52 protein-coding genes and 3 pseudogenes (1 of these 55 only partly in view) are annotated in these 56,802 nt (G+C 57.9%); 28 read left to right on the forward strand and 27 right to left on the reverse strand.

Annotation, left to right across the window (positions count from 1 at the left end; all coding sequences use genetic code 11):
* The 4 genes from repA (at position 1) to QA646_RS26905 (ending at position 4,248) form a co-directional block, all read left to right on the forward strand.
* Positions 1–1,221: a plasmid partitioning protein RepA gene (repA, locus tag QA646_RS26890; protein ID WP_283060824.1), complete on the forward strand. Its 1,221-nt coding sequence runs from the start codon at positions 1–3 to the stop codon at positions 1,219–1,221.
* Positions 1,222–1,280: 59 nt separating this feature from the next.
* The gene (repB, locus tag QA646_RS26895) at positions 1,281–2,255 is read left to right on the forward strand and encodes a plasmid partitioning protein RepB (protein WP_283060825.1); all 975 of its coding nucleotides are present in this window, start codon (positions 1,281–1,283) and stop codon (positions 2,253–2,255) included.
* Positions 2,256–2,414: 159 nt separating this feature from the next.
* Positions 2,415–3,629 carry a plasmid replication protein RepC gene (repC, locus tag QA646_RS26900; protein WP_283060826.1) on the forward strand — a complete coding sequence of 405 codons (1,215 nt, stop codon included), beginning with the start codon at positions 2,415–2,417 and terminating at the stop codon, positions 3,627–3,629.
* A 109-nt stretch (positions 3,630–3,738) separates the two neighbouring features.
* Positions 3,739–4,248 (forward strand): GNAT family N-acetyltransferase, encoded by a 510-nt coding sequence (locus QA646_RS26905; RefSeq protein ID WP_283061014.1) that lies wholly within the window; start codon positions 3,739–3,741, stop codon positions 4,246–4,248.
* Between the two features lie 85 nt (positions 4,249–4,333).
* On the opposite strand, the gene QA646_RS26910 is transcribed toward QA646_RS26905, so the two are convergent.
* Positions 4,334–4,537 carry a cold-shock protein gene (locus QA646_RS26910; protein WP_283060827.1) on the reverse strand — a complete coding sequence of 68 codons (204 nt, stop codon included), beginning with the start codon at positions 4,535–4,537 and terminating at the stop codon, positions 4,334–4,336.
* Between the two features lie 231 nt (positions 4,538–4,768).
* Between QA646_RS26910 and QA646_RS26915 the strand changes: the two genes are divergently transcribed.
* The 4 genes from QA646_RS26915 to QA646_RS26930 all read left to right on the forward strand — a co-directional run bounded on the left by QA646_RS26915 (position 4,769) and on the right by QA646_RS26930 (position 7,478).
* Complete coding sequence (locus tag QA646_RS26915; protein ID WP_145677531.1) at positions 4,769–5,149, forward strand: transposase; 381 nt, start codon at positions 4,769–4,771, stop codon at positions 5,147–5,149.
* Positions 5,146–5,493 (forward strand): IS66 family insertion sequence element accessory protein TnpB, encoded by a 348-nt coding sequence (tnpB, locus tag QA646_RS26920; RefSeq protein WP_104826328.1) that lies wholly within the window; start codon positions 5,146–5,148, stop codon positions 5,491–5,493. Before QA646_RS26915 ends, tnpB (QA646_RS26920) begins: the two co-directional genes overlap by 4 nt.
* Before the next feature lie 63 nt (positions 5,494–5,556).
* Positions 5,557–7,182 (forward strand): IS66 family transposase, encoded by a 1,626-nt coding sequence (locus QA646_RS26925; RefSeq protein WP_104826329.1) that lies wholly within the window; start codon positions 5,557–5,559, stop codon positions 7,180–7,182.
* The gene (locus QA646_RS26930; protein WP_283060517.1) at positions 7,182–7,478 is read left to right on the forward strand and encodes a hypothetical protein; all 297 of its coding nucleotides are present in this window, start codon (positions 7,182–7,184) and stop codon (positions 7,476–7,478) included. Before QA646_RS26925 ends, QA646_RS26930 begins: the two co-directional genes overlap by 1 nt.
* 27 nt (positions 7,479–7,505) lie before the next feature.
* On the opposite strand, the pseudogene QA646_RS26935 reads toward QA646_RS26930, so the two are convergent.
* The 5 genes and pseudogenes from QA646_RS26935 to QA646_RS26955 form a co-directional block, all read right to left on the reverse strand.
* Positions 7,506–8,493, reverse strand: a pseudogene (locus QA646_RS26935) (DUF4172 domain-containing protein).
* 297 nt (positions 8,494–8,790) lie between these two features.
* A complete protein-coding gene (locus tag QA646_RS26940; RefSeq protein WP_283060828.1) occupies positions 8,791–9,708 on the reverse strand; it encodes a recombinase family protein in 918 nt (305 codons plus the stop codon).
* 425 nt (positions 9,709–10,133) lie between these two features.
* Positions 10,134–10,277: pseudogene (locus QA646_RS26945) on the reverse strand (AAA family ATPase); the annotation flags it as partial.
* Between the two features lie 268 nt (positions 10,278–10,545).
* Positions 10,546–11,361 carry a calcium-binding protein gene (locus tag QA646_RS26950; RefSeq protein ID WP_283060829.1) on the reverse strand — a complete coding sequence of 272 codons (816 nt, stop codon included), beginning with the start codon at positions 11,359–11,361 and terminating at the stop codon, positions 10,546–10,548.
* Between the two features lie 433 nt (positions 11,362–11,794).
* Positions 11,795–12,973 carry a tyrosine-type recombinase/integrase gene (locus tag QA646_RS26955; protein ID WP_283060830.1) on the reverse strand — a complete coding sequence of 393 codons (1,179 nt, stop codon included), beginning with the start codon at positions 12,971–12,973 and terminating at the stop codon, positions 11,795–11,797.
* 65 nt (positions 12,974–13,038) lie between these two features.
* On the opposite strand from QA646_RS26955, the gene QA646_RS26960 reads away from it, so the two are divergent.
* The 7 genes from QA646_RS26960 to QA646_RS26990 all read left to right on the forward strand — a co-directional run bounded on the left by QA646_RS26960 (position 13,039) and on the right by QA646_RS26990 (position 19,137).
* On the forward strand, positions 13,039–13,317 hold the full coding sequence (locus QA646_RS26960) for a type II toxin-antitoxin system Phd/YefM family antitoxin (RefSeq protein ID WP_283060831.1): 279 nt from the start codon (positions 13,039–13,041) through the stop codon (positions 13,315–13,317).
* Positions 13,304–13,735: a plasmid maintenance toxin (PemK-like) gene (locus tag QA646_RS26965; protein WP_283060832.1), complete on the forward strand. Its 432-nt coding sequence runs from the start codon at positions 13,304–13,306 to the stop codon at positions 13,733–13,735. The genes QA646_RS26960 and QA646_RS26965 overlap by 14 nt, the downstream gene beginning before the upstream one ends.
* A 272-nt stretch (positions 13,736–14,007) precedes the next feature.
* On the forward strand, positions 14,008–15,648 hold the full coding sequence (locus QA646_RS26970) for a Mu transposase C-terminal domain-containing protein (protein ID WP_283060833.1): 1,641 nt from the start codon (positions 14,008–14,010) through the stop codon (positions 15,646–15,648).
* Positions 15,639–16,562 (forward strand): TniB family NTP-binding protein, encoded by a 924-nt coding sequence (locus tag QA646_RS26975; protein WP_283060834.1) that lies wholly within the window; start codon positions 15,639–15,641, stop codon positions 16,560–16,562. The genes QA646_RS26970 and QA646_RS26975 overlap by 10 nt, the downstream gene beginning before the upstream one ends.
* Entirely contained in the window at positions 16,559–17,692 is a 1,134-nt protein-coding gene (locus QA646_RS26980) for a TniQ family protein (RefSeq protein ID WP_283060835.1), read from the forward strand. The genes QA646_RS26975 and QA646_RS26980 overlap by 4 nt, the downstream gene beginning before the upstream one ends.
* A 204-nt stretch (positions 17,693–17,896) precedes the next feature.
* Positions 17,897–18,409, forward strand: a complete 513-nt coding sequence (locus tag QA646_RS26985) for an NUDIX hydrolase (protein WP_283060836.1) — start codon at positions 17,897–17,899, stop codon at positions 18,407–18,409.
* 101 nt (positions 18,410–18,510) lie between these two features.
* Entirely contained in the window at positions 18,511–19,137 is a 627-nt protein-coding gene (locus tag QA646_RS26990) for an HAD family hydrolase (protein WP_349254280.1), read from the forward strand.
* Between the two features lie 610 nt (positions 19,138–19,747).
* Here QA646_RS26990 and QA646_RS26995 read toward each other — a convergent pair.
* The gene (locus tag QA646_RS26995) at positions 19,748–20,665 is read right to left on the reverse strand and encodes a recombinase family protein (protein WP_283060838.1); all 918 of its coding nucleotides are present in this window, start codon (positions 20,663–20,665) and stop codon (positions 19,748–19,750) included.
* A gap of 520 nt (positions 20,666–21,185) precedes the next feature.
* Between QA646_RS26995 and QA646_RS27000 the strand changes: the two genes are divergently transcribed.
* Both QA646_RS27000 and QA646_RS27005 read left to right on the forward strand, forming a co-directional pair.
* Positions 21,186–22,139 carry a DUF1403 family protein gene (locus QA646_RS27000; protein ID WP_283060839.1) on the forward strand — a complete coding sequence of 318 codons (954 nt, stop codon included), beginning with the start codon at positions 21,186–21,188 and terminating at the stop codon, positions 22,137–22,139.
* A 10-nt stretch (positions 22,140–22,149) separates the two neighbouring features.
* Positions 22,150–22,842: an SMC-Scp complex subunit ScpB gene (locus tag QA646_RS27005; RefSeq protein WP_283060841.1), complete on the forward strand. Its 693-nt coding sequence runs from the start codon at positions 22,150–22,152 to the stop codon at positions 22,840–22,842.
* 292 nt (positions 22,843–23,134) lie between these two features.
* Here the strand turns inward: QA646_RS27005 and QA646_RS27010 are convergent, their stop codons facing one another.
* Positions 23,135–23,827, reverse strand: coding sequence for a gamma-glutamyl-gamma-aminobutyrate hydrolase family protein (locus QA646_RS27010; RefSeq protein WP_283060842.1), 693 nt, complete (start codon positions 23,825–23,827; stop codon positions 23,135–23,137).
* 106 nt (positions 23,828–23,933) lie between these two features.
* Here QA646_RS27010 and QA646_RS27015 point away from each other — a divergent pair, with 106 nt between their 5' ends.
* Complete coding sequence (locus QA646_RS27015) at positions 23,934–24,419, forward strand: GNAT family N-acetyltransferase (RefSeq protein ID WP_283060844.1); 486 nt, start codon at positions 23,934–23,936, stop codon at positions 24,417–24,419.
* A gap of 153 nt (positions 24,420–24,572) precedes the next feature.
* On the opposite strand, the gene arsK is transcribed toward QA646_RS27015, so the two are convergent.
* The 6 genes from arsK to QA646_RS27045 are packed head-to-tail and all read right to left on the reverse strand — an operon-like array spanning position 24,573 to position 28,499.
* Positions 24,573–25,805: an arsenite efflux MFS transporter ArsK gene (gene arsK / locus QA646_RS27020; RefSeq protein WP_283060845.1), complete on the reverse strand. Its 1,233-nt coding sequence runs from the start codon at positions 25,803–25,805 to the stop codon at positions 24,573–24,575.
* Positions 25,802–26,509, reverse strand: coding sequence for an arsenical resistance protein ArsH (arsH, locus tag QA646_RS27025; protein ID WP_283060847.1), 708 nt, complete (start codon positions 26,507–26,509; stop codon positions 25,802–25,804). The genes arsK and arsH overlap by 4 nt, the downstream gene beginning before the upstream one ends.
* Positions 26,502–26,924: an arsenate reductase (glutaredoxin) gene (arsC, locus tag QA646_RS27030; RefSeq protein ID WP_283060848.1), complete on the reverse strand. Its 423-nt coding sequence runs from the start codon at positions 26,922–26,924 to the stop codon at positions 26,502–26,504. The genes arsH and arsC overlap by 8 nt, the downstream gene beginning before the upstream one ends.
* Positions 26,921–27,616, reverse strand: coding sequence for an MIP/aquaporin family protein (locus QA646_RS27035; RefSeq protein WP_283060849.1), 696 nt, complete (start codon positions 27,614–27,616; stop codon positions 26,921–26,923). Before QA646_RS27035 ends, arsC begins: the two co-directional genes overlap by 4 nt.
* A complete protein-coding gene (locus QA646_RS27040; RefSeq protein ID WP_283055111.1) occupies positions 27,616–28,146 on the reverse strand; it encodes an arsenate reductase ArsC in 531 nt (176 codons plus the stop codon). Before QA646_RS27040 ends, QA646_RS27035 begins: the two co-directional genes overlap by 1 nt.
* Complete coding sequence (locus tag QA646_RS27045; protein ID WP_283055110.1) at positions 28,143–28,499, reverse strand: metalloregulator ArsR/SmtB family transcription factor; 357 nt, start codon at positions 28,497–28,499, stop codon at positions 28,143–28,145. Before QA646_RS27045 ends, QA646_RS27040 begins: the two co-directional genes overlap by 4 nt.
* A gap of 42 nt (positions 28,500–28,541) precedes the next feature.
* On the opposite strand from QA646_RS27045, the gene QA646_RS27050 reads away from it, so the two are divergent.
* Complete coding sequence (locus QA646_RS27050; protein ID WP_283055109.1) at positions 28,542–29,066, forward strand: DUF6428 family protein; 525 nt, start codon at positions 28,542–28,544, stop codon at positions 29,064–29,066.
* A gap of 2 nt (positions 29,067–29,068) precedes the next feature.
* On the opposite strand, the gene QA646_RS27055 is transcribed toward QA646_RS27050, so the two are convergent.
* From QA646_RS27055 to QA646_RS27065, 3 genes are read right to left on the reverse strand one after another with little or no spacing between them, the layout of a single operon-like run.
* Entirely contained in the window at positions 29,069–30,136 is a 1,068-nt protein-coding gene (locus tag QA646_RS27055) for a TniQ family protein (RefSeq protein ID WP_283060850.1), read from the reverse strand.
* On the reverse strand, positions 30,133–31,011 hold the full coding sequence (locus QA646_RS27060) for a TniB family NTP-binding protein (protein ID WP_283060851.1): 879 nt from the start codon (positions 31,009–31,011) through the stop codon (positions 30,133–30,135). The genes QA646_RS27055 and QA646_RS27060 overlap by 4 nt, the downstream gene beginning before the upstream one ends.
* Positions 31,012–31,016: 5 nt before the next feature.
* The gene (locus tag QA646_RS27065; protein WP_283060853.1) at positions 31,017–32,669 is read right to left on the reverse strand and encodes a transposase family protein; all 1,653 of its coding nucleotides are present in this window, start codon (positions 32,667–32,669) and stop codon (positions 31,017–31,019) included.
* Positions 32,670–32,780: 111 nt separating this feature from the next.
* Between QA646_RS27065 and QA646_RS27070 the strand changes: the two are divergent.
* Positions 32,781–33,827: pseudogene (locus QA646_RS27070) on the forward strand (RHE_PE00001 family protein); the annotation flags it as partial.
* On the opposite strand, the gene QA646_RS27075 reads toward QA646_RS27070, so the two are convergent.
* Positions 33,824–34,120: a YbfB/YjiJ family MFS transporter gene (locus QA646_RS27075; protein ID WP_283060854.1), complete on the reverse strand. Its 297-nt coding sequence runs from the start codon at positions 34,118–34,120 to the stop codon at positions 33,824–33,826. The pseudogene QA646_RS27070 and the gene QA646_RS27075 sit on opposite strands and share 4 nt — an antisense overlap.
* 496 nt (positions 34,121–34,616) lie before the next feature.
* Here QA646_RS27075 and QA646_RS27080 point away from each other — a divergent pair, with 496 nt between their 5' ends.
* A complete protein-coding gene (locus QA646_RS27080; protein WP_283060855.1) occupies positions 34,617–34,844 on the forward strand; it encodes a hypothetical protein in 228 nt (75 codons plus the stop codon).
* A 168-nt stretch (positions 34,845–35,012) separates the two neighbouring features.
* Here the strand turns inward: QA646_RS27080 and QA646_RS27085 are convergent, their stop codons facing one another.
* Entirely contained in the window at positions 35,013–35,846 is an 834-nt protein-coding gene (locus tag QA646_RS27085) for a hypothetical protein (RefSeq protein WP_283060856.1), read from the reverse strand.
* A 232-nt stretch (positions 35,847–36,078) separates the two neighbouring features.
* On the opposite strand from QA646_RS27085, the gene QA646_RS27090 reads away from it, so the two are divergent.
* Positions 36,079–36,588, forward strand: a complete 510-nt coding sequence (locus tag QA646_RS27090; protein WP_283060857.1) for a hypothetical protein — start codon at positions 36,079–36,081, stop codon at positions 36,586–36,588.
* Between the two features lie 190 nt (positions 36,589–36,778).
* Here the strand turns inward: QA646_RS27090 and QA646_RS27095 are convergent, their stop codons facing one another.
* Positions 36,779–38,200, reverse strand: a complete 1,422-nt coding sequence (locus QA646_RS27095; protein ID WP_283060858.1) for a hypothetical protein — start codon at positions 38,198–38,200, stop codon at positions 36,779–36,781.
* Between the two features lie 217 nt (positions 38,201–38,417).
* Between QA646_RS27095 and QA646_RS27100 the strand changes: the two genes are divergently transcribed.
* From QA646_RS27100 to QA646_RS27120, 5 genes are all read left to right on the forward strand, one after another.
* Complete coding sequence (locus tag QA646_RS27100; RefSeq protein ID WP_283060859.1) at positions 38,418–44,537, forward strand: hypothetical protein; 6,120 nt, start codon at positions 38,418–38,420, stop codon at positions 44,535–44,537.
* A 95-nt stretch (positions 44,538–44,632) separates the two neighbouring features.
* Entirely contained in the window at positions 44,633–45,013 is a 381-nt protein-coding gene (locus tag QA646_RS27105; RefSeq protein ID WP_145677531.1) for a transposase, read from the forward strand.
* A complete protein-coding gene (tnpB, locus tag QA646_RS27110) occupies positions 45,010–45,357 on the forward strand; it encodes an IS66 family insertion sequence element accessory protein TnpB (RefSeq protein ID WP_104826328.1) in 348 nt (115 codons plus the stop codon). The genes QA646_RS27105 and tnpB (QA646_RS27110) overlap by 4 nt, the downstream gene beginning before the upstream one ends.
* A 63-nt stretch (positions 45,358–45,420) precedes the next feature.
* On the forward strand, positions 45,421–47,046 hold the full coding sequence (locus tag QA646_RS27115) for an IS66 family transposase (protein WP_104826329.1): 1,626 nt from the start codon (positions 45,421–45,423) through the stop codon (positions 47,044–47,046).
* On the forward strand, positions 47,046–47,342 hold the full coding sequence (locus QA646_RS27120; RefSeq protein WP_283060517.1) for a hypothetical protein: 297 nt from the start codon (positions 47,046–47,048) through the stop codon (positions 47,340–47,342). The genes QA646_RS27115 and QA646_RS27120 overlap by 1 nt, the downstream gene beginning before the upstream one ends.
* Before the next feature lie 148 nt (positions 47,343–47,490).
* Here QA646_RS27120 and QA646_RS27125 read toward each other — a convergent pair whose 3' ends face one another.
* The 6 genes from QA646_RS27125 to QA646_RS27150 all read right to left on the reverse strand — a co-directional run bounded on the left by QA646_RS27125 (position 47,491) and on the right by QA646_RS27150 (position 55,831).
* Positions 47,491–49,266, reverse strand: a complete 1,776-nt coding sequence (locus QA646_RS27125; protein ID WP_283060860.1) for a phospholipase D-like domain-containing protein — start codon at positions 49,264–49,266, stop codon at positions 47,491–47,493.
* Positions 49,250–52,789: an AAA domain-containing protein gene (locus QA646_RS27130; RefSeq protein ID WP_283060861.1), complete on the reverse strand. Its 3,540-nt coding sequence runs from the start codon at positions 52,787–52,789 to the stop codon at positions 49,250–49,252. The genes QA646_RS27125 and QA646_RS27130 overlap by 17 nt, the downstream gene beginning before the upstream one ends.
* Positions 52,790–53,026: 237 nt before the next feature.
* Positions 53,027–53,758: a hypothetical protein gene (locus QA646_RS27135; protein WP_283060862.1), complete on the reverse strand. Its 732-nt coding sequence runs from the start codon at positions 53,756–53,758 to the stop codon at positions 53,027–53,029.
* Positions 53,759–53,812: 54 nt separating this feature from the next.
* Positions 53,813–54,742: a DUF4417 domain-containing protein gene (locus tag QA646_RS27140; protein ID WP_283060863.1), complete on the reverse strand. Its 930-nt coding sequence runs from the start codon at positions 54,740–54,742 to the stop codon at positions 53,813–53,815.
* Between the two features lie 182 nt (positions 54,743–54,924).
* On the reverse strand, positions 54,925–55,272 hold the full coding sequence (locus tag QA646_RS27145) for a hypothetical protein (RefSeq protein ID WP_283060864.1): 348 nt from the start codon (positions 55,270–55,272) through the stop codon (positions 54,925–54,927).
* Positions 55,262–55,831, reverse strand: coding sequence for a hypothetical protein (locus tag QA646_RS27150; RefSeq protein ID WP_283060865.1), 570 nt, complete (start codon positions 55,829–55,831; stop codon positions 55,262–55,264). Before QA646_RS27150 ends, QA646_RS27145 begins: the two co-directional genes overlap by 11 nt.
* Positions 55,832–56,281: 450 nt before the next feature.
* On the opposite strand from QA646_RS27150, the gene QA646_RS27155 reads away from it, so the two are divergent.
* A complete protein-coding gene (locus QA646_RS27155; protein WP_283060866.1) occupies positions 56,282–56,632 on the forward strand; it encodes a type II toxin-antitoxin system RelE/ParE family toxin in 351 nt (116 codons plus the stop codon).
* On the opposite strand, the gene QA646_RS27160 is transcribed toward QA646_RS27155, so the two are convergent.
* A protein-coding gene (locus tag QA646_RS27160; protein ID WP_283060867.1) for an XRE family transcriptional regulator crosses the window boundary here: on the reverse strand, positions 56,629–56,802 show its 3' portion. It continues 132 nt past the right edge of the window; 174 of the gene's 306 nt are visible here — the last part of the coding sequence; its start codon lies beyond the right edge, outside the window — the gene reads right to left on this strand; the stop codon is at positions 56,629–56,631. The two genes, QA646_RS27155 and QA646_RS27160, sit on opposite strands and share 4 nt — an antisense overlap.

Consider the following 56,802-nt stretch of genomic DNA (forward strand, 5'->3'; position numbering starts at 1 on the left):
ATGAACGCTAATTCGATGGCTTCGCTTAAGATGCCGATGCACTTTGAAGATCAAATCCTTGAACAGGGTGATTTGATTTCGAAAAAGCTGCACCTCCTTAGCGTACAGCGATTCCCGCCGAACGCGAAAAAGACATTGCGAAGCTTCTCGCTGGCAGAGGTCGCAACCTATGTCGGTGTATCGCAGAGCACATTGAAAAAGCTGCATCTGGAGGGAAAGGGCCCCTCCCCTCAAACCTCGTCCTCGGGTCGTCGCTCTTATACCGCCGAACAAATGTTGGAGCTTCGCCAATATCTGGATATGCACGGTCGATCCGACAACCGCATGTATGTTCCCCATCGGCGCGGCGGTGAAAAGCTGCAAGTGCTTGCCGTAGTCAACTTCAAGGGCGGCTCGGGGAAGACCACGACCGCCGCCCATTTGGCGCAGTACCTGGCATTGACGGGGCATCGCGTCCTTGCCGTAGACCTCGACCCTCAAGCATCCCTCTCGTCTCTGCACGGTTTCCAACCGGAGCTCGATCAGATCGCGTCGATCTACGACGCCATCCGCTATGATGGTGCGAGAAAGCCAATCTCGGAAATCATCCAGACCACCAATTTCCCTGGATTGGATATTGTCCCTGCAAACCTGGATTTGCAGGAGTATGAATATGACACGCCGCTCGCGATGTCTGATAAGTCATCCAATGAAGGCAAAACGTTTTTCACCCGTATATCGCGGGCTTTGGCTGAGGTCGACGATCGGTATGATGTCGTCGTCGTCGACTGTCCACCGCAGCTCGGATATTTGACGCTGACCGCACTGACCGCAGCGACAAGTGTTCTGATAACAATCCATCCGCAGATGCTGGACGTGATGTCGATGGGTCAGTTTCTTCTGATGCTTGGTGGAATTCTAAAGCCGATCCGTGCAGCCGGCGCGGAAGTGAACCTCTCCTGGTACAGGTACTTGATTACGCGCTACGAGCCAACCGATGTTCCGCAAGCCCAGATGGTCGGCTTTATGTCCACGATGTTCCACGAGTTCATACTGAAGAACCAGATGGTGAAGTCGACGGCGGTTTCGGATGCCGGGATTACCAAGCAAACTCTGTACGAAGTTGATCGCGCATCCATGAATAGAGGCACGTATGACCGTGCGATGGAATCGTTGGATGCAGTGAACGCTGAAATTGCCGGCCTCGTTCACGAATCGTGGGGGCGCCGATTTGTCGGCTGACAAAAACGGAGGTTTTATGCGGAAAAACAAACGGCTAACGGCTGTTCGGAGCAAATGAGATGGCACGAAAAAATCTGCTCGAGGGACTCGCTGACCTGCATGATGATAGCGGCGCGGCACCCGCATACCCCATGCGGGGCGCAGGAAAATCTCTCGTGCGTTCGCTGGACGAGTTGGCGAAGCAGGCTGATAAATTTCTCGAAGGCGAGGCAATTATCGAACTCGATCCGGCACAAATTGAAGGCTCTTTCGTGAAGGATCGGCTTTCAGACGACGACGGCGAGTATCAAGATCTGCTAGAGGCGATCCGGGTGCGTGGGCAGGATACGCCTATTCTCGTGCGGCCCCATACGAAGGTCGATGGTCTTTATCAGGTCGTGTTCGGCCATAGACGAGTAAGAGTAGCAAGAGACCTCGGCAGAAAAGTTCGGGCTGTTGTCAAGGCAATTGACGACCGTGCCCATGTCATTGCTCAAGGGCAAGAAAATTCCGCGCGTGCAAACCTCTCTTTTATCGAAAGGGCATTATTCGCCAAGCGCCTGGATGATCTTGGTTATGGCCGAGAGGTGATTTCCTTGGCATTGTCGGCGAATGCGGCTTCGATCTCGAAGATGATGACTGTTGCAGAGCGCATCTCGGCTGACGTGATAGAAAAAATCGGACCAGCTCCCGGTGTGGGCCGAGAGCGTTGGGTTGAGCTTTCACTTTTAGTCGGAAAATTCGCCAATGGTGGCAAAGTATCAGAAGTTTTGAGCACAGACGGTTTCGACGCATTGCCGTCTGATGAGCGCTTTTCATCTCTGTACAAGGCGCTCAACACAACAGCGCGGCCTGTGAAGAAGGCGGAGGTTTCGACTCAAAAGGCGAAATGGCAGCCCCGTGACAAGGCGGTGCAGGCTGAAATCAAGAATACGGGCAAAGCTTTCTCGCTCTCGATGAAGGCGAAGAATGCTGGCCGTTTCGGAGAATATCTTTCCCGCAATTTGGATGCGCTCTATGAGCAATTCCTGAAGGAGGGAAGCAAAGGAGACTGAAGCCGCAAAAGAAAAAGGCCCCCAAACGACCAAGTCGTGGAAGCCCTTCTCGTATTCCCTAAGCAAGATCGAGAGTCGCATTTCCACGAATCGCTGTCAAGAGTCGTAACCGTCGATTTGGCGGGCGGATCTCTTTTGCCTCAATGAAGGTGAGAGAAAATGCAGACTGGAAATGTGACGACGCCCTTCGGGCGGCGGTCGATGTCGCTTGCCCAGGTAAAAGGGCAAATGAAGACGGCTGAGATGCGGCCGGGTAAGACGGCCGACAAATGGAAGATTTTTCGCGATGCCTCGGAGGCGAGAACAGTGCTCGGCGTTCAGGACCGCGCCCTTGCCATTCTTGATGCGCTCTTGACCTTCTATCCGGACAACGAGCTTTCGGAAGAGCGCGGCCTGGTGGTGTTCCCGTCAAATCAGCAGCTTTCGGTTCGAGCGCATGGTATTGCTGGCACGACATTGCGCCGGCACCTTGCCGCACTCGTCGATGCTGGACTGATCCAGCGCAAAGACAGTGCTAATGGCAAACGATACGCCCGAAAGGACAATGGCGGCCAGATCGAGGATGCGTTCGGCTTCAGCCTCGCGCCGCTGCTTGCTCGCGCCGAAGAGCTTGCGCAGCTCGCCCAGCAGGTAGCGGCCGAGCGCCGGCACTTCCGTCGCACCAAGGAAGCCCTGACGATCTGCCGGCGAGACGTACGCAAGCTGCTGACGGCTGCGATAGAAGAGGGCGCTTCCGGCGATTGGGAAAAGCTGGAGGGCTACTACGTGCAGCTGCTAGCCCGTGTCCCCCGCTCCCCAACCCTCAAAGATATTGAATCCGTCCTCGACGAAATGCGAATGTTGCGTGAAGAGATCATCAATCACCTGGAATTTCAGAAAGATTCCCAAAAAACAGATAGCAATGATGTCCAAAATGGACGTCACATACAGAATTCAAAATCCGAATCCAGCAATGAACTTGAACCACGCTCTGAAAAAGAGCCGGGGGCGAAATCGAGCCCAGATATCGGGCGGATGCGAGAGCCGATAAAGGCTTTTTCGCTTGGAATGGTGATGCAGGCCTGCCCTGAGATTTCGAACTACGGGCCGGGCGGTGCGATCGGTAGTTGGCGCGATCTGATGTCGGCTGCGGTGGTCGTGCGATCGATGCTGGCCGTCAGTCCAAGTGCCTACCAGAATGCCTGCGAGGCATTGGGCGCCGAAAACGCCGCGGCAGTGATGGCCTGCATCCTCGAAAGGGCGGGGCACATCAACAACGCGGGCGGTTATTTGCGTGACCTCACCCGCAAAGCGGAACGCGGCGAGTTTTCGCTTGGACCGATGTTGATGGCGTTGATGCGAACGAATGGTTCTCCAGGCCGGAGGGCATCGTGATCAACAAAAAGCACATACTCGTCAGACATTACAGCAGGCGAAATGCTCACTTGTGGTCTCCGGAGTTTCGCCGATAAACTGCCAATCTGAGATGGTGTCTCTGAAGAACATGCATATTCGAAGAGCCGTAATCACGGACGCGGAGGAGCTTTGCAGCCTTCTGAACGAAATCATCCGCGCCGGGGGGACAACCGCACTCGAGACACCGCTTTCTGCCACTGAGTTCGCCGAGTGGTTTATCGATGGCGAGTTTGCGCTTGCTTGTCATGTTGCTGAGCACGATCGGTTGCTCGTCGGCTTTCAGTCGTTGAGCCTATACGGCGATTCATCGAAGGGATTTGTCGACATTGCTACATTTGCACGCGCGAACCCAAACATATCCGGCGTCGGCAGCGCCCTATTTCCTGCAACGCGTGCAACAGCCGAAGAACTCGGGTTCGAATTCATCAATGCGACCATCCGTGTCGACAATTTAAGGGGGCTTGCCTATTACACCAAGATGGGTTTTGAGGATTATTGCAGGCTCATAAAGGTTCCGCTCCTGGATGGGAGACCCGTCGACCGGGTCAAGAAGCGCTTCAAGTTGGGGGCTGTGCCACATATGCTGAGGCCCACTTGAACTGATGATTTCAGCAAGTCGCAACTTAAGAGCAGGCGGCCGAAGGCGCGTTTGAGCGCGTTACCGCCGCTCCTGTCCAATGGCGTCAGAGCGGTCTCACGTTTTCCGCCTTTAGCTTGCCGGTCTTTCGATCTTGACCGAGATCGTAGGAAACGGACTGTCCTTCTCTGAGCAAATCGCCATATTGCAGAGCGGTGACATGCACGAAAACGTCGCCTCCTCCGCTTTCCGGCGTGATGAAACCAAAGCCTTTATCGGCGTTGAAGAACTTTACCTTGCCAGTTGGCATAACAATCCTCGTGTCTTCGCAGTTTGGGCGGCGAACCAATGACCAGCCAACGCAAGAATCAAGCCAGTCCGCTTCCGGCGATTGATACCGCACTCTCTTGATAGAGCGGACGAAAAGCCCCGCCGAACCGTTGTAACCGCCCGATTGTGGCCGCCTGTCGGAGATCGGCTTACTTGTTTATGACCCGTCTATAACGACGTCGTTAGCGACGTGCTTTAGGCGAGACCTGCGATGCGCGTGGAAATTCTCGGCGATGAACGTCGCCGACGTTGGAGTGATGAGAGCAAGCTGGAGGTCGTGCTGTCGGTAGGCGTCGACGGCGCGTCGGTGACAGAGGTGGCGCGCCGGTATTCGGTCACGCGGCAGCAGGTTTACACCTGGCGGCGTGAATTGCGGAAGAAGGGCCTGCTGTCGCCGCCGTCGACGACGGTGTTTCTGCCGCTGGACATGCCGCCGGCAGGGGACAGCAAAGAGGCTCGGGCTTTTGATGGCATGCAGGTTTTGCCTGCAATGATGGAATTGCAACTGCGCTGCGGACGAAGCCTTCGCTTCAGTGGCGATGTTGATGTGGTTGCACTGAAGCGCCTGATCCGGGCAATCGAGGCGGCATGATCGGGCCTGGGACAGGTGTTCGGGTTTATATCGCCTGCGGTGTCACGGACATGCGCAAGGGGATAGAGGGGCTGGCTGCTCTTGCCCAGGATGTGCTGCGCCAGAAGCCGACGGGAGGTGCGGTCTTCGCGTTTCGGGGCAAGCGGGGCGACCGTTTGAAGCTATTGTATTTTGACGGCCAGGGGTTCTGCCTTTATTACAAAATCTTGCAGAAAGGGCGGTTTCCATGGCCCTTGGCAGCAGATGGAGCAGCCCGGTTGACGTCTGCTCAACTGGCAATGCTGTGGGAAGGGATTGATTGGCGACGGCCCGACTGGGGCGTTCCTCCGGCCCGTGTCGGTTGACTTTATCTCACTGAATTTGCGTGTTTTTATGGATATTGACCCTGACCTGTGGTAGTCAGGTTCATGTCAAACGCGAGCCAAAATCTTCCCGATGATCCGGCCTTCCTGAAGGCGATGATCGCCTCGCTTGAGGCGAAGAACGCGAAGATGTCTGCGACCTTGCAGGCGCATGATCAGTTGATCCAGTCCCTGCGGCTGCGCATCGCCAGGCTGAAGAAACATGGCTTCGGCAAGTCGTCGGAAAAGATCGAGCGGGAAATCCAGCAGTTGGAACTGGCGCTCGAGGACCTGATGATTGCCGCTTCGGAAGGCAGCAGCGAGCCACTCGCCGAGGACGAAGAAACGGAGCCTGCCGCGCCTGAGGAAAGCATGCCTGAAAAGACCATGCGCCGCCGTCCGCGCGTGTCGGACAAGGCCGCTCGCGAGCGCAGGGAACTTGATCCCGGAACGTGCTGCCCCGCTTGTGGTGGCGAACTGCGGCTTGTCGGCGAAGACGTCAGCAAAATCCTCGACATGATCGCCGCACAGATGAAGGTCATCGAGATCGCCCGGCTGAAGAAGTCCTGCCGCTGCTGCGAGAAGATGGTGCAGTTGCCCGCGCCCAGCCGTCCGATATCGGGCAGCATGGCGGGCGCTGGTCTTCTGGCCTATATCCTGGTCTCGAAGTTCGACGACCACTTGCCGCTCTATCGCCTGAACGAAATCTTCGCCCGCATGGGCGTTGATATCCCCGACAGCACGTTGGTCGATTGGTGTGGCCGCGCCATGCAGGTGCTCCTGCCGCTGATCGAGTTGATCGAAGCCGCGATCATGAGCAGCGACCTTCTCCACGCCGACGACACGCCGATCCGGGTTCTGGATCGTTCTCTACGCGACAAGGGGCTGGGGAAAGGGGTGAAGAAGGGCAGGCTCTGGACCTATGTCCGGGACCAGCGCCCATGGGCGGGCATAGCTCCGCCCGGTGCGGTCTATTATTTTGCTCCCGACTGGAAGGAAGAGCACGTTCACCGTCACCTCAAGGAGGCGAGCGGCATCCTTCAGGCCGATGGCTACAAAGGCTATGCGAAGTTATATGAGGCCGGAACGGACGGGAAACGCCGCTTCCGGGAGGCTTCATGTTGGGCGCATTGGCGGCGCGACTTCCACGATATCTGGACCTCGAACAAATCCGAGATTGCCCGCGAGGCTCTCGACCGTATCGGCGCGCTTTACGACATCGAGCGCGGCATTGCAGGCAAGTCTGCCGATATCCGTCTTGCCGCGCGCCAGAAGCACAGCAAGGCAAAGGTCGAAGCATTCCGCGTCTGGGCCGAAGCGCAACTGACCCGTATCCCCGGCAAGAGCGATCTGGCGGGCGCTTTCCGGTACGGCTTGAGCAGGTGGTCTTCATTCTGCCTGTTCCTGGAAGATGGCCGTGTCGCAATCGATAACAACGCCGCCGAGCGGGCGTTGCGTCCTATCGGCGTTGGAAGACGAAACTGGCTCTTCGCGGGTGCCGACACTGGAGCAGAAACCCTGGCGCGGGCCATGACGATTATCGAAACCGCCAAGATGAATGGCCTTGATCCGCAGGCCTATCTGGCTGATGTGCTCGACCGCATTCAGGATCACAAGATCAATCGCCTCGCGGAGCTGCTTCCATGGAACTGGAAGCCGACAGCGGCAATCATCTGCGCCGAGGCCGCTTGATGGCAACGGTCAGCTTCGTCTTCACCATCGACTATGTCGCCGAAATCCTCGATGAGGACGTCGACCTCCTCAGGGAGATCATCAGCAATGATGACAACCTGACCTATGGGAATATCATCAGCGTCGTGACCGGAGATGACGAGAGCACACCCGCTCTGACAGACGATGGCATCGACGAACTTAGGCAGATGCTGACTGAGGCGCGTCGGTCAGCCGAAAAATGGCAGGAGTTCCTCGGTTGCTTTGTCCTCGACGAAGAGATCGCCGCACGCGTCAAGCCATATTCCCCGCGGTAGCAATCGGGCCGTTACGAACCGTTGCTTCTATCGCTCCTGCACCGGCAGTTCTAAGGTGTACCGCGTATGCCGGCGTTCGCCGGTGCCGTTCATCGCTCCCTTCCCCATCATATCGTGAAGGTCTCGAGTAGCCGCCGCTCGGGACGCCCTTTATGATCGCGATGTAGTTTTCCGCGCTCAGCCGCCTTTGAAGCCCTCAATCCCTTCGCGGAACATGCGGGAGATCACCTTGTCCTGGCGCCTGTTGAACTGGCCGCGGAACTGGTCGTAGAACTTTCCCTTGCGGATATAAAACGCGACGCGAGTGAGAGCGAAATCAGGCTTGGCTGCCCGATGTTATGCGCCAGCGACTTTCCCGCCAATGCACGGCCGATCCTGCCGTTTCCATCTTCGAATGGATGGATGCTTTCGAAGTAAAGGTGACTTATGCCGGCACGCGTCAGAGCGGGGAGGGGACTTTCGCCCTCCATCCGGATCTGTTGAACCAGGAGACATACCCACCCATTTCAAACTGTACCTGCCGGGAAGGCGGCGCCTCGAAGTGAATGGTCGGCTTGTCGAAGCAGCCGGAGACGATTTGCATCGCGTCCTCGTGAGTCCGATAGCCACCGATCGTTGCGAGATGGCTGTTGCCTGCCATCAGTATCGAATGCCAATGAAAGAGGGTTTCGTGGTCGAGCGGTTTGGACCAGGTGTCGAAGAGGTGGATCATCATCTCGGCGATGCCACGTTCCTGAGGCCTGATCGCTCTGTTGTCGGCATCAAGGCCGAAGTCCCGACGCAGCGACGACTGCACGCTCAGCCGATCGAGCATCTCACCCTCGATCTCTGAGGTTTTCACAACCTCATCGCTCAAAAGCTCGATCCGCAGGGACTTGCCATCCTCTTCATTGAAGTGAAGCATGGCCCCGATGACCTCTCCCGAGGACTTGAGAAACTGACGCTCCAGCGGTTCGAGGGGTTCACGATCTTAGCTGAAGTGCTGCCAGCCGGGTTGCGCCCAATCTCAGCGCATGAGTGGTAGCTCATGAGGATCACACAGTGCAGCTTCCAGACGGCCGAGCCTAATGAGCGACTGTAATCGGCCTTCTTCTATGAAGGCGTCTCCAATCACCGCAGGCACCGCCGGTTATAATATTTTTGCAAAGACATTATAACCGGCGGTGTCTGTTGCGGTCGTCAGCTCGAGGAGCAAATCCCCCTTGGCCGGCTTGGCCGAACAGGTCGTGGCAAGCACGGATTGGAAGGAGATCTCCGCCCGGAAAGGAAGCTGGCGGGACAAAAAGCTCGGGCGCTCTCATGAATCAGCTGCTCAAGAACGAACTAAGCCGAAGCGATGTGCCTCATCCAACAGCGCCCTGACGGAAGAGGGCTGCCACTTCCTACTGCCATGCGCCGGTCGTTCCCCCATTTGGTCCAGTTGCGCGGCAATCTCGCGCAGCGACAGACTGGGATCGGCGATGGTGATCGCGGCGACCAACTTCATCAAATGATCTTCGGGAGCGCGGCGCGGTGAGCGGGCCAGCACCTCTGGCTCTGCAAGCTTCTCACGAACCATCCGGTGAACAGCGCGTCGGAGCCGCTCGACGGTCCAGTCGTGGCCGCGGCGGTTAAGGACGCGCACGACATTGTCCCAGCTGTGCTGCGGCCGGAGCTGCCGCACGGTCGGGAGCCACGTCTGTGCCGACGAAATCAGTTCGTCGAGATAAAGTTTCTGGCGTGCTTTCGACACCGCCTTGATCGCCTCCGGTCGGCGCTCGCGCAGACCGGGGTTTCCGGGAACCTTCCCTCTGGCTTTCGCAGCCTTAATGCCAGCTTTGGTTCGTTCGACGATTAGAGAGCGCTCAAGCTGGGCGACGGCCCCGAGCACCTGCAGGGAAAAGATGCCCTGCGGCGTGGACGTGTCGACCGGATCGCGCAACGAGCGGAAATGAACTCCGCGCTTTTCGAGATCTTCGATCACGTGAAGCAGATGATTGACTGATCGTGCCAAGCGATCGAGACGAACGACGACTAGCACGTCGCCAGAAGTGAGATCCTTCAGCAACTTGGTGAGCACCGGACTTGCGCGAGATGAGCCGGATCCGTGCTCCTGATGAATGCGGTCGCAGCCGGCTGCGCGCAACTCATCGACCTGGGCGTCGTTGAGCTGATCGTCCGTTGAAACCCGCGCGTATCCGATCAGCCGTTGCGGCGCGGACGGGGAGCTGACGGTTGCTGTCTGTGGCATTAATTCTCGCCTTGTTTTTGTTTGGCGCTGTACAGATAATGAATGCTTGAGAAAATGTAGGTTTGCAAGCGTGTTTTGAGATGAAAATGGAGGGCTATCCAGCGTGTTTTATGATTTGGGATAGGCGCAGATCCATCGCGACCCCTGAAAGCGCGTCAGCGGGCTTCCATGGCGGAAATCGCGTGAAATAGGTTGTTTTGGAAGGAGTCTGCTCCGGCCTCGGCGTTTTGGCAGGTTCTGACGCAGAGTAACGGTCGGGGAGAGACAGCGGTGCGGCCGATTCGGCGAGCTTCATTCCACTCATCAGACAGATGGGTCCACCGAACCTGGGTGAACACGCCCCTATGTTGCTCGGCGCGAACATCCTCCTGTCCCGAGAGGCGAATGCGTGGGCATGGATTGCTCGCACTGGATGTGCTTAGGTCTCGGTCAACAGCTGACTCCAGGTCGAGATAGATCGATGGACGATGGTCGGCTATCAAGAGTGCCAATGTCGTTTTACCGACCTGACGCGGGCCGATGAGTGCGACAGCCGGGCTGGTGTCTAGCAGTTCGGTCAGTCGGATGATATAACATCGCGCGGCGCGATTAGTGATGTAACGGGGGCATCGAGGTCTTCCCGAGAAGCCACACGGAATTTTCCATTGCATTCACCGCCATCGTCTTGGTCCGACCGAGTTGGATTGCCAGGCAGGGAAGGGCAGGGGAATTCGCATCGGCTGGATTGGTCCCTAACGGTTCCTCCTAGAGGGCGTGGCGAGGCTGTGCTCTTTGGCGACCTCGGTTTTGCGGGACCGCGCTTGAGCCGGCGTGGCGCGGTCCCTATGATTTTCCGGATTAGCAGAACATGAAATCGGACGCGGTCAGACCCAGGCCGGCCAAGTGGAGCAAACTCTGCACGTTAGCCAAATGCGCGAAGTCATCCACCTGATTGTCGGAGGTAACATAACCCAGCTCCGCGGTCATGGTGTTGTAATTAAAATAGGCAACGATATCGCCTGCAGCTTCGCCGGAGATATCCCTGGCTGCGGCTGAACCATCGGCGAAACCGTGATCGGTGATCACGACGACGTGCTCGCCGTGCGCGCCGTTGGCGGGGCCGCTATAGAACGTGTCCACCTGATTGCCGCGCGTCGCATGATTGACGAAATTCGCCGCAAGACCATCGCTGCCAAATTTCACCGCGTCGAAGGTGAAAGTATCTTGCACTGGGTCAAAATCCACAATGCTGGTGTGGTCCGATTTTGGCTCGTAGTTTTGATCGTATCCCGCCATGGGATTGTGGAACTGGAATACAAAGGTGTCGTGGTCGGCACCTCCGGTCAAAGAGTCCCTGCCGTCGCCAGCGAAGAGGGAGTCGTCGCCGGGGCCGCCGTAGAGCTTGTCGTTGTCCTCACCGAGGATGGCCGGTGCGGGGATACGCGGGTTGCCGCGGCCAAGGTCGCCGTAGAGGTAGTCATTGCCCTCGTCGCCAAAGACGTGGTCATTGCCCACACCACCGAAGACTCGGTCATTGCCCTCGCCGGCCGAGATTGAGTCGCTGCCGGGACCACCGTCGATCCAGTCATCTCCCGTGGGATCGACTATTATATCATCACCATTGCTGCCAAAGAGACTGTTGCTACCGGGGCCACCCAGAATTGTTTTTTCCATCGCCAATCCTCCTTGTGAAACAAGCCCCACTAGCCTCATTCATATGCCTTATCGGCCAACTGAGGTAATTGATTGTTTGAATAGAGCACATCGACAAAACGGATGCATACACGTGCGGTGCGCCTCAACTGGATCTGAACTCTGGAGGTAATCATCCAGATCGTGCTGAAGTGTATGACGGCAGGACATTTCATCCGGCTAGCCGGTTCATGTTTGGGCGAGCGTTTGAGTTCGGACTGGAGCGCTGCGTTTGCATTCGTTCTCCGGCGCGGGTCAAGCCGCCAGCCTCTTTATGTCAGAAGCAGCATCACCAGTCTCGTTGGGCCGAACGGAAGCGGTAAAAAGGCGAGCTTTGCGGGCCATCAAACGCCTTGGCTGTGCCTGAGACCGGTGATTAAAATTGCGGCCTGTCAAGACCCGCCAAGACTAGCGTTCAGATGACAAGCCGTGCCGCCCGGCCATTCTTCCGCTCGGCGTTGTTGTAATAGCTCGCTGCCTGCGTTACCGACTTGTGCAGCGATTGCTGCATCGCTTCGGGTAAGGGAATGCCACGGTTGGCGGCCTCGGTCAGATAGCCGGAGCGTAATCCGTGCGCGGAAAACGCCTCCGCATCCAACCCGGCCCTCTTGCAACGGGTCTTGAGGATCAGATTGACCGATTGCGGCGTCAGCGCCCGCCGGTCGATGTTGCCCCATTGGTCGATGCGCCTAAACAGCGGTCCGCTGTCGATCCCGGCTGACGTCAGCCACTGTTTCAGTGCGGTAACCGGCCGACCGATCAGCACGACGTGGGCGTCGTCATCGGCGGTCGTCGTCTTGGTGCGGCCGAGATTGATGGTCAGGCAGGGCAGGAGAGACGAGTCCTTATCGGCCGGGTTCTGGCGCACCGGCTCCTCATCGATGAGATCCTCGATCCGAAGGCTGGCGATTTCGGAGCGCCGGCGGCCGCCGGAGGCGAAGGCGGTCAGCAATAGCGCCCGATCACGGAGATCCACCAGGCGATCGCCGGCACAGGTGGAAAGCAACTTTGCCAGCACGTCGCCGGTGACGGCTTTTTTGCTCTTGCGGCGGCGTTGCCGCGGTGCGGCTCGAACCGCCAGCCTAAGCGCCGTCTTCAGCGAGGGCGCCGAAAATTCTCCGCTCAGCCCGCGCCAGCGCGTCAGGATCGACCAGGAGGTCAGGCGCCGCCGCACCGTATCCGGCGCATGCGGACCGTCGACGCGCAACAGCCCTTGGGCCCGCAACCCCGCCTCGACCTCCACCGGCATGCCGTGGCTCGGATCCGCGGCGCGTTCGACGGGGTCCCACAGATGGTGCGCCACGAATTTCAGCAGCAGTGCTTCCGGCGCCGGCCAGGGCAGGGGGAAACCGGTCGCAAGCTGGCACCAGGCTTCCAGATAGCCGAGGTCGGAGGCGAGCGCCCGCAATGTATTGTCGCCCATGCCCTGCTTGGCTAGATGTTTTAATGTGGCAACGTCTTCGTCTGTGAGCAGTGCTGCCAGTTGGTCGCGCCGATCGAACGGAAGAATAGCATCCAGAGCGTCAAGCGCCTCGGCGCGCGCGACCCGCGCTTCGTCCGAGGACGCCATTGGGGCGGATTTTAGCACACGCATTGTGTTCGCTTTCTTATTGCGGGATTTCCGGGAAATCCGTATATTACGGAAAAAGGAGCAGGCACATGACAGCGACGGTCACCGCCGCGGCGGTTTCGAAAAATTTCGGCGCCTTTCAAGATGCCGCGGTTCGCGAGCCGGTGATCATCACCAAGAACGGCCGGCCCCGTACGGTGCTCATTGCCTATGAGGACTATCTTCGGCTGATGCGGCGAGAGCGTCGCGTCGACCTGACGACGGCGCTTGGCGACGCGGACATCGCTGCGGTCGAAACATCCGAAATGGACCCGGGTCTCGATCGTCTCAATGCCGAACTGCTGACGGACAAGAATGCTGCCGGCTGAACCGAAGGTCGGCTGGGTCTTCCGTTATTCCTATCTCTGGCACCGTCATCACCTCGAGGGACGGGAGGAGGGCGACAAGGATCGGCCGAGCCTGGTGCTGGCGATCGTGGCCGCGCTTGAGGACGAAACGCCGGTCGTGCGCGTCTTGCCGATCACCCATTCGCCGCCAAGCAATCCGGATGATGCCATCGAGATCCCGCCGGCCACCAAGCGCCGCCTTGGCCTCGACGACGAACGCTCGTGGATCGTTTTGACCGAAAGCAACCGCTTTGTCTGGCCGGGCCCCGATATTCGTCCGCTCGACCGCGAAAGCGGCTATTACGGGCCATTGCCGCCGGCGCTGTTTGCTGCGGTCAAGCAGCGGTTTGTGGCACTTGCCCGCGGGCAGGGTCATCGTTCCACGAGCCGCAGCGACTGAGGCCGATATGGCGGCAGCCATCGTCGCGCTGGGCGGTGTTCTACCGTTTTTGGGGCATTGGAACCGCTTTTCCATCGCTTTCAGCTTCGTACGGGCCTGAGAATTGGCACGAGTTTAGGTGATTTGCCCCGACTTTACCGTGTCCGTCTTTTTAAACGAGCGGACCGCATGTCTTTGTCGCGTAACAATAATCGCTCATTCTAATTGAATGAACTTGAGTAGGTTCGGCGGAATTTTAGCCTGATTTGCAGCTCGATGTAAGGTGAGCGCTGATGAGCCGGAAGCCAGACAAGTTGAGCGTCGAGGAGGCAGCCTGGCTGAGGGCTGTGTCGCGCGAGAAGGTTATTCGTCCCTTAGCTCTTTTGCCTCGCCTTTCTGCCGCGCATGTGGGCAGGGCATGCCGAGAGCTGAAGTTGGGGCAAACGCGTTTCTACGAGCTGCTGAACCAGTATCGCGCATCGCCGGTCACGAGCTCGTTGCTGGATGCTATATCGGGACCTTCCAAGGGCAGAACGCTGTTGTCGCCGGACATCGAAGAGATCATTCAGGCGGCAATCCGCGATACCTACCGCAAACGTGAGCGGCCGACGGTTACCGCGCTTCACGATCGCGTGCGGCAAGTTTGCGATGAACGCGGAGTTCGCGCCCCATCGTGGACAGCCGTTCGGGCGCGGGTGGATTGCATCGATCCCGCGATACTTCTGCAGTGGAGGGAAGGCGCGAAGGCGGCCAAGCAAAAGTTCGGCTCGGTCGTGCAAGAATATAACGCCGACTACGCCCTTCAGATCGTTCAGATCGACCACACGCTGGTGGATGTGTTCATCGTAGATGCTGTCAGCCGGAAGCCGCTACAGCGGCCGTGGCTGACGCTGGCGATCGATATTGCCAGCCGAATGGTGGCTGGCTTCTATCTCAGCCTGGAGCGCCCTTCATCGACATCGGTCGCGCTGGCAATCCAGAACGTAGTGATGCCGAAAGCACCTCGGCTGCAGTCGATGGGTGTTGATGTCGTGTGGCCGGTTTTTGGATTGCCCGACGTCATTCATCTCGACAACGGAGCAGAATTCCATGGCAAGGCTCTCGTCAGGGGCGCCGCTGAGCACGGGATCGAGCTCATGTATAGGCCTGTCGCGCGGCCGCATTACGGTGGGCATATCGAACGGCTGATCGGAACCATGATGGGCGCCGTGCACCTGCTTCCGGGATCCACTTCAAGCAACATTGCCAAGCGAGGGTCTTACGATCCACAGAAACACGCCGCAATGACACTAGACGAATTGGAGAGATGGTTGGTCCTCCAGATCGTCGGCCGCTACCATGCCGACGTTCACAGTGTCTTGCTGCTTCCTCCGCGAACAGCCTGGGACGATGCGAAGGCCGCCCGTTCCCAGCCCGTGCGCTTGCCCCATGACCCGGAGCGATTTTTGCTCGATTTTCTGCCCTACAAGGAGCGCTGTATCCGCAGGGATGGCCTGCACCTGTTCGGAATTCGCTATTGGGATGACGTTCTAAGCCCTTTCGCAGGGCGATCATCCCGCCAACTGCGGGTCAAGTATGATCCCCGCGATCTTTCCTGTGTTTACTTGGAACAAGGAGACGGATCGATGTGGCCGGTACGTTTTGCGGCTCTGGACCGGCCGGCGATTACGCTCGGCGAACATCGTCTGGCGCGTGCCACTCTGAGAGCACGGGGAGCCAGCGCTGTCGATGAACAGCTAATTTTCCAAACTATCGCAGAGCAGAGAAGGCTTATGGAGAGCGCTGTGCAGCAGACCAGAGCCATGCGCCGCCATACCGAACGGACTGAGCGCGGGTTGGCAGCTTTTGATCGAACGACCGATTTGCCGGAATCGAATGACGAAGACGATGTCTGCATCGACATATCGCCATTGTCGGTGGAGGAATGGTCTTGAGCGACTATGCCCACCTTCTGCCGGCTTACCGAAGCCATGCCGAATTGAGCGATAATGAGCGCATTGCCTGGATCCGGGCGGATCGCTGGCTCGAAACGGCTCAGGCAAATTCGGCATTGATACGGCTCGAGGATCTGCTTTCCTATCCTCCACGTGATCGTATGCCCTGCCTCCTCCTGTATGGGGACACTGGTATGGGAAAAACAAAAATCATCCGCAAATTTCTTCGCAATCATCCCGCAATTTTCGACAGGGGAACCGGCGAAACCGTCATGCCGGTCGTGGCGATGCAGATGCCCGCGGAGCCGTTGGAGCGGGATGTGTACGGCGAGCTCTTAAATGCGCTCGGCGCACCTGGGCCAAGCAGTGACGCAGCATTCCGCCTCAAGTCGGTCTGTCGTAGCCTGATGCGCAGGATGGGCGTGCGAATGCTTGTGATCGACGAGATCCACGCAATGCTGACTGGCACGTTTCGCCAGCAGCGGATTTTTCTCAACGTAATCCGCTTTCTCGCCAATGATCTCAAGGTTCCGTTGATCTGCGCGGGCACGGATCTTGCCCAGCAGGCTCTTCTGACGGACCCACAGCTTGCCGAGCGGTTTGAAGCATTTCATCTTGAGCGTTGGTCTAACAATCAGCGCCTGACGCAGCTTCTTTCAAGCCTGGTATCCATTTTTCCGCTACGCCAGCCATCGGCCGTGACATCTCCGGCAGTTCGCCGGCGAGTCCTGGAGCTCACGGATGGCGTGACGGTGCGCATATTCAGGCTGATGGAGACCGTCGCTACTGACGCCATCCACAATGGCAGTGAATGTATCACCGCAGACAGCTTCAGCCGTGAGGATCTTGTGTTGCCGCTCGTCTCCATGGCGCGGCATTCGGAACGTTCGCTTCATCGGCGATCGGCGCGGTGAGGTCGATCCCACTCCTGCCGATCGCGCCGCGGCCTTATCCGGATGAGCTGATCTCGTCCTGGCAGGCCAGAGTGGCTTGTCGCTATGGATGCACGCCGGCCGAAATCGAGCTCTGGCTGGGGCATGGGGATCGGCCGTCGATGTTCGCCAGTTTCGAATTGTGCGATTTTCGTCCGGATCCGCTGGTCATCAGATTGTGGGCGCGGACCGCCAGATTAAAGATCGCCGATGTCGAAGCAATGATGCTGAGCCGACAGGTAAGGTCGATCGACTGGTATGTTTCCGATCACAGCCAGCGGGGCATTTGCTCCGACTGCCTTGATGAGGATGTGTCGGCCGGCCGGGATCACTATCTTCGTCGCGAATGGGCTCATGTTGAGGCTGCGGCTTGCGGCAAGCATCGCCGACTGCTGCAAGATTTCTGCGATCGCTGTTTCGCGCGGGGCCGATTCCGTTTCGAATGTAGCGAGGAAGGGGCGAGGCTCGTCTGCGGAGATTGCTCGACCGTGGTATCGGGCGGGCAAAATAAGATCGAGGGTGGGGCCGATCTGGATTTCCTCCTCATGCTGACGGCAGCTGTGGACGCCGCTATCGAAGGGAGGAAGGGTAGCGTCGCATTGAACGAGATAACAGCCGTGATCGAAACCTTGTGGTCGCGATCACAGGCGAATGGAAAGCCGTTCATCGCGTGGCTTGACCTGAAGCTGCCGTTTGGGCGTCTTCCCGTTTTCACCGCCCGTGGCAACCCGGTCGCCGGCCTGTCACTACCGTGGCGCGCCGCCACATTCGTGGCCGCAGCGCAGTTGCTTGATCTGGCGCAGGCAAGACGATGGTTGGGACCGCCACCCCCTTTCCTCAGGCAAGCATTTGCTGACCGAAAGCGCAATCCACTGCCGCAAGCCATCGAAACGCTTGATGCCGATAAGATTCTGGAAACTGCCCCGAAGCTCAAGCTTCGATCGGACGTGGAGTATCAACGTTTGGCCGAACAGATCTTGGCCAGCCACGATTGGAAGGCGATTTCCGAGACGAGGGGGCGCTTGCGTGATAGAAAGCTCGGCCGTCTCATGAACCAGGCCCTCAACAGCGAGGCAGGCAAAAGCGAAGCGCTTCGTCCTGCAGCGCCCTGACCGATGGCGGATGCCATTTCCGGCTACCACCTGCCGGGCTCTCTGCTTTGATCCACCTGGCGACAGCACGTAGCGACGGATTGGATCGGCAACCATGATCATCCAGTGGCCGGCCGGAATACGAAAGGAGTAAGTGTTTGAAAACAGAGCCTAACCTACAGCCGATCATTGAGACGACAACGGAAATCTGACAATCTGCGCTTCATGAAGCCAAAGAAGGAAAGCCGTAAGCCCGTAAAGCCTCCGTCAAAGCATTTGCTGCAACAGCTTGCGCAGACACCTGAGACGCTGTTTGCAAACGCGTTCCGCAACCAGTACGGCGCCATTTGCTTTCGCCGCAAGAATGGCGACCGCGAAGTCGAAATTCTGGTGATCACGTCCCGCGACACCGGGCGATGGATCGTCCCGAAAGGATGGCCGATAAAAGGCAAGGAGCCTCATGAAGCAGCCGCTACGGAAGCATGGGAGGAGGCCGGGGTTCGAGGCAAGGTGAGAAAGACACCAATCGGGCGCTACACCTATCTGAAAGAGCTCGAGGGCGGCAAAGTTGTCCCCTGCGTGGTAGAGATGTTTCAGGTGGAGGTCAAAGAGGTCGGGAGCCAGTTCAAAGAGCGGGGACAGCGTGTGGTCGATTGGGTTAGCCCTGACGAGGCGGCCCGGAGGGTGCGCGAGGTCGAGCTCAAATCGCTGCTCGTCAATTTCAAACCTCAAGACTAGACGCTTCTTGGCCTTGTGGTGCGTCGGCCGTTTCGGCGATGAACTTCAGGCCATTCCCATTCGATCTGATTGGATAGAAAAAAGGTGATGTATTGAGATCAGTGCTTTTTGATGTCGATGGCGTCCTTGTCCATGGCTATACAGGGCAGTTGCAGCGCCGCAGGCGCTGGGACGAACATTTGCTGGCCGACCTCGGGATTGATTCCTCCGCGTTCACCGAGTTCTTCATCAAGCAGGTATTTGAAAAAGAAGTTCTGACGGGTCGGAAGGCGCTGATTTCCGCTCTCGAAGAGACCCTTCCGAAATTGGGCTTCCATGGCTCGCCCTTTGTCGTTGCCAGTTATTGGCTTAATCGGGACAGCCACATCAACATGCAATTGTTGGAGCTTGTCCGCCAAATTCGGCGAACAGGGCAGGTTCGGCTATATGTCGCCACCAATCAGGAGCACATGCGTGCCTTCCATCTTTGGAATCGCCACGGCTTTGAAAACCTATTCGATGATATGTTTCATGCTGCAAGGTTTGGCGAGCTAAAGCCGGGTCGCGGATTTTTTGAACGCGCCTCGGACATTCTTGGCGCCCAATCTGAGCCGCCACTTTTCTTCGATGACTCTGAGGCAGTCGTAGAAGCTGTCAATGCGTTCGGCTGGGAAGGGGTCCTGTATCAAGATGTTTCCGATTGCGCCGAGCACCCTTGGATTGCTCAGCTGTTGTCGCAGCACGCCTGAATTTGCAAGTAAAATGCCTATAGGAGACTAACTGTGAGAGGAAAACGGTGGGACCAATATGGCCTGATGGAAGCGCGATTGTCGGCGACGATGTCGAAAGATCCAGCGCGCAAGGTGGGGGCTTGCATATTAAGATCCGATGGGACGGTCGCCTCAAAGGGCTGGAATGGTTTCCCTCGCGGGTGCAATGACGATCCAAGGTTATACGAAGATCGGCGCCGGAAACTTCTCCGAGTTGTGCATGCAGAGGCTAATGCAATCGTTTCCGCGGGACAGTCGTTGAAAGATTGCACGCTGTATGTAAGTCCACTCCACCCGTGCGCCACCTGTGCCAGCCTAATTATCCAGAGTGGCATCGTTCGAGTGGTAACCGATCACCTGTCTGACCCCCAGGTGGAAAGAAGCATTCGACGAAGCGCGAGAAATGTTTGGGGAGGCCGGCGTCATAGTGGACGTCGTGGATCCAGACATATTGGATTGAGCACTACTTGCCGTGCTGCATCGCTCCCTGACCGATCGGATTCCCGTCTCCGATTTGATTTGGGATGACGTGCCAACAGCATCGTGTTTGCAAATTTGCTACGGTTACCCCGAAACACGACCGAAGCCCTTAATTGCGGACGAGCCCGAAGCGGTAAGCTTCGTCTAGCAGAGCTTTCACGGAAGACGGTTGCCATTTCCGGCCGCCACGTACGGGTCGTTCCCCCATTTGATCCAGTTGCGTGGCAATGTCGCGTAGCGACAGATTGGGATCGGCGATGGTGATCGCGGCGACCAGTTTCATCAGATGGTCTTCGGGTGCGCGACGTGGCGAGCGGGCCAACAACTCTGGTTCCGCCAGCTTCTCACGAACCATCCGGTGAACAGCGCGGCGGAGCCGCTCGACCGTCCAGTCATGGCCACGGCGGTTAAGGACACGGACGACATTGTCCCAACTATGCTGGGGCCGGAGCTGCCGCACGGTCGGGATCCACGTCTGCGCCGATGAGATCAGTTCGTCGAGATAAAGTTTCTCACGCGCTTGCGACACCGCCTTGATCGCTTCCGGTCGGCGCTCGCGCAGACCGGGATTGCCGGGAAGCTTGCCTCTGGCTTTCGCAGCCTTGATGCCAGCTTTGGTTCGTTCTGCGATCAGGGCGCGCTCGAGCTGTGCGACGGCCCCAAGCACCTGCAGCGAGAACATGCCCTGCGGTGTGGATGTGTCGATCGGATCGCGCAGCGAGCGGAAATGCACGCCGCGCCCTTCGAGGTCTTCGATCACCTGCAGCAGATGGCTGACCGATCGGGCCAGACGGTCGAGACGAACGACCACCAGTACGTCGCCGGCGGCGAGATCCTTCAGCAGCTTTATGAGCACCGGTCTCGCCCGGGATAAGCCGGATCCATGCTCCTGGTGAATGCGGTGGCAGCCGGCGGCGCGCAGCTCGTCGATCTGGGCGTCGTTGAGCTGATCGTCGGTCGAAACCCGCGCGTAGCCGATCAATCGCTGCGGCGGGGAAGGGGAACTGACGGTTGCAACCTGAGGCATCAGTTTTGGCTCATTTTTGAGGGCGTTTGTACAGATAATGAATGCGTGAGAAAATGAAGGTTTGCAAGCGTGTTTTATGGCTCAAATGGAGCGGCATTCAGCGCGTTTTCTCGCTTGAGCCCGGCGACCGCTCATCGCGACCCCTGAAGGCGCACCAGCGGGCATCCATGGCGGAAATGCCGTAAATCGGCGGTTTCTGAGGGGAGCGAAGCGGAACCGGTTATGTTGGACAGCCTTCGCTACCAAGGGGCGGTCGGGGAGGGGAGGAGCTCGACCCGTCCGGCGCGTCACTTCCGCTCGATCAGGCAGAATTTTCCACCGATCCTAAATGAAAAAGCTGCAAAAAGCCCGGATTTGCAGGCTTTCCGCCGATCCTCAAGGACTGACATTGGCTCATTTCTCTATAATGACAAAAACGTCCGATAAGGCAAGGTTATCGGACGTATTTGTTTAACGACAAGCTGTGCGGTTATAGCCGAAAATACTGGCATAAACTGCACGCATGCTATAAGCTCCCGGCATGGATTCGTTCGCCCTCGCAGCTGCTTGGATCGCTGTAGCGCCGGCGCCATTGCCGGCGTGGACGGTTCCGCGTGGGCGCGAGCCGACGGAGGCGGATGCCGCCGTCGCCGCCGGCATCGCGCTGAAATCACTCGATGATTTTGTTCGATCGCGGCGCGTCTACGCCGGTTGCTGGCGCGCGCGGCAGGCCCTGAAATGTGCCGCGACGGCGGTGCGGTGGTCGGGTCGAAACGAGGACGAAAAAGCGCTGCGTGATGCCGTTTTGCTGGCGCGTCCAGGCGACGATCCCGGACCCGCCGGCAAGGTGTTTTTGGCCTTCAAATGGTTGGCCAGCCGGAAACCGAGTTTTTCATCGAAAGCCATCGCCGAGCTAGCCGATCTGCTCGGTCTGGCCTGGGACGACCGGCTGGCGGCTGCTGTCGATTTTGCTGACGCATCGCTGCAGTCCGGCCGATCGCCACCGTTCACTGCGGCCGATCTGGTGGCGGCGATTGTGGCCAAACGGCCGGATGCCGAGGTGCTGGCCTTCGCGCTGGCCGATAGTCTGATCGCCGCGCTGCTGGCATGGGACCGGCCCGTGCCGCTGCTGATGGCCGAACGGTATGGGGCAGCCTTCAAGACGCTCGGCGGCAGGGGACGCGTGCGGCCCGGCGATCCAGGCTTCGCGCGGGCCGTCAGCCTGGCGCTGTTCACCGCGGTTGATGCCGCGCTGCGCTCAGCCGCCGAGATCGATCGCCGCGCTGCGCGGCTGGTGGACGTGGCGGCGAAACTACGCACCAAGGGCGCCGGCGCCGTCATCCGCAAGTTGCTCGACGAGGATGCCATGCCGGCTTCCGCACCGGGCACGGGTCTCTCCCGGTGGGCGAGCACGCGGCTGTTCGAGCGGCTGACAAGTTTTGAGGCGGTGCGCGAGCTGTCCGGCCGGTCGTCCTTCCGGATTTATGGGTTGTGAGGCGGCCGGTATGAGCGCGACGCCGCAGCCACGCCGCAACGCCAAAAGAAATCCCCAGGACGATGTCCTGTACGATCGGGAGCTGGAGGATCTGCCGCCGGACCTGCGCTGGCGCGAATGGATGCTCAGGGTCGAGGCGGTGATCTTCGCCTCGGCCGAGCCGGTCAGCCGCGAGACGCTGGCGCGGGTCGTCGGAAAAGACTGCAGCGTCGACCTCTTGATCGACGATTTGCGGGAAGAGTTGCGCGATCGGCCTTATGAACTAGTGTCAGTCGGCGGTGGCTGGCAGCACCGTACCCGGACGCGCTTCGCCGAGACGATCCACGCCTCGTCGGCGCCGACGCGCGGCGGGGCGGCGGTGCTGTCGGAGTTCGAGGCGATGGTTCTGATGGCGGTGGGCTATTTCCAGCCGGTCACCCGAGCCGAGCTCAGCAAAATCTTCGGCAAGGAAGTCAGCCGCGACACGATCGCCAACCTGAGGGCTGCCGCATTCCTTGACCCAGGCCCGCGCAGTCCGACGCCCGGCGCACCCTATACCTATGTGACGACGAAGCAGTTCCTGTCGATCTTCGGTCTCGGGACGCTGCGTGATCTGCCAGATATCGAGCGGCTGGAGGACGCGGGGCTGCTGAGCCGGCAAGCGCCGATGGCGGATGCGTTCGTCGGGCAAGAGGCTGACATCGACGAGGCAGAGGATGACTGAAGCCGTCGCGAAGCGAACGTGATCGAAACCGTTCACTGCAAGTCGGTGTCTGGAACCGAGGTTGCGTCGACAGCTTTGCGGCAATCTGCCGAAAATGTGAACGCGGCCGCCTTTTCCTGCAGCTCAGCAGGCGGTTGTTAAAAGCTGCCTCGGCCCTCTGGAGATATTCGAACTGCCCGCTCCGGGCGACGGAATAGCGGGACCGCACCGTGCTGGCTGATGTGATGAATGGGCTTCAATGCCTCGATGGCGGTCACCCTCGGCTTCATCGCGTTTGGTAACCGGCGCAGTTTCACAGTCGGGCTGCTTCTACAAGACCACGAAATACAGCGTTACCGGGATGGACCGTGTCGGCAAATAGCTCTTGATGCCATTGAAGACCGATCGCAAAGGCGCTGGAAGCAACTTCGATAGCCTCTACGATCCCATCGTCAGCTCGAGCGCTTACCACGACGGCTGGTGACAGTTGTGCGATCGCTTCACGATGGAATGTGTTCACCCTGATGCGATGCTTTCCGATTATCCGTGCCAGCCGTGATTCAGGAACAATCTCGACCGCGTGAAGATGGTCCCGCTTGTCGTGCTCATCGGCGGCTGGAAACGACAAGCGCAGATCGCAAGAAAGACGGCAACCGTTCAAACATGCGAGCATCTGCATCCCGGCGCAAATGCCGAGGACGGGCTTATCCCGCTCGAGATAGCCCTCCACGATTGCCCTTTCGACGTCGAAACGTTCTGATGGCGGGGCTTTGGAGACTTCACCAGCGATGTACCAGTCGTCGGGATAGGCAAATCGGCCGCCCACGGAGACCAGCCCATCGAACTCGTTCAAAACGGAGTTCACGACTTCAGGCAGATATGGGATGCCAAAAGGAAGTCCTCCGGCGTCTCTCACCCCCCGGAAATATCCTTTGGCCGCCTCATAGCGCGTCCCACCGGTGCTGGTGTTCTCGTCAAGAATTACGGCGATGCGAGGTTGCCGCATAAGATCTGGCTTTCCGCCTTAGGCGTTTTCAAACGATTTTTGAGCATGTTTCGGATCATGAAACCATAAGCGGCGGTTCATGGCGAGTTTGACGAGTGATACCAGCATGGAAATTGATATTCAGCCGGTGAATCTTCAGACGCGGACGCACTTCTCAGACATTTTGGAGAAGGCCAGTGCGTGGCAAAAGAAGCACGGGTCCGAAGGTTGGAACTATCCGTTCGACGACGAATGGATGCTGCCGCGGATTGAGCGCGGCGAGTTGTTTCTTGCATATTTGGAGGAGCTACCGGTCGCGGCATTCCGGATACTTTGGGAGGACCGCCCATATTGGGGGGCGAAGGAGACCGGCGACAGCATCTACTTGCATACATTTGCAGTGCGCCGCGATAAGGCCGGCCACGGAATTGGCGAGACTGTGATCGACAAAATCGTGGAAATGGGAAGAAAACGAAACTTGGTGAATATCAGGCTTGATTGCTCCCTCTCCAGCTCGAGACTGATTGCCTATTATGAGCGAAACGGCTTCGCTTCCGTGGGAACGACGCTCATGAACGGCAAAATGATGAACCTGATGGAGCGTCCTTTATAGACCCCTCGGAGCGTTTCGTAGCCCGCGATATTTTAGGGCGAGGGTTTTCCAATTCAACTGTACGCAATCCGCTTAAGGCAGATGCTAGCGAGCCATTGTCACGACTGGTTCGGTCTTAGCCTGTCTGGGGGCAACAGTTCTTGTTCGGTCCCTCTAGCTGCCGGCGCGGCCGAGCGCATGATGCGGGCGGCGAGCCAGATTCAGCCGGGCGATGGCGATAAAGGCCAGTACTGCGATATTACCGACGGCGGCCGCGATCGCGAGCGACCATGAGACGCCAATATTCTCCATCAGGAAGGCAAGCACGAAGGGTGCTGTTGATGAGACCACCAGACGGATGGCCAGCACCTGTCCCTGTCGCCGTCCGTAACCCTCACTGCCGAACAGCGCCAGCGGCAAGGTTCCCTGGACGATGCTGCTCAACCCCGAGCCAAGGCCGAAGACCACCGCGAACAGCAGCGCGCCTGGTACGGACGGGGCGGTGACGATCAGGATGACCAGCGCCGCCGGCAACAGGACGGCGGAGATCAGCGCCAGCACCAACTGCGACAGTCCGCCTCCGAAGATCATGTTGATGAACCGGCTTAGCACCTGCGACGGACCAAACAGCGTCCCGACCATGACTGCCATCGCTCCTAGCCCCAATCCCGACAGCACCGGAACCATGTGAACGAGGAGCGTAGCATTGACGAAGCTTTCCAGGGCAAAACCTGTCACCATCAGCATGAACGCCGGCGCGCGGATCGACGGCGCAAGACTTGGCGCCACATGCTTTGCAGGTTCGCCCGATGAGTCCTTGCGGCTCCTACTGACGCTGGACGACAGCCACGCATGGATCGGCAGGCAGACGGCGACATTGAGTACGGCAAAGACCAGATAGACATTCTGCCAGGCCATGTGTGCGTTGAGCGCCGTGGTGATCGGCCAGAAGATCGTCGAGGCGAAGCCGGCGATCAGCGTCAGGTAAGTGATACTGCGTTGCGCGACCTTGGGGTTGATCTGCACGAGCAGTGCGAAGGCGGCGCCATACTGCACCAGATTGGAGGCCGTCTCGATGGCGATCAGCGCCGCAACGAAGGCAATCTTTCCGGGCGCAAAAGCGCAGGCGACAAGGGCCGCGGCGGCAATTGCCGATCCACCGGTCATGACGCGACCGGCGCCAAAGCGATCGATCCATTTTCCCATCGTCGGTGCAGCGAGACCACCAATCAGCAGAGCGGCGGACAGCGACCCAAAAATCCATTCCGACGACCAGTTCAGATCCCGCGCCATGCCAGGCGCGAGGATGCTGAAGCTGTAATAGAGCGTTCCGTAGCCGATGATCTGCGTGAGACCGAGGGCGAGGATCGCTGCGACAGGCGGCCGGTCGGTGCGGATCGTCGTCATATGGATTTGAGGCTCACGCGCTGTTCGAGTTTTTCGGCCTCTTCCTTGCGCTCGCTGTAGCGGTCGGTGAGGTAAGCGGAGGCGTCTCGCGTCAGCCAGGTAAATTTCACCAGCTCCTCGCAGACATCAACGACACGGTCGTAATAGGAGGACGGCTTCATCCGGCCGTCGGTGTCGAACTCCAAGAACGCCTTTGCCACCGACGACTGGTTGGGGATGGTGATCATCCGCATCCAACGGCCGAGGATGCGCATCTGGCCCAGCGCATTGAAGGACTGCGAGCCGCCGGAAACCTGCATGACGGCGAGCGTCTTGCCCTGCGTCGGCCGCACCGATCCGACCGACAGCGGGATCCAGTCGATCTGCGCCTTCATGATGCCGGTCATGGCGCCGTGACGCTCCGGGCTCACCCAGACCTGGCCTTCCGACCATGCCGACAGGTCGCGCAGTTCCTGCACCTTCTGATGCGTGACCGGGGCGGCATCCGGGAGCGGCAGGCCTTCCGGATTGAAGATCTTCACCTCGCAGCCGAAGTGTTCGAGGAGCCGTGCCGCTTCGTGCGCCAGGAAGCGACTATACGATACCGTGCGCAGCGACCCGTAAAGGATGAGGATCCGGGGCTTGTGCGTCGAAAAAGTCGGGCGAAGCGCCGCCAGATCCACCTGCCGCAGATACGCCGGCGACGATGCGGGCAGGTCAGACAATGCGCTTGCCCTCGGCGTCAAGCACCTGTTCGCCGTCTTCCTTGGTGAAGGCGCCCTTTTGGGTGTCAGGCAGAATGTCGAGAACCGCTTCCGATGGCCGCGCCAGCCGCGTGCCGAGTGGCGTCATGACGAACGGACGGTTGATCAGGATCGGGTCCTTTAGCATGGCATCGAGCAACTGATCGTCCGTCAGCGCCGGATTGTCGAGTCCGAGTTCGGTATAGGGCGTGCCCTTCTCGCGGATCGCTTCCCGGACGGTCAGGCCGGCCTCAGTAATCATTGTCACCAGTTGTTCGCGGCTCGGCGGGTTCTTCAGATATTCGATAACGGTCGGCTCGATCCCGGCGTTGCGGATCATTGCCAAGGTGTTGCGCGAGGTGCCGCAGTCGGGGTTGTGATAGATCGTGGCATTCATAGTTTAGCCTCTGACGATAGGGTTGACGAAGCATTTGGCTGCAGGAGCCAGGTAAACAGCAGAAGGGCTGCAACGGCGCCGGCGACCTCGGCGATCCAGAAGCCCGGAAGATCGACCGGGCGAATGCCGGAGAAGCTATTGGTCAGCGACCGAGCCAAGGCAACAGCGGGATTGGCAAACGAGGTCGAGGCGGTGAACCAGTAAGCGGCCGTGATATAGAGCCCGACCAGCCACGGCACGGCTTTCTGCTCGAACTTGATGCCAGCGAGGATCACCGCCACCAGGCCGAAGGTCGCCACACCTTCCGAGAACCACTGCGCCCCGCCGGTACGAACCTTGCTCGACAGGTCGATGAGCGGCAGCGCGAACATCAGATGGGCGGCGATCGTACCGAGCACGCCGCCAATGATCTGCGCGAGTACATAACCGGTGAGCTCGCGCCTTGGCAAATCGCGCGAGATTGCGAAGATCAGCGAGACCGCAGGGTTGAAGTGGGCGCCCGAGATTGGCCCGAGCACGGTGATCAGCACCACCAGGATCGCGCCGGTTGCCAGCGTATTGCCAAGCAGTGCCAGACCAACGTCCTGCGTCAACGAGGTCGCCATGATGCCCGATCCCACCACCGTCGCGACCAGCATGGCGGTGCCAAGACCCTCGGCGACAAGCCGGCGCGGCAGATCGAACCCGCTCATCAGCTTGCCTTCGACGGTTTTACGGTTGCGCCTTCCATGGCGCCGATCTGGCGCAGGTGCGTTTCCAGCGCAAGCCTGTCGATCGAGGCGAGCGGCAGGCTGACAAAGGCCGTGATCCGATTTTTCAGGTAGCGGGCGGCCTGGGCAAAGGCGCGGGTCTTCTCGATGTCGCTGCCTTCGACGGCGGCCGGATCTTCGACACCCCAATGGGCGCTCATCGGATGGCCGATCCACACCGGGCAAGCTTCACCGGCGGCGCTATCGCAGACCGTGAAGATGAAGTCCATTTCCGGTGCGCCAGGCTCGGCGAACTCATCCCAGCTCTTCGAGCGGAAACCGCTCGACGGATATCCGAGCGCCTCAAGCTCCTTCAGGGCATGCGGATTGACCTCGCCCTTTGGCTGGCTGCCGGCCGAGAACGCCTTGAAGCGGCCTTTCCCCTCGGCATTGAGGATCGATTCTGCCAGGATCGAGCGGGCGGAGTTGCCCGTGCAGAGAAAGAGTACGTTGTAGATGCGGTCCGTGGTCATTGCAGTTTCTCCTCCATTTTAGGGGTACAGCAGGCCGCGACTTCCGCAGCCGGTGCGCAGATTTCCGGGCGGCCGGCACAGCAGTCTTCCATCAGGAAGCGGACCAGGCCGCCGAGCGCTTCGTAATTCGCGGTGTAGATGATCGAGCGGGATTCACGCTTCTGGTCGATCAGCCCCGAACGCTCCAACTCCTTCAGATGGAAGGAGACGTTCGACGGCGAGACCTCGGCCTTTTCGGCGATCGCGCCTGCTGCCAACCCGTCGGGGCCGGCAACCACCAGCATGCGGACGATCTGAAGACGGGTCTCCTGCGACAAGGCGCCGAATGAGATGAGGGCTTGACGTCGATCCATATTTCAACAATCCTTGAATCATTGAAACGAGGATTAGCGTAAATGAACGCCATCGACAACAGCAAAATGCAGAGGGACGACATCAGCCTCGGCGACCTCATGGGCGTGCTTGCGGGCGCCAAGGATTCGCCGCTGGTTTTTTATTTCAATGGTCAGCCAGTGAAGCCCGGCTATCACGTCACCGAGGTCAAGGCCGGCCAGTTCTCCGCCCTCGACTGCGGCGCCAATCCGGAAGCCTGGTCCGAGATCTTTATTCAGCTCTGGGATATCGAGGAGGGGGATCGCACACACATGCAGGCCGGCAAATTCTACGCGATCATCCGCAAGGTCACCGAGCACGTGAAGCTCGATGATACTGCCAAACTGACCTTTGAAGTCAGCGACGGTGTTCAGCCCATGCAGCTCTACTGCGCTGCCATGCCAACGCTGCGCGCCGGCGCCGTCCACGTTGAACTGTCGCCGAGGCCGGCAAGCTGCAAGCCGCGTGATCGCTGGCTGGCCGAGCAGCAGGCCCAATCACAATCATGCTGTGGTCCGTCGGCCGGAAAGACTGCCTGCTGCCCATAGACTCACGGATCGCCCGGCGGCAGGCCGGTTGTACCGTCGTTTCGACCGGGCGCCCGGGATGGCTCTTGCATGATCCGCACATAGGCGGCCAGCAACGCGGAAAGCGTAGCGACCCGCGGCTGGACTCTCGTAGGGCAGCGCACGGTGGCGCGATGCCTGTGCCGTCGGCGTTCGAGAGCATGGGCGAGCAGCCCGATCAAACGGCCGTGACCACCTACCAGCAGGATAGAGCGTCGCCAATGTGCGGTCGCAGCGTCGTCGACAGCAGGCAGCCAATCATTCGGTCGCAGGGTAAGCCGCTCGAAACATCGGATGCGCGCTGATGTCGACAGGCGGTTAAGGGGCGCCATTGAATAGAGCCCGACGATGCTGGGCATGCTCAGCAGACGCCGAACGAGAATATTACTGCCGGCGGATCCGGCTATCACTTCCAGCTTGCAGATGTCGTTGAGGCAACGGTTGAGCCGTCGTGCCGCCGGGCTGACAATGGTTGTCGACGCCCGACGCAGATCGTAGCCGCAACGGGCACAGCGATGTTGCGGGACGAGTTCAACCTGGCTGAAAGCCGCAATCCGGCTGCGGCAGGATGGACATCGGTCGCGTAACCCGCATTTATGTTTTGCACATGCAATTCGGGTTGCCAGCCGCCACTCCCGCCGAAAATATGGTTCTGTGTCGCCGGCAAGGCAGCGTGGGCAAAACTGCAGCCAAGTTGAACCGTCGCGACGTCCTTGGCTGCCAAGCGGCAGCAGGAGCGCTCGCAACGGAGACGACGTCCATGACATCGCCGTGAGCTGGCGTTGCGTAACACCGGTGCGCGCGCATAGCAGGTTCGCCACATCGGTCGGGAGCTTCAGGTCGAGCGACGCCGACCACATCCCCGAACGGAGGCCTAGCACGCGAGCGAAGGTTCTGGGCGCGATGCCATTTGCGAATGCGAGCCGATGCAACCAGCTCGACAGCAATTCGTCAGGCTGCCATGTGGGAATGATCGGCCACCGGTCCGAGACGACGTCACGGTATCGCTCCTGGATGCGTACGATCAAGCCAGGTGCCTTGGCCTCCGTCATAGAAGCCTCTCGCGCAAGATTGAAGTGCGCCGCTGCGAAAGCGGGACGTGGCGGAGTTCGTCGATTCCGGCCTTAGTGATGCGCTCGGTCCCCGATCTTATCGCGTGGATCGCCACCTTGGTGACGATGGTGACGATCTCGCCGATCAGTCCCTCCGACAGGGCGAATATGCGACGGGCCAATCGTTCATCCGATAAATCCGAGCTTCGCGTTAGGGGAAGCGCTGCTTCCAGGCTGTCGAGGAGCATGAAATAGTCCTCGTCATATTGCCAGCGCGGAACCGCGACGAGGTCGAAGCGGCTCGCCATTTCACTGGTGGCGTTGACGAGGTCATAGACGGCCACTTCGCCGATCAGCACCGGAGAGACATCATATTGGCGGCCGATGCGGCGCAGGAAAGCGAAGACCGCCTCTATGTCGCGATCACGTCCTCGCAATGCATTGTGAAACTCGTCGAAAATCAGCACCCTCGGCTTGAGGCTTGCCAGCAAGTGATCGAGTTGTTCGGCCTTGCGGCCGATATCCCGCATCTCGGCGCCCGGCGCCCGCAGCCCCTGCAGAATACTCGCGTAGAAGTGGCCAAGCCCGGCACCCTCGCGCGTTTGAACGATCCACACTCTTTGCTTAGGCGCGGTTCTTAAGTGTTCGACCGCAAAGCGCTCCGCAATCATCGTCTTGCCGTTGGCGTATGGGCCGAGCAGCATCAGGCCCTGCGTCCGCAACGACTGAGGCCGTGATAGCAATTCCGTTAGCCGTCGATGGGCGTCCTTGGCGACGTGATGCCCGATCCATCGCGGGGCGCGGATATAGGCGATCCGGTCCTCTGGATCGCGATCCAGATAGGGCCGGACATGGTCCAGCAGATGATCCGACATACTGGCTACCAATCTTCGACTGGCAGCCTGCGCTTTTGGCGCTTGGGATGTTCGCTAGGAACAGACGCTTGCGACCGCACGGCCGCATACGGCTTTGCCGCCGCGGCGGCGTGCGCGCTACGCGTCGCATCCCGCAACTGGCTTTTGGAGGGTTTTGCTGCTTCGACAATGGTTGCGATCTCGCGACGAAACGCGACCTTTTCGACATTGGAGCGATGGTTTGCCACGCGTCGGTTCGCGCGCTCGATCTCATGCTCCCAAAGCGTCACAGGCGCGAGATAACCGTCGCGCCGTTCGACCGGCCGAAATTCTGCGGTCTCCGGATCCCGGATATAAACATGGCTGATGTCCCGCGGGTCGTATCGCACGTCCAGCTTTGCGAGCCGGTCGCGCCGTGGAACCAGGACGCCCAGCCATGGCGAATAATAATGAAGGGCGAATAGACTGATTCCTTGCGGCGACAGTCGCCTTTCCGCCCCAGGCAGGAACGACAGCAATACCCGTTGTGGATCGTCGTCGGAATGAGGCAGGTTCGCGCTGCTCCGCTGCCATACCGTGATCGGCACCTTCAACGTTTTCGAATTTTGCTGAAGATTGTGATCGATCACCGCCAGCGCGACGCAACGCTCCAGATCCGCAAAGCTTAGGCGTGCACGGCGCTCGGCCGGATATTCGTCACGGTCGACCACCGAGCGGCCCGACGAACCTGGATAAGCGGCGAGAATCCCGTTGAGCTTACCCAGCAATCGCTCGACCACGCCGCCCTGATGAACGCGGCCGCGATCGCGATAGCGGATCCGGATGCCATAGTCATCGCAGCCTCGTTGGAACGCATGTCCCTTGAATTCTTTCGCAGAATCCGTGACGAGCAGCCGCGGCCGGCCGCACATCGGCCAGACGTGATCGAGATTTCGCAAGGCAAGCCATGGGCCTTTGGGGCAGATCGCCTGCGCCAGGCACAGCGCGACGGACAGGACGGAAGGCTTTTCCAGCGTCAAGCAGAATCCGACAATGGCGCGTGTCGCAACATCGGTAACAATCGTGAGGTAGGCACGGCCCACGAAGACCCCGCCTCCGTCGATCACCTCCACGAAATTGATATCGGTTGGGGTATGGTCGATTTGACAGACGTCGAGCGGATGCTCGGCGTGGATATAGCCCGGCCGCGGCTTTAACCGCAGCAGGTGCTTTGGATTGGCCGACCGGTTCCTGGCAATCTCTTCCGGCGTAAACAACACCGGAATGCGTCTTGCGATGGCGACCTGGGAAGGCGGGGCAAGGCCAGCCTCCTCGCAGCGGGCGCGGATCTCGGCGACGACTGGGGCAAGCGGCGGCGCCTCTAGTGTCAACCATTGCTCGCGCAGCGTTTCGTTGATGATGTCCTCGATCTCAAGTGAAAGCCGCTTGCGCCGGGTTGCGGCAACGCGGGGGAGCAAGGCGGTCACCGTCCGGTCGGCGCGATAGCGTGTAAGCAAGTTGTATACCTGCCGGGAGGATAGGCACAGTTCCGCCGCCGCGCGCGCGATAGCAGGTTGCCTCGGACCGACCTCATCGAGAATCTTGTCCAGCTCACGGGCTGTACGGCGCGCCGTCGTCCATTGCTCGCCCGAAATCGCGCGAGCCCCAGCTGACGTTCGATCGTGCAATCGCTTTGGCAAAGGTGGACTTCATTGAAATCGTTAGCGGAAAATCGTTCCCTTTTTATCGGCTAAACCTAACTGCCGTATGACATTTTCCAGATTGAAATCGTAAAGTAAAAGCCACAGGCGCGGCTCGACGAGCGCATCGCCCGTTCCTCGGTTGGAGAGGGCTGGATCGCGCGCACCCATTTCGCCGACGCCTGCGCCTCGCTGTGGATCGATGGCGAACTTGTCCATCTCGAAGACCTCGTCCTCCATGACGGGCTGCGGGATGTCCGCACGCCGAGCCATGAACTGACGATCGCTCGCGACGTGTTGAGGACCCGCCGGCGCATCGCCGCGCAGCCACCTGGTTGGGCACTGTCCGCAGAAGGCATCCGAACTTTGCGACAGACATCGGACATCAATCCGGCCGACCCAGATGCAGTGGAGCCGGCCGTCGTCGTTCGGCCCGCGGTCAGGGATGATCCAGAAGGAGAGGGGAAAGACATCAATGAAGCCGAAAGGCTTCCCGGCGTCGACTATGCCGCCATTGATGCGCTGCTCGCCCGTTCGGAGGCGGCCATCGAGCAAGCAAAAAAGCCCGGCTGGGCTCCGGCCGATCCGCTGGTCTATGATCTCGACTGGGACGAGGATGCCCGGCTCGACGAATGGCGCGGGGTGCTGAGGCAGGCGCAAGACCTACCGGCGGTGATGCAGGCGATTATCGCCCTCGATGCCTGGAACGAATTGTCCGTGCTGCAACATGCGCCGTGGCTCGGCCGGTTGCTGGCCGCGTCTATCCTTCGTCAGGCCGGCATCACGTCAGGCGCGCATTTGGCCGCCATCAACCTCGGCCTCAAAACCATTCCTGTCGATCGGCGCCGGCATCGCGATCACGAAACTCGGCTGCTCGCCATCGCCCACGGATTTTTGGCGGCCGCCGAGATTGGCCTGAAGGAGCATGACCGGCTGGTTTTGGCGCGGACCTTGTTCGAGCGGAAGTTGGAAGGACGGCGGACCTCTTCAAAATTGCCGGACCTCGTCGAGCTCGTCATGGCAAAGCCATTGGTGTCGGCGGGGATGGTGGCCATGACACTGGACGTGACGCCGCAGGCGGCGCGGCGGATCGTTTTGGAACTCGGCTTGAGAGAGATCACGGGGAGGGGGAGGTTCCGGGCATGGGGCATCATCTAGCGCAACGCGAAGGAGTGAAGCCGACGGCACCGTTGGATATCTTTGCTGCGATAATAATGTCTTTGCGCCTTGGACCGGTTGCCACATAGCGCCATGGGACACCAGCGGCGCCTTTTGGTTTTGGACGTATCGATAAACAGCCAGCTGCACGTTTCACATTGCCACACCGTCCAGACATGGGCGGGACTGATCGAGCCCAATGCAGACTGGACGAGCAATGGCAGGTAGGTTGCGGTGATAATGTAGCCGAAGCCGCTGAGGCTGTAGGTGACGATCAGGCGCCCCGCCGTCATCGGCGCTGCATCAAAATGGAACGTAGATATTGTTGGTTCTTCTCCAGAACCCGATGCACTAGCTTTCGTGCGCTACATGGCACACCGAAGTGCGGCGATTTTGCGCCCGTCAATGGGTCGGAGCAGATGTTTGACCAATCTTTGGTCTCTCTGACGGCGGAATACACCAACTCTCTGAAACTGAAGATGCGCTGGCAAAGCTGCGCAAAGGACAAATGACGAATCGTCGCTCAGCCGCATTGACGAGAAGGCAATGGTCGGCATGTCCAATGGCTCCTTGTGCCGCGAGGTCGGTCCGATCTGGGCTTGAAGGAGAATGAGCTCAAAGGCATGATCTCGCCGTGGCGGCATCCGCAATCTAGAAGGAGGGCGCGTTGGAAGAGGGTAGCGCATAGACAAGGCTTGACCCGCCGGCTGGCCGGCGAGCCGTCGCGACGTTCGGAGCCCTGTCCATCCTCTGCGCCCTCAGTGCAAGTCCTCCCAGGCACTGGAAGCCGTGGAAGATATTCTGACGAAAGCGAGAGACTTTGGTTATAAATGTTATGAATATGACCTGATCATGCTGAAGGCGGAAATGATTTGGCAGAGCGGTCAACCTGACGACGCCGAGCAGCTGTTCGACAGACTTTCCGAACTCGAACGTGAGACAGGATATAAGGCGCTCCACCTCCAACGTATGCTTATTCAGATGAACCAGTCACCGCTGGAAGCCTATCCTGGGTAGGCAGCCGGCGCCGAAGCGCGCCGGGCTTCGGCTTGGTGATGCTTAAGATCGTTCAAAACGTTGCGAACAGTTGAGAGATCTCCAGCGACAGTCGACGCGCTCGATGAAAGTTAGGGGTCGCGGAATGCTGATCTGGAGAAATGTCCAGACCAGCCTGCTGCCAAGCGGTCACGGCGTGAAAACAGGTAGTTTTGCAAGCGTGGGCGCTGCGGATCTGGCTAGTCCGTCCAGCCTGGCGGCTTCCACCGCCCCCAAAGCTTCGAGCGTCCAGCAGAGCGACGACCGATGGGCCTCGACAGCTTTGCGCGAGGATTTCATGTCAAACGTCGACGATGCGATAAACTTTGCGGTCTTTCGGTTCTCTGTGGGCTCGCTGTACATCCCCAAGCCATGGCAAAAGAGGTATTTGTCGATGATCCGGTAGCCCAGCAACGGGTTGAGGCCCGCGTCACCGGCCTTCCGACAAATGTCCGTCGAGACGGCGCTCCAGCTCGGCGCGAGACATGCATAAAAGTCCGACATTTGCTGGAGCCCCGGTCGGTCAGACCCTGTGACCGCGGCACCGACATATTTGTCAAAAAGCGTCCACCCCTGCGGCTGAATGAACCAGGAAAGCTTTGAAAAGGCAGAGGCCAACTCGCGCTGGCTTGTTCGGCCGTCCTCGTAGGTAATGGTGACCGGCGTGCTCTCCGCCAGAATCTTCAGCGCTGTTGCGCGCGCAAGGACGTCTATAGAGAAGATGTCATGGGACGGCTTTTGTGCGAACGCTTCCACGATCTTTTGAGCTTGGCTTTCCTGTTTGTCGGACGGAATATTGCGGGAGACCGAATACGCCCGAGCGATCGTTCTTAGGCGAGCAATGTCGATGCTGGCAGTTGCAGGGGCTGTTGGCCGCCCGTCGCCGTCAATTGCCCCGGTCAGCTTCAGAAATCCAAAATCCGACGTGATCCACCACTTGTAGGCATCGATCACCGCCAAAAGCGCAAAATCATCCTTCGTCATCAAAACGATCTTTCCACATAAGTCCGCCTACGGCCTCCAAGGTCGCCAGCTCTGCCCATCAATTCTGCCGGATCCTGCGGCGGGTTTGCGGCGCGACACGGCCCGTCGAAATGCGACTTACCTAAAATCCGATCCGAAAAGTAAGATCTTGCTTTTGATCTGACATGCAAAGCTGAACGCCGCGTTACGAAGTTCCAAAGCGGACGATGGGAAGCCTGAGGCAGTTCAAACAATGAAGCTCTTTCAAAAAAAACCGGCGGCGCTGACATGTGAAGACGTGCTGGACGCATTTCGGGAAGATCCCGTTCGATGGTTCAGGTCCGGGAATGACGAAACCTTTCGTCGTGTGGATGACTGGGGCTTCGGACATACCGAACAACATCGCATCGTTTATTTCCCTCCCGTGTATGCCAAGCCGTATGGCTTCCAAATTGGCACGATCAGAGATGTCGAAATCAAGATCTGGATGGCAACGGCGTATTTCACCCACTTCGCGGTCGAGAAGTCGGCCATTATCGCGGGAACCGAAATCGATGTCAGGGGAAAGGGGATCGCATCCAGTATGATGCGGGCCTATTTGCGCAAGCTGCAAGACTTCTACCGGGTCAGATATGCCGTATTCGACACGACGAAAACACTAGGCGAGGGCGACTACGAGACATTTCTGACAGATCGTCTCGGCGCTCTTCCATACGAGGGTCCGACCTCGTTTCGATTGGATCTCGAAAGACCATTGCCGTGAAATCTTGGGAAGCCGCGTAGCGTCGTGTTTGCTATCCTCGTGCCTCTAAGAAGGCCGTGGCACGATGCCAGCGGACACCCTGTTCAGACAGCGACAGGACGCAGGTTGTAACCATGATGAGCGTATTGCTATTACGGAAAGCCAACATTGTGATTGGAGATCGAAACGGTCACCGCGGCTATTGCTAACTTTAATCCGCCTCGTCGGTCGGGCTTCGACCTTGCGGCTTCCGTTTGCCGAGTTCCTCGAATATCGCGTTGAAGTTCAAGCCAAACCCGGCAAGGTTCGGTTGGATCATGACGAATTTCGACAAGAGCGACAGGAAGCCCCCTTTCGGCGCGCTTTCCTGCTTCTGTTTTTCGGAGATCCTGCGCTTGCTGATGCCTTCGCTGACATTAAGTAAAAGCGTCAGGCGCCTTTCGCGAAAATAAGGCTCAGCCGGTTCATAGGCTTCGAGAAGGCTTTTTGCGGCTTCCAGGCGCGCCTGATCTTCGCTCCAGATTGCAATGGCTGCAAAGGCGAGCGCGTAATCGTCGCGTGCCGGAGTTTTCAGATCCACTGAACGCAGCTGGTCGATTTCCGCGCATGCATCATCGACCTTTTTTTGATAGAGTAGGGCTTCGGCGAGGTGAATTCTGTCGATCGGATCGTCATGGAGCCCGAGCGCGATGCGGGTCGTGGCTTCAGCATCCTTCCACTGCTCCAGGAACTTGTAGGATTCGGCAATCTCCCGGTAGATCGAAGTCTGGCCGATCCTGGTCCAGATGTCCTCCTGGACAAGCTCGTGGAACAGGCCGATCGCTTCGTCCAGCATCGCCCGATCGTGACGCAACATCCCCACATGTTGAAGCGCCCGGATATACATGTGCCTTTGATACCGGGTCAGAGGGGCGTTGTTCGGATCGCGGGCTAACGCGACAACCTCAGAGAACAGATCTTCGGCGGCCTTGGCATCGCCGATCAGGAAAAACTGTACGGCTTTGGACGACCGGTATTGGAGCTGGTCGCCCAAGTCCTTGCTGACAACGAGAATGCGATCGAGATATCGTAGGCGATCGGCGAAGGGCATACGATCAAATTCGAGATCGATGAAGATCTGCAAGAGCTGGATGTCGGTCTCGTCTAGTGTGATCGGTCCAGCTTTCTTGAGCTCCCGGCGTGCATTGGATCGATCGTCGCCAAGCGTCAGCGCAAACAGCGCCCGGAAATAGACGATCTTCCTATGCCATTTGTGATGCTGAATGTTACCGCGCAGGCGCTCCAGGGTCTCAAGCCAGTCGGCGGAGCGTCCCGTCGTGACGTAAAGCCACTGCAGCTCCTCGACATAGGATGCGAGCGCGTTGACATCGACGCGAAGAATGTAGGCAACGGTGCTCGGCTTATCGATGACCGGTGCCGTATGCGACTTATGCCATATCGTATATTGGCTGATATCTGCCCGGGCTGCGAGGAGCGCGATCTCCCAACTCCGGTCGCGGCACGCCTCATTGTACTTCTTGCCGATGTCGAAGCCCGCAAGCCGACCTTTGCAACAGATACCGAATTTCTTGTTTGATCCACAAAGACAGGGTTGCGACCACCCATGCCGATAAGGGCGCCATTGTTTTGTCATTGGTCAGAACTCGATCGTTCAAGATGAATTCGGGCACACTCCTCGGATGAGCATTGGGGAGATGTAATAATTGACTTTCTGCAACGTGTGCAAGCCAGCAGCTTGATCAACGCACCGCCGATAAGGCTAGAGAGCCGTGTGAATTGTGAGGATTAAGCAAAGCCGAAGATGTGCTTTTCTCTTCTCGTGGGATAATGGCGCGAATCAGAGCAGAGCCATGACCAAACAACATCAAAGGCGCCCCAAAGCGGAGCAATCTCCCCGGCGCTACGACACTCCTCCGGCTGAAACGATCACGCCACCTTCGGTTCATCGCCACCCGGTCCTTCCCCTCGTCGACATCGGCAGCCGGAAGTTCGAAGAACTGTGCCGAGACATCATGCGGCAGGTCTATCCAGACTACCGCATCGCTTTGAAACGACGGACGGGCCAGGAACAGTTCGGCGTCGACGTCGAGGGATTCGACGATCTCCAGAATCCGGTGACCGTCGTTTCGGCCAAGTGCTACAAGCACATTCCCGCATGGGAATTCCGCGCCTGGATCGAAGATTTCACCAAACATCTCGAGGGCCACTGGAAAGGCAAGGGCGTCAAGGAATTCATCATCGCTGTCAGTGTTGAGGCCAATGATGACGATATGAACGACGCCGCCCGCGAATTGGCAGCTCAGCTGCGCGCGCAAGGCATTCGTTTCCGCCTGTGGGACTCGGTCGAGATTTCAGAGCTTTTGAGGAAAGATCCGCGGCTCATCGACCGATATTTCAACGAGGCGTGGGTCAAGGCATTGTCCGCCGATCGTGACCCAACGACGCCGGTAGCGGCGGTACCTTTTAGCGTGAGTGGTCCCACGAACTCTCAGATGGCCGTTTTTGCGCAGATCGAAGCCACATACCAGGGGCCTCTCAATGACGCATTGTCTCGCAACCTCGAAGAGGCAATTGCCAAGCTGCGCCGTGGGAAGCGATCGGCCGTCAAAGACTGGTTGGCTGACGCGCAATCGGACATGGTCAAATGGAATGGCGCCAGTCCCGAAACGCGAGCTAAGGGGCTGCGTGCCGTTGCGATGGTTGTTCTTGGTGAAGGCGACATCGAGACCGCAGAACGCCTCCTCGATGAGGCTGACGCGTATGCCTTTCCGCCCGATCGGGTGGCGCGGGCATTCCTCATTCGGTCTCGTGACGATGGGCGCAAGGCACTTTCCTATTTGACGTCACCGGAAAACAGGCGTGAGCGGGAATTGGCCGGCGCGCTGCTGATCGAAGAGGGGCAGGCGCAAGAAGCGCTTGATATGCTCGCGCCGCTGACAGGCGACGATGCCAGCTCCGAGGTGCTTCGGCTGCGGGCCCTGGCAACCCTGTTAAGCGGTGGAAAACGTGCCGAGGCGCTTAATCTTGTCGGCTCGGCCACCGCCAAGGAACCTGATTCCGCCATGGCCTTGTTTGCCCGCGGGGTGGTGCGCATGGCCTGCGCTCTTGTCGATGGCGCATCGCCTCAGTTCGGCAGTGTCCCTAACCCGATCGGCCGCTCGCTCGTTCTGTCGACGCCAGACGCTCGAAACCTGCTTCTCCAGGCGGCGGATGATTTTGCCCGTCTGCACGAGACCGTCGAGGGGGACTTCAAGCGAGACATCGAGGTCTGGCGTCTTGCCGTACTCCTCCTCAACGAGGACACCCGAGATCGCGGCCGACAATATGCGCGTTCCCTGCTTGCCAAGGCCGATATCGACCCTTCGGTCATTGCCTGGAGCCTTCTGCACGGTTTGCCTCTGAAGCACGGCAGGATCAGAAAGACCTTCGCCGATGCCATACGCACCGGCAAGGCCACGCCGAGCCATGTTGTGGTTCTCGCCATGATGGCGGCAGGACGGACAAGCCCGGACAAGGGTGTTGAACAGATCGACAAGTTTGCTGCGATTTTTCCTGAAGCAAGTGCCTTCTTCGACGCCTGGCGCCAACAGTTCGGAGCAAACGACGGTGGCGGCGAGGGCACGACCTTTGCTCAAAGCCTCCGTGACAGCCTTGCCACGAACAATGTCGCATCGGTCTATAGCTACATCTCGAAACACCCGTCCGAAGTCGAAAACCTCCTCGCAGGTGCCGATTTCCTTGCGTCCCGCGGTGCTTTCGATCTTGTCGATCAGCTTCGACCAGCGCTTTCCAAGCTATTGACCGCACGTGCGATCGAGCTAGCGTCCGTGGCAGCGCTCAACAACAACGATGCGCGCGCGTCCATCGATATCCTCAATCGGGCCCTCGCACAGGGGATGGATAATACGCGCCGGCTTTCCTACGTCCGCATCCGTGCCTGGAAGGCACTTGGTAATCACCATGCGCTGATAGACGATATTCAAGAACAGCTTCGAGATCGGGAAGACCCGGAATTGCGTGAGGAGCTTCTGGAAGCCTATCTGCGGATCGGCGCGCTCGATCGGGTCAAGGAGCAGGCCGAACTTGCCCTCGACAGCGGCATCATAGACAAACGCAAAGCAGTTCAGCTCGCGATTGCCCTGCAAAGCCATGCGCCCGATGTCGCGCGTCGCGCGCTGGAGGGTCTTGGCAGCTACGATGTGCCAACCGATCTCGAAAATGTGGTGCTTGAGCTTTCGAGCAACCTTGGTATCGCATCGCTGCAACAGGAGATGATCCGCAAGCTCGTCAGCGATCCCGAAAAGAAGGCCAGTTTCAGAAGCTTTGATACTGTTGAGGAGCTGCTGGCGATGCTCGAGGAACAGGCAAACGGATATCGCGCGCTGCTTGATCAATGGCTACACGGCACGATCCCTGCAGCCGCTGCCATGCGAAACGACGGCAAGGATTTTGTATCGCTTTTCCTGGCCAGCAAAACGGCACGCCGTCACCGCGCCGGAGATCCGATCCCGATGATGTTGCGGTCCGGCACCGAACGGCCCGACCTGCGCATCCCGCCCGGCGAGCACCCCATCTTGCGTCTCGACCTTAGTGGACTGCTGATGGCCGAGAGGGTGGGCATCATTGACGAGCTCGACGACGTATTCTCGATCCAGGTTCCCGTGTCTCTTCCAGAAGCCCTTGTTCTGCTAGAGACACAATTTCACGATGTATCAAAGGTCATCGCCGATGGCGTAAGAGCCGTTGCTCGCGGCGACAGCTCCGTCGTTGTAGTCAAGACGATACCCTCCGGCGTTCCCGAATTGTCGGTCGTCAGGGGCGGGATCGAGGGCGACGACTTGCACCGCGTCGCGTTTATTCTCGATCGCGCGTTTCAAACCGGCCATATCGACCGATCTCAGCTCGAAAGCATCTCCGCTCAGCTTGAAATCTCCGCCGAGACACCCCGCCAGCCGATCGCAGAACTTGCGCTTGGTCAGGACGCCATCATCGCCTTCGCTCAGGTAGGCGTCCTCGAACCGCTTGCCAGGTCTATCTCCTTGATGGCCGAACAAAAAACGGTCGATCATATGTTGCGTCAGCTGGATTTTGCTGAGGACGAAGCGGAGATCAAGTTGAAGCTGCGTGGACTGACCCAGGTCGTCGCGACAAGGCTTGCCACGTCAAGATGGACGACGATTACCCCAGACAGGACGGTTCGAGAGAACGAGCGATCGGCTATGCTTCCCTCGCATGCGCGCTGCCTGGTCGAAGCCTTGCCGAAAGACCATGCCACCTTTGATCACTTTCTGTGGATCGAAGACCGAACCATCTCGCGCCAGCCTATCAAACGCCTTTTGACGCTGCCCGAAATTCTTTCGGTCCTGCGGGACCGGGGCCTCATCGACAAGCCACGCTACGCCAGTATCTGGACATCCCTTCGTCAATGGGGCTACCTTTGCCTTCCGATCGATCACGACGAAATCGCGGCCATCATCGAAGCGGCGCCGGTCGTTGACGGCGCAATCGTGGAAAATGGACCGCTTGGCGATCTGCGGCGTTGGTTCGCCAACGAGTTGCAGCACCTTCGTTATGTCGATCAGAGCCATCAGGCCGATAACCAGGGTCGGATTGTCGGAGAAGTGCGCCGAACGATCGATCTGTCTTCGCTCTCCAGCAAGCTTATCAAGCGGTTGTGGTTGGACGGCAAAGGTTCCGACGCTGAACTCACTGCGCGCTCAACCTGGGTCTGGTCAAACCTGCGCCTGACGCATCTGCCGGCGCCGGTTGGAGCTCCCGATCCCGAGGGACGACGGTCGGTGTCGGCCTTGAACGCAGCACAGATGCTGATGGTGCCGATCCATACCGATCTCGATCGCAGAAAACTTAGAAAGGAGCGTTACGCAGGGCTGCTCAACTGGACCATTAATTCGGTTATCGGCCCGCTTGCAAAAGCCGATCCCGAAACGGCTGACCTGACAGCCGACACCGTCGCCTCGATGCTATCGCGCTTGGTCGAGATCCCCGAAGGACTGGAAATCGACGTCGCCCAGGCACTCAAGATGCAGTTGACGCGGTCGGCCCGCCATTTTCTGGATTTGTTGCCGGACGACTGGGAAGAACGGATCACCAGTCGCGGCAATTTGAAAGAGCAACTGTCGATCGTCATGGTGATGTTGCTGACGGTAGAGGGCAATCTTCAGCTCAGTGTCAAGGTTCTGGAGGAAACACTACGGCGTTGTATTACCGAAGGGCTCACGCGCTGTGAGCTCGCCCTGCATAATTCGCGGAAGAAGGCGAAGCTTGAGCTGGACACAAATGCTGATGGCCTGCCAGTTGGTACGCTGGTGATCGGAAAGCGCCGGGTCCCGATTCATGCGAGTACAATGGGGCTGGTTCATCCCGACACGGCCATTCGCGCAAAATTGTTGCAGACGATCGGGGAAGAGGGGCCGGTCGGACGGCCGATCACGCCGGCCTATCTGGCCGATCTCGCAGGCAACGAGAATGTCGAGCTGCGCGTCGACGATTTTCATGAGCGGCTGCGCTCTGACTTTCGACGCGCAAAGCAGTTGTTGTGGGAACGGCTGTCAAAGACCGGTTCGGTCGACCTGGCTGACTTCGATCTTCCGTCGCCTGACCATCTTTTCGATTATCTTGGCGTTTCAAGGGAATTCCGGGGCTCGGCCACCGAGCTTGTCGCTGCGGCCATCAAGGCGCTTTGCCCGGCCGTTGGCATCGAGCAGGCGATCTACCGTGTGTCAGCTATCCCCTACACGTTTGACCGCGACCTTCTTCTCGAATTCGAGGCTGAGGTCTCGCATGCCGGGCAAGAACCGTGGGCGCCACGGTGGGAATCGATCAATACGTCGCTCGTTTGGCTACTTGCCACGGCATCAGCCGGCAAGCCGGTCGGCACCGACGAACCCGGTCTTGACTGGGGTCTTTCGCTGACCCACGCCAAGCTCGTCGTACGTTTGCTGCGACATGGCGCGCGGCAAGCGGTCAAAGATCCTGCATGGCGGGCCCTCCCGCCGCAACTCGCGTTCTGCCTCGTCTGGCTGCATGTCGATCAGCTGGCGCGTGTTGTGGCGGGATCGGGGATCGATCCTCATGAATTTGGACGATGGCTGTCGGCGCGCACACGGCCGATGATTTTCGACTTCAAGTACGAGGAGGTCTGGGACGACTGGTTGCGCCAAAGCTCCATTCACCTGACAGGTCATCTACTCCTGGCAAAGGCCGTATCCACGCTTCTTTCTACAGGGCTTCAGGTTCCTGAATGGTTGAAGGCGACAATTGGACAAACCGGAGATCATCATTGGACGCCAGTACCCGATGTGATGGTCGCGACGCCTGAAGCCCATGACGCCCCATTTTGGATTTCGGTCGATCCGATCCCTGCCATGATGACTGCCGATTGGATGGGGCCGGATCACCCGTTGCGGCATCGGGACCAGAATGCGCTGATGACCAGCATCCTTGAGGAGAGCAGGGAGGCAGAGGTGGGTTTTATTGCTTCCCTCGTCTTGGTTATCGTCGACCTTGATCGCGTCAATGACGATCTGATGACTTCGTTGCGCGAGCGTCTCATGGCAACGCTGGCACAATCACCAGTCCTGGATGATCATGTCTTCCTTGCTGTCACGGACGCACTCGCCCGGGTCTTCGCACGACTGCGAGATCTCGCCGGATTCGAGATCTGGCTTGCAGGCCTTGCCGAGGACTGTGCGCGGAAATGGGCTCGCGCCCGCGTGGGCTTGACCGAAGATAACGAGGCGAGCAAGGCCGCTGTCGCGTTGTTCAACGCAGTTTACGTGTATTCAGCTGTCAACAAACGTCCGCACACGGAAATCTGCGGTTTGCTCGCCAAAAATATCGTCGCCATTGCCGACGCCTGGCCGGCGGCGTTGAGAGCCGCGATCAATTGCCTGGACGGCATCTCGCAGCACGTCGACGTCGCAACAGCCGCCGAGGCGATCTTTCCGTAACCGCCCGATTGTGGCCGCCTGTCGGAGATCGGCTTACTTGTTTATGACCCGTCTATAACGACGTCGTTAGCGACGTGCTTTAGGCGAGACCTGCGATGCGCGTGGAAATTCTCGGCGATGAACGTCGCCGACGTTGGAGTGATGAGAGCAAGCTGGAGGTCGTGCTGTCGGTAGGCGTCGACGGCGCGTCGGTGACAGAGGTGGCGCGCCGGTATTCGGTCACGCGGCAGCAGGTTTACACCTGGCGGCGTGAATTGCGGAAGAAGGGCCTGCTGTCGCCGCCGTCGACGACGGTGTTTCTGCCGCTGGACATGCCGCCGGCAGGGGACAGCAAAGAGGCTCGGGCTTTTGATGGCATGCAGGTTTTGCCTGCAATGATGGAATTGCAACTGCGCTGCGGACGAAGCCTTCGCTTCAGTGGCGATGTTGATGTGGTTGCACTGAAGCGCCTGATCCGGGCAATCGAGGCGGCATGATCGGGCCTGGGACAGGTGTTCGGGTTTATATCGCCTGCGGTGTCACGGACATGCGCAAGGGGATAGAGGGGCTGGCTGCTCTTGCCCAGGATGTGCTGCGCCAGAAGCCGACGGGAGGTGCGGTCTTCGCGTTTCGGGGCAAGCGGGGCGACCGTTTGAAGCTATTGTATTTTGACGGCCAGGGGTTCTGCCTTTATTACAAAATCTTGCAGAAAGGGCGGTTTCCATGGCCCTTGGCAGCAGATGGAGCAGCCCGGTTGACGTCTGCTCAACTGGCAATGCTGTGGGAAGGGATTGATTGGCGACGGCCCGACTGGGGCGTTCCTCCGGCCCGTGTCGGTTGACTTTATCTCACTGAATTTGCGTGTTTTTATGGATATTGACCCTGACCTGTGGTAGTCAGGTTCATGTCAAACGCGAGCCAAAATCTTCCCGATGATCCGGCCTTCCTGAAGGCGATGATCGCCTCGCTTGAGGCGAAGAACGCGAAGATGTCTGCGACCTTGCAGGCGCATGATCAGTTGATCCAGTCCCTGCGGCTGCGCATCGCCAGGCTGAAGAAACATGGCTTCGGCAAGTCGTCGGAAAAGATCGAGCGGGAAATCCAGCAGTTGGAACTGGCGCTCGAGGACCTGATGATTGCCGCTTCGGAAGGCAGCAGCGAGCCACTCGCCGAGGACGAAGAAACGGAGCCTGCCGCGCCTGAGGAAAGCATGCCTGAAAAGACCATGCGCCGCCGTCCGCGCGTGTCGGACAAGGCCGCTCGCGAGCGCAGGGAACTTGATCCCGGAACGTGCTGCCCCGCTTGTGGTGGCGAACTGCGGCTTGTCGGCGAAGACGTCAGCAAAATCCTCGACATGATCGCCGCACAGATGAAGGTCATCGAGATCGCCCGGCTGAAGAAGTCCTGCCGCTGCTGCGAGAAGATGGTGCAGTTGCCCGCGCCCAGCCGTCCGATATCGGGCAGCATGGCGGGCGCTGGTCTTCTGGCCTATATCCTGGTCTCGAAGTTCGACGACCACTTGCCGCTCTATCGCCTGAACGAAATCTTCGCCCGCATGGGCGTTGATATCCCCGACAGCACGTTGGTCGATTGGTGTGGCCGCGCCATGCAGGTGCTCCTGCCGCTGATCGAGTTGATCGAAGCCGCGATCATGAGCAGCGACCTTCTCCACGCCGACGACACGCCGATCCGGGTTCTGGATCGTTCTCTACGCGACAAGGGGCTGGGGAAAGGGGTGAAGAAGGGCAGGCTCTGGACCTATGTCCGGGACCAGCGCCCATGGGCGGGCATAGCTCCGCCCGGTGCGGTCTATTATTTTGCTCCCGACTGGAAGGAAGAGCACGTTCACCGTCACCTCAAGGAGGCGAGCGGCATCCTTCAGGCCGATGGCTACAAAGGCTATGCGAAGTTATATGAGGCCGGAACGGACGGGAAACGCCGCTTCCGGGAGGCTTCATGTTGGGCGCATTGGCGGCGCGACTTCCACGATATCTGGACCTCGAACAAATCCGAGATTGCCCGCGAGGCTCTCGACCGTATCGGCGCGCTTTACGACATCGAGCGCGGCATTGCAGGCAAGTCTGCCGATATCCGTCTTGCCGCGCGCCAGAAGCACAGCAAGGCAAAGGTCGAAGCATTCCGCGTCTGGGCCGAAGCGCAACTGACCCGTATCCCCGGCAAGAGCGATCTGGCGGGCGCTTTCCGGTACGGCTTGAGCAGGTGGTCTTCATTCTGCCTGTTCCTGGAAGATGGCCGTGTCGCAATCGATAACAACGCCGCCGAGCGGGCGTTGCGTCCTATCGGCGTTGGAAGACGAAACTGGCTCTTCGCGGGTGCCGACACTGGAGCAGAAACCCTGGCGCGGGCCATGACGATTATCGAAACCGCCAAGATGAATGGCCTTGATCCGCAGGCCTATCTGGCTGATGTGCTCGACCGCATTCAGGATCACAAGATCAATCGCCTCGCGGAGCTGCTTCCATGGAACTGGAAGCCGACAGCGGCAATCATCTGCGCCGAGGCCGCTTGATGGCAACGGTCAGCTTCGTCTTCACCATCGACTATGTCGCCGAAATCCTCGATGAGGACGTCGACCTCCTCAGGGAGATCATCAGCAATGATGACAACCTGACCTATGGGAATATCATCAGCGTCGTGACCGGAGATGACGAGAGCACACCCGCTCTGACAGACGATGGCATCGACGAACTTAGGCAGATGCTGACTGAGGCGCGTCGGTCAGCCGAAAAATGGCAGGAGTTCCTCGGTTGCTTTGTCCTCGACGAAGAGATCGCCGCACGCGTCAAGCCATATTCCCCGCGGTAGCAATCGGGCCGTTACATCTTTCCCGCTCTTCTCGAATTGAGAACGCGCTAGACAAACCAACTGGCTACCCGCGTGTTCGGGTGTGATTGGCGGCGTGCGCGAGCTTTTGCCGGTGCGGCAGCAGACACCAGAGAACTATTCGGCTACGCTAAGCAAGTTTGGCATTCTCTAGTGTCCGAATGAAATTTTCAGCTATACGGTTGCTCTCAATCTGCACGCCGAGCTCCCGCATGGGCTTTTGCTCATTTGGATCCACGGACAGCCAGTTGAAGCTGGAAATGGTCAAGTGGTCGTTATCCCAACCAAGGACTTTGGCGTGGATCCTCGGCTTACTAATTGGGGTAACGTTGAAACCCTGCTGTGCGTACTCGCGTGTGATTGCTGCCGCGTCGAGCCCGCTCAATTTCCCTGCAGTCTTGCTGTAATAGGTAACCACGCTCAATTTTTTCTCAGTGAGCGCTGACAACAAGGGAAAGATTGTCACGGCTTTTCCCGCAATACCAAGTTGGTGGCTCGTCACAAAAATTCGCTCCCGAGCTTCCCTGCTAGCGATCATCGGGATCTCGCTGTGGTCGCCCGTATAAAGCAATTGCATCCGAGCTTTACGCCCACCTCTTTCCGGCAAGGCGGCAATTCTTCTACTCAATGTCGCCAAGTCTTGAGAGGTGTCGGTCCAGATACCGAGCCGCGAATGGGACATAATCGACAACGCGTTGGTAAGTTCCGCCAACAGACCATAGTCGCGCAGACGAACAGAGGCGTCAAAACTCTCAAATGAGGATGCCATCCAATTGCACGACCCCAACAAACCGACCCAACCATTGGTCCGATCGTCGGCGATCAGGAATTTTGCATGCGACGATGTTGTGAATGGATGGATACGGACCAGATCACGCTTGCCGGTCCCAGCCAATTCCTTCTTTAAATATTCAATTGCGTTTTGACTGGAGTTTTTGCCGCCCTCTTGCTCGTCTTGGCCCCAGAATATGTCGACTCGCACGCCACGGCCCGCTGCGGCCAGAATGAGTTTCAAACGATCGCCTGCGTTTTCTGTTATGAATGTAGAGTGGACGATCACCCTTTCTCTTGCACCCTTGAACGTAGCCTCAAGCATTTCAAGATGACGTTTTCCGTCATAAATTAGGTCACTCTGATCGAAGCTTGCCGTTTTCGGCGCGGTCTTGATCGGCTCGGCTATCACGGGTGCTGCAGGTAGTGCGGCTCGATTTCCCACTTTCTGCTCGACTTCTTTGCGAGCTTCGGTAAATGCGGAGTTCACCAGCTTGATGAAGGCGGGAGATGCTTTGCGAGGCATTCCCTCGATGCTGTCGTTACGAATCGTTATCAGGCCGAAGCTCTGCACCAACCGAGACGAATTCGGGTATACGCCCACAATGAATTCATCTTGTCCCTGTATTGCATTGAAAATCTCGTTTAGATCTTCGACGTCGATGCCTTTCCTGGGGATCTCGTATACATACTGTTCGTCTGTCGTCTGAGGCAAATCCTGCCTACGACGTGTGGTAATATCCCGGACGCGGAAAACGCTTCCGCTATTGTCGTCGATGAAAAAGCTGCGCCACTTTGCCTCGAGAGCAGTGGCCGACGGCAAGTCTTCCTTCCACGCGGAAACAAGGCCGTTGGCGGTTGCGTGGAAAGTAACACCTGTCCCGTCCGTGCGGATTTCTACCCAACCGGCTCTCATCAATCGCGTAAGAGCTTCAACGACCACTCGCCTTGGAAGCAGCGATTCCTTGGCTAGCTCGGCAGCCGATCTGGATGTGCGGCACACCGCCTGAAGCAAGAGATGCTCGATTACGCTCCAACGCCGTCCTCGCTCTATTTTGAAACGGCGCTTTCCTCGCAATACTGGAAAGACTATGTGGATCGTAACCGACGTGGTGTCTTCAGACTTTTGCGACATCAATCACCTCAACCTCGTCGCGAGCCGATCCACTCAAGAGAGCATCATAAAATTTCCTGAAAAACTTCATTTCGTCCATGTCGACAGGAGAGTTTTCGATTACATGCTTGTAAAACTCTAAGCTTCCAACGATCACGAGCTTCCAGCGCGCGCGGCTAAGAAGCACGTTCATTCGTTCGCTTTTTGTAAGAAAGCCAAGTGCCTTTTGCGGATTTGTATGCATGTTGTTGCGGACCAGCGATATCACAACGCAATCCGCTTCTCCGCCCTGGAACGAGTCGACGGTGCCACAATATTCATCTTCGGTGACCGCGGGTTTGAACGTCTTTATGTTACTGAGACGCTCGCCCAAGCGATCGCTCAAGGTCTTTTTCAATAGCTTCACCTGGGCGCGGTATGGCGACAGGACCGCGAGCGAAGGTTGTTTTTCGGTACCGGGACGAAGCAGGCGCAAAACCCGAGCAACGGCTTCAATTTCCTCATGGTTTGACCAAATCGGACGACTTTCGCTGTAATCTGTGCCCAAGGGTGCCTTGCGCGAATAGGGCATGTTGATGAACGTGATCGGCTTGCCCTGCAGGATGTCACCATCGAAACGAACCACGGGTGTACCTGCAAATTTCGCTTCAGTAGCGGGGAACGTGGTTAGTTCGTCATCGTAGAAGCATTTTGAAACGATGCGGGCAATGGCAGGATGCATGCGGTGCTGCTCGTTCAGGCGTCTCGCGATAGGTCGGAGCGATGGCCGCTCTGCCGTCCGTTTGAAATCACGTTCAACGAACGTGCCGAAGAGCTTGAGATATTCCAATGCATCGGCACACGCTCGCCCAAGGCTATCCACGCCGCTTTCTATTTCTTCAATGGCATCGTCTAAGAGAGCGTCGCGCATATAGCGGGAAATGAGGACGCTGGAGGCTGCGACTGCTTTCTGGACATCGGACGGAACCCGCAGCAACTTTGTGATTCGATCCGTATCGAAGGGCGGCAACTGCTTATGGTCTCCAATCATAAGCCTACGATACGAAAGCAGTAGGGGAGAAATCAGCTCGGTGCCTGTCGCCTTGCCCGCTTCCTCGATGATCGTCCAGTCAAAGTAACCGCGTTCTTCAATCAATGTTTCGATGGCTGCGGAATTCGTCGTGGCAAAGACAAGGTTTGCGGATCTCAGTATCATGCTTTCCAAAGCGCGCCTGTCAGCCGAAGTTTTTGTACGGCGTGCTGGACGAGAGCGTAGGTTCGACGTATCGTGATTGACGTCCCCTACGAGCGATCTTACTCGCTCCTGAACCGAGGCGGAACCTTCTGTGAGCAACGGACTATCTGCCAAATCGGATATCCGTCTGTCGGCTTGCACATCTACTTCCACATCCCCGTCGGACCGGACGCCATCTGAAGATCTGGCTCTGACAATCAATGGACCGTCATCGATGCCGGCGAATAGCCCATGGATTTCACCTAGTAGATGGTCCAACGCAGAGTTGCTCTGTGCCGAGAGTAGTAGGCGACTTGTTGGGTCATCCGCGAAGCGTCGGCGGACAATATCCGCAGTGAGATAGGTCTTACCAACACCCGGCGGCCCCTGTAACAAGAACATCGGTATCGTCGCCAATATCTCGATAAGTGCCTTTTGTTTCGAACTGTCCAGCTCCTTGAACTCGGGGCTACTGGTATCGAGAGGGTCTTGACTGTTTTCAATCCGGCCGCGCGGATCCGCAAGCATTTCGAGGAGCTCCTTGTGGCGGAATAGCGCTGACAAGGCCTTCAATCGACGTTTTAGCTGGACAATCGTGCCCGCAGTATCTGAGGGTGTGAGATAAGCGCGGCCGGTGACCTGAGGTGCCTGGAATCCTTCCAGACTAAACCATCCACCGGTCGATTGCGAGGGAAGCTCAGCGATCCGCCAGTTCGTCGAGCCCGTTCGGTCACCAAGTTCCCCGGCCTCAAGTAGCGCCCATGCACCTTCTTCCTTGAATTCGTCTGCTTCAAAGAGCTTTTTCAAGCGAACTGCCGGAGGGTCGAGCTTCAGTGCCTCAGAAAGTTCAAGTCTTTCGGAGTCCATTAGGTCCGAGGCTGAGATCCTATATACGTCGCCAGTGCTTTGTCCGGTCTTTGCCGGCATGACCATAACAGGGAAAATGTCTGCGGCGGCATATGCGAGTTCAAGCAAGAGCAACAAACACATCGCCTGATGAACTTGCTCAACCGGCGACTTAGACGTCGCCGTTTGTTGACCCTGCCGGATCAGAGTCTGCCATGACGCGATTTTTCCGCGCATAGTGGGGAAGAGTTTGGCGGCTTCGCGCCATTCCCAAAGGTCGACTTGGGTTTGTGCAATGTCGATAGAACTCTCCAGCAACCAAGAGAGCGGGGGTTCGGCGTCGGCATCATCGCAGGTGGCGAAATCCCAAGTTTCATCGTCGGAGCCAGGGGTTCGATAAGGCTTCAGGCGGTAGTTAAGGTGCTCGCCGCACAGATAGTACGTTAGGTTGTCTCCGACTTCGCTTTTGCAGGCAATGAAACTCGCGTTCTGGGATATGTCGTTGAAAAAGAATTCAATCTGTTCTGCCAGCTCTGCGTTTTCGATGGTATAGTTGCTCGCGGCGCGGATCTTCCTCGTTAACTTTGAATTTTCGCCAAGGCGCAACGCAATATGGAATTTCGCGTCCTTTCCGGCGGCCTCAGATCCGTAGAAATTTATTATTTCCTCCACACGTCCCAGCAGTTGCTCGCCATCTAGGCGATCGATGTGGAGAAGCCCCAACATCGTACGGAGTAAGCGAACCTCTAGAGTGGAGGCGTGATCCGCCACGGAGGACGGAACAAGGTTCATGTCCGCCAACCGCTCTGCAGGAATGTCGAGGGTCTGGGCTATGACTAGCGCAAGGTCATACCAGTCGCCGGCGAAAGAAGCAGCTGGCCGCCTACGTGGAGCCTCCCGCACCCCTTTCTTATCAGTAGTAGTCTCGGCTATCCGCATAGACCACTCAAAGCCGGTCAATCGAAAATCCGGTTCCGCCGAGAAATTTGAGATGACTGACCAAGGATCAATGTTTCTGTGAATAGCTCCCTGCGAGTGAAGTAAATCCAGGCCTCTGATGACACGGCGGAAATTTTGCCACAGCACCGCGCGGGTTTGCGGTGTCCTGTTTGTAGCTAGCAGCTTCGGCAAAGTCTTACGCCGGTATGCGACTGCTAGCGGTACGCCTTCTCCAGCATCAAGGACTAGATAAAAGCCGGAGTTATCGCGCCCATTTGCCACCATGCGCACAATTAGATCGTTTGCCTCAGGTAACGCGCCGAGCGTATGGAGTTGTCGGATTTCACTCCTCCATATCTCCTCAAGATCACGGTCGATACGGGCCGATTGAGCGGGCCAAAACTTAATCAGGATATTGCGACCGTCTTCATCCACACCCGGCCAAATGCCTGGCCGACCAGTCGATCTATCTGGCTCAAGCAGGGTATCCTCTGCCATTTGATAGCCGCTGAGAAAATTCGGTTTTTTGCTACGTTTGGTGTTCATCAGAGCTTATTCTTTTTGGTAATGGTCGAAGACTGCCACAGAAGCGCTTATAGTAAATCCTCTGCATCGAAATTTCCCCAAGAAGTTGCGGCAGAGCTATGTTGGAACATCGCCGAGTGCGGTCACGGTGACGAGCATTCTGCAAATGCTACCCGAGGCACAATCCTATTGCTGTCCGTGCTTACGAGACGAATCCTTGCGATACCTGGCCAAAATAAATAGGGCAGGCTGTGCCGTTCAAACCAAACAAACGACCGAGCAAAAGAAGCCTGCGAGGAACGCTACCTCATAGGTCCGCGATACCGGAGCACCTTCGTCAACGCGAACAATCTCCCGAGCATGATCTCCCGATCGAAACCGCAGGCTACGAGCAATGTTCGCGAGCCCGACAAATAGAGGGCGGAACCCGAAGCCGTGTCCGTCTTCTGTATAATAGCGTGAGACGCCTTCCGAGAGGACCAGTTCGATCGCGCGTCCGTGATCGGTCAAGTCAGCGTATGCCGGGTTTGACTTCAAACTCGCAAGGACGCCAACACCGTGGTCGGCGACGATAAATTCAAACCTTTTTGGCTCGAGACTGAAGGCGATATAGCCAGTGTCGCTCTTTTGGCTGTGGTCAACGACATTGCTCCAAAGTTCATCAATAGCTGCAAGAAACTTGCCGCTGTGGTCGTTTGAAAATCCAGCATTGATGCTCAGGCGCTTTAGCCGGTTGATCATGTCCGTCCAAACGAGTGGGTTGGAGATCATCGTCGAAACGGGCACTAGCCCGAAGGGGTGCGGGTCTTCGACAAGCCACGGCATCTCTCCGTGTGTGATGAAGCGCCGGAAGTGCCGCGGATCCAGCCATTCCGACTCTGACTGTTCCAGCAGAAGCTTCGGGAAGATATGGACGAGCTCAAGAAAGGCCCCTACAGACTGAGCAGTGCAGGGGGGAATATCCGCGTTGTCGATGGCGCCGCTCTGCAACGCCAGAGAAATATCCTCGACGAGATCAAGTGTGAGCGTTTCGATGAATCACCTTTAGACTGACGCCATATCATGGTCATAAAAGCGCCCGCGAAGAAAGAGGTTCTGTTCGCTTAGGTTGTGTCGCAGCATATCGTCGACTTCGGAGGGGATCTTTGTCTGAGTCGCAACCCACTCAAGCTTTGTATTACCGGAACGCTTTGCACGCTGGCGCTTTATCGTCTTCATATAAGCCATCGTATCAATGTAGATCACCTTCCGGAAATCCGGCTGAAGGTGGGCTATGACGTCTGGGTCTCCGCGGACAATGATATCGAGCGGCCGGTCAGCGGTCTGAGCGATCTTACGCAAGCCGTCGATATGAAACTTACGGCGCGCCTTCTTACCTGCGCCTGTGATGAATTCGTAGGCGATGATACCGACCTCGCTCCGCGAGCGCACGAAATCCGCCCAACGCTCGAAGTCTTTCAATGTCCTCGAGTTAACGTGGAGAGCGCAGGCGATGCCATGCTTCTCAAATTCACTCCAGACTATCGCAATGCGTTTCATCGCGTGCAAGTCATCTGTCCGCGGCTTGTCAAGCACAAGACTGAAGTTTGGAGCGGTGACAAGCTGAATGTCCAAATCACGAAGTTGCCGAAGGACGTTGGAGCGGCGATCTTGCAAAGTCCACCAAGGCTCGATCCTTTCGTCATGATCGACGCCGCTGAGGATGAGGTCAGCCGACGGATCGATCTTGAACGCTTGGCAAAGATGATCGCGTGTGCGAAAACGAACCTCGCCACGGGCAAAATCAACCACATCGTGAAACCTCAGAGCAAAGGCTGATCCGGATACGGGGCGATCCCGACCGGTCCGATGGTAGATCAATTGCACGACGTCGTGCTCGATTGTCCGATAACTTCCGGTCACGCGCGGAATATTTGCGAGATCGAATCCAAGGATTTCACGCAGCTGATCGACGTACTGGACCGGATTTTTCACGCAAACATTAGCGCACTCGTTTGGCTTCCCACAACAAAAGTCCAGACAATCCAAGATCGAATCCCGCACCGATAGTCCCCCGCACCACTCAAATTTCGTGCAGTTTCCGCATCCGAGGGCGAGCGAATGCGCAAACGGATCATCCGTGAGCGCGCGCACAAGTACTTCATTGCTACGTGGATCTAGCAAAGCGACACCTCCGCTTTGCCCGAGAGTTTCATGACGCGTCGAACAACTCCGCCGGCCGTACCGCCGCTGTTTGAAAGATTGGTCAGGACCTCAGGGCTGGGCTTTTCGTAGACGCCAACGACGTTGTTGTCGCTGCTTACGGTGATCGAGGCTTTGCTTAACTCAATAATCAGCCTGTCACCTTCTTTTACGACCGCGCCCTTCTTAAGCGAGATCATGGCGCAGCGGGGCTGATCGGTGGGCTGCTGCGTAAACAGGTCGGGCGTCGCGAGTTCGACGCGCTTTCGGTCTATATGCTTTCGTATCGTCGTTCGAGTTCGCGTCAGAAACTCAATTCCCATTAGCGCGCTCCGTTAACAATGGACGGTAGTATTTCGATCTACCCTTGGTGTATTCCCGAATGATTCCGCGTGATGCTAAGCCAGTCAAACGGTTATTCCATGCCGTCGTACTTTTAGTTTTTTCGACCTCGCCGAACTGTTCCATCAAAGAGTTGGCATCGACTTCATCGAACTTTAAGACAAGTTCGAAGGTCATCTGTTGCTTTGGATCGAGGCTGCCAACCAGCTCGACGTTCGACGTGACACCGTCATCCGTAAGCTCACAGGCTACGATGGCGTCGTTCTTGGCATGAGCTATTACCGACAGTTCATCCCAGACATCGGAATTCGCGTTGGCAACGACCGGGTAATAGGACGAGCTCTTCGTTCGCAGATAAGCCTTAAGGGCAAAGACAGACTCGCGAAGATAACTCGCGGTGGCCACCGCTACACCACCGAAGTCCAGGAAGAGCGGTTGCGGAATGACGATTTCGTCCGGGATACTTTTGATCATCTCGGCGAAAGCGATCTTCCCATTAACGGCTCCCGCAAGGACGGGATTATCGGATACTTGTATCAACGAGATTCTCACAATGCTCACCTTTCTCACGTGATATAGGTGAGATATAGGGATTACAGGTCAACTCGTCAAGAGTAGCCCGGCCGAGGGGCATTCCGGTCAATTTGCACTAGCGCGATCGAAGGAAATACGCCTACGGACCAAACTAGGCGAAAAGCTCGATTATTTGAATTTTTCCCCGACGTGACCGATGCCGTTCCGCGTAAGCCATTGAAAACGATGTTGATTTCACAAGTTCTATTTTAAAAAATTAATTCGGCAAAAAATGTTGACATCTTGGACGCCTCGATGTTATAAGAACAATGGGTCTATCTAACCTCATGGTGGTTGACTAGCGTATGTGCATGGACTATTCTAGTCCTGGTCGCGTTTTTCTCAGAAAAATTCGATTCTTTGCCACCTTGCTTCGGCAGGGCGCATCGACGCGTGTTCAACTAACGATGAGGTTCAATGAAAGAGATAGAGTTTATCGGGCGGGCAGAAAAAGAGTTCCGCAAACTGCCCCGAAAGATACAGGAACGGTTCGCTCTCGACGTGGATGCTCTGAAAAACGGAAAGAAGCCGTTCTCAGAGACAACCAACATCAAGGAGAGCGTAGGACCAGGTGCGATCGAACTGAAGCGAAACGGTCGCCCGGCACACAGACTGGTCTACGTTGAGGATGAAGACACGATCTACATCCTCCACGCGTTCGAAAAGACAACCAACGATGTGGATAAGCCGGCGATGAAAACGGCAAAAATCCGCTACAAAGAGATGGTCAAGCTGATCGAAAAGCGCAAAAGAGACCGCAGGGACTAGGCTGCGACTTGGACTTCGCAGGTCACTTTGTGATCTGCGAAGGACGGCTTTAGGCGAACATCCAGCTTGGCGAGGAAGCCAATCAGTTTGTCAGCCGAAAAACGGTCGATCTTTCCACGCATCAGATCGCTGACACGCGGTTGTGGGAGTTCGAGAGCTTTCGCAATGTC

Source organism: Rhizobium sp. CB3090 (assembly GCF_029714285.1).
In the GTDB taxonomy this organism is placed as follows: Bacteria; Pseudomonadota; Alphaproteobacteria; order Rhizobiales; family Rhizobiaceae; genus Rhizobium.

Bases quoted from the DNA above. Each gene is read 5' to 3' on its own strand.
- repA (WP_283060824.1), top strand. From the start codon at position 1: ATGAACGCTAATTCGATGGCTTCGCTTAAGATGCCGATGCACTTTGAA.
- repB (WP_283060825.1), top strand. From the start codon at position 1,281: ATGGCACGAAAAAATCTGCTCGAGGGACTCGCTGACCTGCATGATGAT.
- repC (WP_283060826.1), top strand. From the start codon at position 2,415: ATGCAGACTGGAAATGTGACGACGCCCTTCGGGCGGCGGTCGATGTCG.
- QA646_RS26905 (WP_283061014.1), top strand. From the start codon at position 3,739: ATGCATATTCGAAGAGCCGTAATCACGGACGCGGAGGAGCTTTGCAGC.
- QA646_RS26910 (WP_283060827.1), bottom strand. From the start codon at position 4,537: ATGCCAACTGGCAAGGTAAAGTTCTTCAACGCCGATAAAGGCTTTGGT.
- QA646_RS26915 (WP_145677531.1), top strand. From the start codon at position 4,769: ATGCGCGTGGAAATTCTCGGCGATGAACGTCGCCGACGTTGGAGTGAT.
- tnpB (WP_104826328.1), top strand. From the start codon at position 5,146: ATGATCGGGCCTGGGACAGGTGTTCGGGTTTATATCGCCTGCGGTGTC.
- QA646_RS26925 (WP_104826329.1), top strand. From the start codon at position 5,557: ATGTCAAACGCGAGCCAAAATCTTCCCGATGATCCGGCCTTCCTGAAG.
- QA646_RS26930 (WP_283060517.1), top strand. From the start codon at position 7,182: ATGGCAACGGTCAGCTTCGTCTTCACCATCGACTATGTCGCCGAAATC.
- QA646_RS26940 (WP_283060828.1), bottom strand. From the start codon at position 9,708: ATGCCACAGACAGCAACCGTCAGCTCCCCGTCCGCGCCGCAACGGCTG.
- QA646_RS26950 (WP_283060829.1), bottom strand. From the start codon at position 11,361: ATGGAAAAAACAATTCTGGGTGGCCCCGGTAGCAACAGTCTCTTTGGC.
- QA646_RS26955 (WP_283060830.1), bottom strand. From the start codon at position 12,973: ATGCGTGTGCTAAAATCCGCCCCAATGGCGTCCTCGGACGAAGCGCGG.
- QA646_RS26960 (WP_283060831.1), top strand. From the start codon at position 13,039: ATGACAGCGACGGTCACCGCCGCGGCGGTTTCGAAAAATTTCGGCGCC.
- QA646_RS26965 (WP_283060832.1), top strand. From the start codon at position 13,304: ATGCTGCCGGCTGAACCGAAGGTCGGCTGGGTCTTCCGTTATTCCTAT.
- QA646_RS26970 (WP_283060833.1), top strand. From the start codon at position 14,008: ATGAGCCGGAAGCCAGACAAGTTGAGCGTCGAGGAGGCAGCCTGGCTG.
- QA646_RS26975 (WP_283060834.1), top strand. From the start codon at position 15,639: ATGGTCTTGAGCGACTATGCCCACCTTCTGCCGGCTTACCGAAGCCAT.
- QA646_RS26985 (WP_283060836.1), top strand. From the start codon at position 17,897: ATGAAGCCAAAGAAGGAAAGCCGTAAGCCCGTAAAGCCTCCGTCAAAG.
- QA646_RS26995 (WP_283060838.1), bottom strand. From the start codon at position 20,665: ATGCCTCAGGTTGCAACCGTCAGTTCCCCTTCCCCGCCGCAGCGATTG.
- QA646_RS27000 (WP_283060839.1), top strand. From the start codon at position 21,186: ATGGATTCGTTCGCCCTCGCAGCTGCTTGGATCGCTGTAGCGCCGGCG.
- QA646_RS27005 (WP_283060841.1), top strand. From the start codon at position 22,150: ATGAGCGCGACGCCGCAGCCACGCCGCAACGCCAAAAGAAATCCCCAG.
- QA646_RS27010 (WP_283060842.1), bottom strand. From the start codon at position 23,827: ATGCGGCAACCTCGCATCGCCGTAATTCTTGACGAGAACACCAGCACC.
- QA646_RS27015 (WP_283060844.1), top strand. From the start codon at position 23,934: ATGGAAATTGATATTCAGCCGGTGAATCTTCAGACGCGGACGCACTTC.
- arsK (WP_283060845.1), bottom strand. From the start codon at position 25,805: ATGACGACGATCCGCACCGACCGGCCGCCTGTCGCAGCGATCCTCGCC.
- arsC (WP_283060848.1), bottom strand. From the start codon at position 26,924: ATGAATGCCACGATCTATCACAACCCCGACTGCGGCACCTCGCGCAAC.
- QA646_RS27035 (WP_283060849.1), bottom strand. From the start codon at position 27,616: ATGAGCGGGTTCGATCTGCCGCGCCGGCTTGTCGCCGAGGGTCTTGGC.
- QA646_RS27040 (WP_283055111.1), bottom strand. From the start codon at position 28,146: ATGACCACGGACCGCATCTACAACGTACTCTTTCTCTGCACGGGCAAC.
- QA646_RS27045 (WP_283055110.1), bottom strand. From the start codon at position 28,499: ATGGATCGACGTCAAGCCCTCATCTCATTCGGCGCCTTGTCGCAGGAG.
- QA646_RS27050 (WP_283055109.1), top strand. From the start codon at position 28,542: ATGAACGCCATCGACAACAGCAAAATGCAGAGGGACGACATCAGCCTC.
- QA646_RS27055 (WP_283060850.1), bottom strand. From the start codon at position 30,136: ATGACGGAGGCCAAGGCACCTGGCTTGATCGTACGCATCCAGGAGCGA.
- QA646_RS27060 (WP_283060851.1), bottom strand. From the start codon at position 31,011: ATGTCGGATCATCTGCTGGACCATGTCCGGCCCTATCTGGATCGCGAT.
- QA646_RS27075 (WP_283060854.1), bottom strand. From the start codon at position 34,120: ATGACGGCGGGGCGCCTGATCGTCACCTACAGCCTCAGCGGCTTCGGC.
- QA646_RS27085 (WP_283060856.1), bottom strand. From the start codon at position 35,846: ATGACGAAGGATGATTTTGCGCTTTTGGCGGTGATCGATGCCTACAAG.
- QA646_RS27090 (WP_283060857.1), top strand. From the start codon at position 36,079: ATGAAGCTCTTTCAAAAAAAACCGGCGGCGCTGACATGTGAAGACGTG.
- QA646_RS27095 (WP_283060858.1), bottom strand. From the start codon at position 38,200: ATGACAAAACAATGGCGCCCTTATCGGCATGGGTGGTCGCAACCCTGT.
- QA646_RS27100 (WP_283060859.1), top strand. From the start codon at position 38,418: ATGACCAAACAACATCAAAGGCGCCCCAAAGCGGAGCAATCTCCCCGG.
- QA646_RS27105 (WP_145677531.1), top strand. From the start codon at position 44,633: ATGCGCGTGGAAATTCTCGGCGATGAACGTCGCCGACGTTGGAGTGAT.
- tnpB (WP_104826328.1), top strand. From the start codon at position 45,010: ATGATCGGGCCTGGGACAGGTGTTCGGGTTTATATCGCCTGCGGTGTC.
- QA646_RS27115 (WP_104826329.1), top strand. From the start codon at position 45,421: ATGTCAAACGCGAGCCAAAATCTTCCCGATGATCCGGCCTTCCTGAAG.
- QA646_RS27120 (WP_283060517.1), top strand. From the start codon at position 47,046: ATGGCAACGGTCAGCTTCGTCTTCACCATCGACTATGTCGCCGAAATC.
- QA646_RS27125 (WP_283060860.1), bottom strand. From the start codon at position 49,266: ATGTCGCAAAAGTCTGAAGACACCACGTCGGTTACGATCCACATAGTC.
- QA646_RS27130 (WP_283060861.1), bottom strand. From the start codon at position 52,789: ATGAACACCAAACGTAGCAAAAAACCGAATTTTCTCAGCGGCTATCAA.
- QA646_RS27145 (WP_283060864.1), bottom strand. From the start codon at position 55,272: ATGGGAATTGAGTTTCTGACGCGAACTCGAACGACGATACGAAAGCAT.
- QA646_RS27155 (WP_283060866.1), top strand. From the start codon at position 56,282: ATGAAAGAGATAGAGTTTATCGGGCGGGCAGAAAAAGAGTTCCGCAAA.